Origin of the sequence: Mycolicibacterium fluoranthenivorans (assembly GCF_011758805.1) — a bacterium.
Lineage (GTDB): Bacteria > Actinomycetota > Actinomycetes > Mycobacteriales > Mycobacteriaceae > Mycobacterium > Mycobacterium fluoranthenivorans.
In genome coordinates this window covers 561,392-619,062 of record NZ_JAANOW010000003.1, presented here as the reverse complement: position 1 = coordinate 619,062, position 57,671 = coordinate 561,392, and the positions used below count along the sequence as shown (strand labels likewise).

Here is a 57,671-nt window from a genome sequence, read left to right as displayed (position 1 = left end):
GGGAGGTCGACGGACGCATCCGACTGGACTGGGAGTCGTTGAGCCAGCGCATCCACCCGGCGGCCAGCCGGATCAAGATGCTGGCCGAGCAGACCCCGGCGCATTTCATCGGTTTCGATGCGTTGGCGCTCGGTGACCGCTCGCTGCTCGCCGAGCCGTTTCGGGACCGTCGGGTGGCACTGCTGGCGGCGATCTCGGAGAAGGACGCGGAGAAGAAGTGGTGCCATGTCACCCGCACCACCGCCGATCCCGCCGTCGGCGCCCAGTGGCTGGACACCTTCGAAGGTGCCGGGCTGGACGGTGTGATCGCCAAGCGTCTGGAGGGGCCGTACCTACCGGGCAAGCGCGAGATGGTGAAGATCAAACACCACCGTGATGCCGACTGCGTGGCGCTCGGGTACCGGATCCACAAGAGCGGCGCGGGCGTCGGCTCCATCCTGCTCGGGCTGTATCGCGATGACGGCGAACTGCAGATGGTCGGCGGTGCCGCCTCGTTCACCGCCAAGGACCGGCTGACGCTGCTGGCCGATCTGGAACCGCTGCGTGAGGGCGATGAAGTCCGCGACGGCGACCCCAGCCGCTGGAACTCGGCGGCGGACAAACGCTGGATCCCCGTCCGCCCCGAGCGGGTGTGCGAGGTGGCCTATGACCAGATGGAGGGCAGTGCCTCCCATGGGCAGCGATTCCGGCATGCGGTGAAATTCCTGCGCTGGCGGCCGGACCGCGAACCGTCGAGTTGCACCTTCGCGCAATTGGACACCCCGCTGATCTATGACCTGCACGACGTCCTGGGGGACCAGGATGAGCGAAGCGACAGGAGAATGGGTTGATGGCCACTCCCGCGGAAGAACTCGACGTCGACGGTGTCGCCGTCCGGCTGACCAGCCCCGGCAAGGTGTACTTCCCCGAGCCGGGCTACACCAAGCGCGATGTCGTCAACCACTACCTGGCCGTGGCCGACCGGATGGTCGCGCTGCTGAAGGACCGGCCCACGCATCTGCAGCGTTTCCCCGACGGTATCGAGGGCGAGGAGATATACCAGAAGCGCATCCCGCAGAAACATCCCGACTACCTGCAGACCTGCACGGTGACGTTCCCGTCCGGACGGACCGCGGACGCCTTGAAGGTCACCCACCCGTCCGCGATCATCTGGGCCGCCCAGATGGGCACGGTGACGTTGCATCCGTGGCAGGTCCGCTGCCCGGACACCGAGCATCCCGACGAGCTACGGGTGGATCTCGATCCACAGCCGGGCACCGACTTCGCCGATGCCCGCCGGATCGCCGTCGAGGTGCTCAAACCCGTCCTCGACGAGCTCGGCTACATCGGGTATCCGAAGACCTCGGGTGGACGGGGTGTGCACGTGTTCATCCGGATCAAGCCCGACTGGGATTTCATCGCGGTGCGCCGGGCCGGTATCGCCCTCGCCCGGGAGGTGGAACGCCGCGCACCCGACGCGGTGACCACCTCGTGGTGGAAAGAAGAGCGTGGCAAGCGGCTTTTCATCGATTACAACCAGAACGCCCGGGACCGCACCTTCGCTTCGGCCTATTCGGTACGCAAGACCCCGATCGCCACGGTGTCGATGCCACTCACCTGGGCCGAGCTGGCCGACGCCGACCCCGACGACTACACCATCGCGACGGTCGCGGCCCTGGTAGCCCAGCGCGACGATCCCTGGGCGGATATCGACGACACGCCGCATTCGCTGCAGCCGCTGCTGGAGATGGTACGTACCGACGAGGAACGTGGGTTGGCTGATCTGCCCTACCCGCGCGGGTTCTCTAGGAAGTGGCTATGTGCGGGCGTGTCGGGCGGGATCAACTCGGGATCCGGCCTACGTTGTGGGGGTGCTCACCGCTGCCGCACCAGCAAAGACGTGGACAGTTCTGACAACATCACGGCGGGAGACTTGGCCGACGGGGTACTCCACCGTGCTGGATGCCCACCGTCTGGCAAGTGCTAGCGAATACCCCCTGGGAATCGTCAAGGGGACGCCGATCTTGCTATCCGACAAGGGCGAACTCGACGAATGGCTAGTCCTCTATTTCACTTCGTGCCCGAAGTTCACTTCACTGGACCTGTTGTCTCGCAGGACCTATGCGCTGGAGATTGCGATGTGGTGCGGCTTCCTCGGACGTCAGGCTGATCCCCTGATGTGGCTGGAAGCAACGGAAGACGACTTCATTGACTACAAGATCCGGCGAACCGATCACCATCAGTTCGCTGACACGGTGGCGGGGTCCACATGGAACAAGGCGGTCTTTGCGCTAAGGGACTTGTACGACTGGGCGGTGAGCCGCAAGATTCCTATCGGGCCGAACGGCCCCTCAATCGAGTCGAACCCAGTGCCAGGTGGGCGGGGTGCGACGAGGGTGCCCGGTGGGAGGGCGAACGAGGTACTCGTGCGCCAGGAGCGGGATCGGTGGATCGTCCCGGGGACGTACAGGCTGTGGCGTGACGTCGGGCTGCGCGGTCGCGGGATCGAACGTGTCGGTCCGAATCAGTGGCGCACGGCTGGTGAGGACAAATCATGCCGTGTCCGTAATTCGTTGCGCAACACAGTCTTTACTGACTTCGTCTATTCGACTGGCTTACGCGTGCAGGAAGCGGGTTCGCTCTTGCTGGCAGAACTACCGACGGAAGGCGTAATCGAGGCGAAGTTGCCTGCGGCGATCGCCAAGTACAGCAAGGCGCGGATGTGGTACTCGGCTCCGACCGTAAGTCGGACGCTGAGCACTTATGTGAAAGTTGGCCGGGCCGCTGCCGTTCGGCGGGCGATACGCGAAGGACGCTACGACGCCATTGACGACATCATCTGGGTAACGGAGGTTCGACGCGCTCGAAAGGGCACATTCGAAGTCGTTCAAGATGACGGGGTCGTTATGTCTCTGAACACCATGAAGTCAGCCACCCGGCGGCGCCTGTTCTGGCTGCGCGACGGACGGCCTGAGCCGATGGCATTGTGGCTCAATGAAGGCGGAACGCCGTATCACCATGAGTCGTGGATCGGGGTATTCGATGCGGCCAATGACCGGCTTTGGGCGGCAGTTGAAGCGACTGGCGGCGCGGCAACTGACGAACTGACCGTGACGCCACATTCTCTTCGGTTCAGTTTCGCGCTGGCGCTAACTGTCAGATTGCACCAGCGCCTTGATGCAATGCATGGGTGGAACGAGGACGTCGCATACGGAGACGGTACGAGGTACGACGAGGTATTCCGAACGGTTAAAGACGTGTTGGGGCATAAGTCCGTTGAGACGACGCGGAACACCTATTTGCCTCGCGTGCAGCGACTTCGATTCGATCGCTTGTTTGGTTCCTTAAACGCCGGCACAACGATTCGCGACATGGTGTCGTCCTTCGCGCAGGAACTTTCGGAGATTCGGGATCTGACCGGGGATGGCGCATGACTGCAGGTCAGCGCCGCACTTCGGAGGACGGCATCGTCACTCGTCGCGAGAATCCCGAGGTGATCGTCGCTTCCCTCCATGGATCATATTCGCCTGTGGTGCTTGACTTCTCGAGTTGGTCGTGTGATGCAGTGCTGCGGGTTCAGCTTGCCGATGCAGTTGAAGCTCTCACCGGAGCGAACGGAACTTGGAAGAGCGCATACACGGCGCGGGGCAACTACGTCATCATCAAGGAGTTCGCGCGATGGTGTGGCGACAACGACGTCCGCAGCTTAAGCGAGTTGAGCCCCAATCGATGGAACACCTACCTGCTTCACCTGGGAAAAAGCCCTACCAAGAACAACAGCCGACGCAAGAACCTGGGCACACTGCGGCAGGTGCTTCGGCGTTATCCTCATCGGCTCCACCCGGACTTGCCGAAAAATCTGGAACGGCGGCTACCGAAGAGGGAGAGTGACGAGTCTCAGCCCCTAGAGATCGATGTATTTGAGACAATTCGAGAGGCGGCGGCGGCGGCCGTCAATGCGGAGTTTCGACGCATCCATCCAAACTTGTTGCTATTGAAACAGTCTCATTACCAGAGGCTCTCACCTCAAAATTTGGCTCGGGCAGACGCCCTTGGTGAACTGGCCGCGACGGGCGCACCTCAATCTGATTCTGCGCGCAACGCGTTAGGTATACCAGTACATGACAACAGATCGTCGGGCGTCACCCGTGGGCGACCGATGCTGTTCGTGAGTTACGAAGGCGCGGTGGCTATCGCTGTTCTCATTGCGTGCCTGGAAGGAGCGAATTTCACGCAGATCAACGAGCGGAAGGTCCCGTCTGGCGCTCCGGGGCTCGGCGTCGCGGAGGAGATACTGACCGTAGAAGATGAGAAGAGGCGTCGGCACAGCGACCAGTACGACGCGCACGTGATCCCGAAGAATGCGCGCCGCGCGATGACGAGAATCATCGAGATGACGCAACCGGCCCGTGACTTTTTAGCCGCGCACGATCTTCCGGGCGCTGACCGTCTCATCGTCTACTGGCCGGGAAGGGGCGGCCGAAGAGACTGCCCTCAGATTGGTCTGCGGCACACTGAAATCCATAGGAAGAACAGGCTAAATTGGTGGCCAAACGAGGACGTGCCGATCTCGTTCAATCGCATTCGTAAAACGGTGCGTGTCCTCGTTGACCGGACGCCTCAAGGGCATTCGCGCGCAACGTGGTCCACCCTTTACGTCGCAGCATCAGAAGGCGAACGGGAACGGCTGATGACCGAGGCCGTTGAGACAGGCCTTTGGGCGGTGATCGAGAACGCCGAGGCCCATCTCAAAATGAGATTTGAACGTGCGGACACGTCAGCCGACACCGACACGACTATCGGTGGTTGCGTGGACTTCGAACACCACCCCTTGACTGGCAAGCCCTGCGGCGACGACTTTCTGTTGTGCCTGCAATGCACCCATGCTTTTGCCACGCCTCGCCACCTCCCTCGGCTCATCGAATTGCGCCATCAGCTGGAGGCTATTGCCTCGACCGATGGACCCGATTGGACCGACTTCCGCGCTATGGCCTATGGGTGCCTCATCTCCCTTCTCGACGACCGCACCCTGATTGCCGCCGATGAATACCGAGTTGCTGACGGGGCGATCACAGATGTGGACCGAGCCGAAATTACTCTGCTGCTGAATGGGAAGTACACATGAGCGATCCCATGGCCGACTCGATGGATTTTGCCTTTCTAGGCGACATGGACACAGTCGATTGGGCTGTTGTCGAATCCGGGCCTGTGATCGTGCATCAACTGCGACTCAAGCGTCCCGATCTTCCCATGAATAAGTTCTCTGACGGCGTCTGGTCTCTGCGGCCGATGGGTGCACCTCGCGGGGAACTGCAGACTCTTCGATGGCTACCCGGCGGTGGAGGCGTCGAGCAGCAGTTTTCTTTTCCTGCCCACCTTGTGAATTCCTTCAAACGGATCGTGTGGCTGTCCATCAATAGGCCGACACCGGTCTCGCACCTCGCTGACACTACTGCTCGACAATGGCCAGCGGCGTCGTCGATTGCCCAACGTTTCGGAGCCTTCCGTCACTTCGGCCAATACCTCGGCCAAGAGGGGGTTGCTCGACTCAGCGACGTTACCGGCGACCTGCTCGACTCCTACGCCACAGATCTGCTTGCTGAGGAAGCCAGACTCAGCCGGTCATCAATGGAAAATGACCTGGGCAGAATCGGTGCCATAGCTCATCTAGCGGTCTATCTGCCGCAAGCTGACCGCATGGTCCAGCCAAGATGGTTCGCGAAGGACCTTGGCAGACGTTCCCGCGAACGTGCCGGTGACAACAGTAAAGCCATCATCGCCCCTGATACGTTTGCACCGCTTCTCTGGTGGTCCCGGCAAATTGTCCAATGCGCCCCTGACATTGTTGCTGGTGTCGCATGGGTAGACATCGCAGCGAGCCGCCCTCAGCCCCCTGAAAGCTCATCAGCTGGGCTCGATGCCGTTCAGAAATGGGTGGCATCCCACGACGGGGTGGTGCCCCAAAATGGAGATGGGCGAGTTGCTGCTGAGTACTTGACCGCTCTAGGGACCGGAATAATTCACGGTAAAGACTTTGGGTATTGGCGCCGTCGTCGTGGCGGTAATTACGTTCTTGATCCCACCGTTCCGCAACCGATTCCGGTTCCAGTCTCATGCACAATTGAAGGACGTCCCTGGTTGCCGTTCCTGGACTACAGGGACATACGCTCCGGCAGATTGCCAAGAATACTCCGAGCTGCTGCGGCGGTGCTGATTTGCAGCTGCACGGGAATGCGGGGAGAGGAATGCAGAAAGCTCCCGCGCGGCGTACTCCGGACGGTGAGCCGCCCTGACAGCGCCCACTCTTATCGGATCGACGGGCGAATGTACAAAGCCGTCTGTGATGAGAATGATCAGCAAGACCCCCACGGAAAGCCGTGGGTATGGGCAACTATCAAGCCCGGCGCGGACGCAATCGTGGCGCTCGAAAGCCTTGCCGCAGCTGCGGGGTCGGATCAGCTGATCGAGCACCCCAACACCCCAAACCAGCCTAAACGTCCGATGGAGAGGGACCGCAGCGTGACCAGTGAGTCGATGAGCCGATGGCTCAAAGAGCTCATCGCGTACGCCAACGAGTTGGTGATTACACTCGAACTTCATCCGAGTCACCACATTTCGGTTGATCCAAGCGGGCCGGTCACTCTCGACCGCTTCCGGCGCAGCGTCTGTTGGCACATCGTGAATCAACCAGAAGGGCTCCTCGCAGCAGGCGTCCAGTTCGGCCACATGTTGTCGACGACCACTGACGGCTATGGGTCCACGATGACTTCGGGCATTGCAGCGACCATGGACCAAGAACGTACGTCTGCCTTGTACAACACTCTTCAGGACCACGCGAACGCAGCCAAGACCGGAATGAAGGTATCCGGCCCAGCGGCCAAACGACTCGGAAACGCTCTCAATAGGTTCGCCGTCAACCAGTTTCCCGGCACTTATGCTGAGCTATCGAAGAAGGAAGAGCGGCGACTGCGCAGCGACCCGGACATGGCCGTCCGGGACAACCCTGGTCATGCGTGTCTGTGCCTCGCCGATCCGATGAAGCCAGAAACAATGGCATGCTCACGGGAAAACGACGGTGAGCCCAATCGGAACGACTGCAAGACTTATTGCGGCAGCAGGGTTTACACCGACACCACGGTTGCGGAGGACAAGAAAGAGGCTGCCCAGCTCCGAGATCGACTACACAACGTGAATCCGATCTTGGCGGCGCGGATCGGCAACCGGATTCGGCACCTCGAAGAGCATATCGCCGAACACGAGACCTCGGCATTGCCGTTGCTGACGATCATGTCCGCGGAGGATGCCAAAGCGGCCCGTGCTTCGGAGAAGAACAAGCCGCAGAGCTCAGGGCCGACGGACGCAACGAATGTTCCTGAAGAGGGCGATCTGGCATGACATCCGGTACCGAAACGCCGATAGCGGAGCGCGATTGGCCTCCGACCGACGACGACGTCAATGCGGAACGCAACCCTACGCGGAAGGCCGTCCTGATCGCGATGCGCAGTCTACTCACGGGCGAACCGGCGCCCAAGCCGATCAATCGGGGCAAGCGAAGTGTCGTGGCACTGGCCAATGAGTCAGGAGTTGGGCGCACCCGGCTTGTGCGTGGCGCGCTCAGCGATCTGGCCGACTGGATGGACCGGGCCGTCGCCAAACAGGACGAGGTCGTCACCCCGCAAGAACATCAGTGGAGCAAGAAGCTCAACGCGATGCATGAACGAGTTCTGAATGCGGAACGCAAGTACGAGGAGGCGCGGGACAAGCGCAAGGATCTCGAAGCCGTCGTCCAGGCGCTGGCCGAACAACTTCAAGTCAGCATTCGGGACCGGGCCAGGCTTCAGGGCAAGCTTGATCGAATGGCCAAGAAGGGTGCTGGCTTGCGCTCGCTGAATGAGCCGAGTTCGCCCTGACGATGCGGCCCGTCCGGCTTCATTTGAGGTCAGACCGCCGCGAGAGCACGGTGAGCGAGTCGGAAAATCGGTGTTGATCACCCTGGACGCGATGGCAAGCTGCTTCGAAAACAATCGCGCGTTCTACGCCCACTTCGAGTTTCGAGCTAACACATGCACCTGCTGCTGCTGATCAAAGACGCCCGCGCCCTGCTCGACCCGGAGAGGTGACCGCCGATGCCTGACGAAGCGGATGCACCCCACCCCGGCCGATGGCGTTCAGGAGCCACATTCCGGGTGTTTCTCGACGACATGAACGAGTTCTGGCAGACCTCCGAGGGACGGCGGCTCCAGGGTGCCCAGCAGGCCGACGAGGCCGACCTGCAGGCGTGGCTGGCCGATCAGTCGGGCGTCGTGGTCCACGACCACGGCGGCTACGCACCCGAGCAGTGGAAGGGCGAGGTCGACGGGCACAGCTTTTACTTCCGTGAGCGCGACACCGAGTGGGACATCGAGATCGACCTGCACCCGAGCGGACACTCCATGCGGGTCGTGGACGGCACCCACGACGACGGCACCACCCGCTACCGGCAGCACCAGATCATCGAGGGCGACGTCATCGCCACCGGCACGATCGCGGCCGAAAGCTACGGCACCAACCCGCGGGAGCGCGCGGAGTTCATCGTCACCACCGTCCGGGAACATCTGCGGCGCAAGCGGGTTGCCGAGATCGCTAGAACGGTTGCCGAGCGGTCGGCGGAACTCAATCACCGACTCTCTTGAGGGACTTCAGCATGGACTACGCCTACCGGGTCGAATGGTCGCCCGAGGACAACGAATTCGTCGGACTCGTCGCCGAGTTCCCGTCGCTGTCCTGGCTGGCTCCCACCCGTGCCGAGGCAATGCAGGGCATCGTCAGCGTCGTCGAGCAGGTTGCAGCGGAGATGGCCGATGCCCAGGACGTCGAGCGCGGCGGGGGGATCTGATGGCGGACGGCACCTGGGACCCGGAGCTGGTCGGGTCCTCGGCCTTCCACAAGCTGGAGCATGGGTTCGAGATCAGAGATCGCCTGCGCGACGTGCTCGCCGAGCAACAGGCGGTCGAGCGGCAGTACAGCCGGCGGGACAATCGCACCGATCACGCCTCGCGAAGGACGTGGGCGGAGTGGGCGCTGGAGTCGGATCTCGATTACACCGAGTCGGCGCTGCTCATGGGGGACTTCGTGCACAACCTGCGAGCCGCTCTGGACCACGCCGTGTGGGCGATCACACCGCAACACATCCGACAGGAGAGACCGACCGAGGTGGCGTTTCCGCTGCGCTCGACGGAGAAGAGCTCCACCACGTGGGCGAAGAAGCGCCGAGATTGGTACGGGCCGACGGTGTTTGAGGTGATCAGAAGCAATCAACCGTTCAACGCCGCCGGCACCGGGACGCTGCATCCGCTGCACATCCTGCAGTTCCTGTCCAACACCGACAAGCACCAGCTGCTCAACATCGTGGCCAACAGCCAGGTCGACATGGGCGGTGTCAGCGTCGATCCCGAGCCTCCCGGTGGTGTGGTCTCCTCGGTCAACCAGGGAGTCGTCGCGAAGGGATCGGTGCTGGCCCGGGTGGAATTCTCCAGGCCGGAGAATCCGGGCACTACGACGATCACGCTCATGCCGGTGTTCGCCTTCGAGCAGGTCTTCCGGTACGTCGACCTCGACGCTACGGAGAACTGGTTGGTCGTCGGTGATGCGCTGAACGAAATCGGCCCCGACGTCGTCGAGGCCGTTGGGCACGTTCTGTCCGCGCACGCTCACGACACCATCAGCAGCACCTGAACTAGGGAGGGGCACCGAAGCGGTCTGGCGATGAGGTCTGCATCATCGCCGGCCGCTAACTCTCAATGATGCGGGTTACGTACGGGGTCATCCCGCCGGTGCGCACGGGCGAGACCTTCACCGGCACCCCGGTTTGTTGGGCCTCGAGCATCTGGCCGCCGCCCAGATAGAGGGCTTCGTGCTGGCCTCCCGAGGGACCCCAGAACAAGAGGTCGCCCCGTTTGGCTTGCGATGGGGGAACCTTTCGGCCGGCGTCGTATTGAGCGCCGGAGTAGCGGGGAAGCAGAATGCCGACACCTGCGAAGGCGTAGCGGGTCAGGCCCGAGCAGTCGAATCCGACAGTGCCTGCGCCAGAGTCGATTCCACGGCTCGGCCCGTTGAGGCTACCTCCGCCCCATGAGTAGGGAACACCACGCTGGGATCCGGCTCGGCGGATCACGTATTCGATGGCTTGTGCGCCGTAGACCCGGTTTCCGCTCAGGCCGGAGCTTGGATCGGTCGCTGGACTGGTCAGGCCTAGGCTGCTCAAGAACTTTCGTCCCATGTCCATGGTGGTTTTTGCCGCGTTGGCGCTGGCTTGGAGTGAGGCGTTGGCGATGGCGAGCGGATCACCCGGGGCTCCGGCGCTCAGAACGCTTGGCAGCGACGGATCCCATGGGCTGACGGGTTCGGCGTGGGCGGGCGTGGCGAGGACGATCGCTGACACGGCAGATCCGATGAGGAGTAGACGGGTGAAGCCAGAGCGACGTCGCCTTGCGCTTCCCGCCGTCGGCGACTCGCCGACACGCCGACGAAGGATGCTGGCTCGAGGTTGGGAGGGCATCGAGTTCGGTTCTCCTTCTGAAGGCGGCCGCGGCCCCGTCAGGCGATGACTGCCGCCCGGCGCATGCACCGAGCTGCATGTCTACGGACTATCTCCGTACGTAGCAACAGCCGATATAGCTCGAACGTACATCACATCAGCCCCTCTGTTAACAGCAGTAACAGAAGAACAGTTGTGTAATTCGTTGCGCGCATGGGCCTTTTGGCGCTGCCGGCCGAGTGGTGTTGCTTCCTCATATGACTGTGACGCGGATTGGAAGCTCCCACTCGAAGCCGGGATCAGTGAGTCGTGTTGACCGCCGGGCTGGACGGCGTGGCGGCCGACGCGGAGTCGCACCGGCCGTCAGCGGTGAATGGGTACCTCATCTGCTGCAGGTAGCCGGAAGGGAAGTGCGGCTTGGCGGCGATGCCGAGTTGGGTGGAGTCGAAGCGGCGGGCCGGGTCGTAGGCATGGGTGTGCATCAGGTGGTCCCAGAGCAGGGTGAATAGTCCGAAGTTGACGTCGCCGACGCCGGCCCATTTGAGGTGGTGGAAGCGGTGACCTTCGTTGAGTGCGAGTAGGTGCTTGGCGGGGCCGATGCGGTAGTCGGCGTTGGAGTGCTGCAGGAGCAGTTGGATGGCGACGGCGAGGGCGAGCACCGATGCGACGTCGACGGGAAGTCCGATCAGGATGAGCGGGGCCACTCCCGCAGTCATCTCGACGCTTTGGTGCAGCGGGTGCTTCATGAGGCCGTTGAGGCCGTACATGCGGGTGATGCTGTGGTGCACGGCGTGCAAGCGCCACAGCATCCCGACGTGGTGGCTGGCCCGGTGGACCAGGGTGATGCCGAGGTCTGCGACGAGGATGGCGGCCGATACTTGAGCAATGAATGGCCAACTGCTGGGCCAGATCTCGGGAGCCGGAATGATCCCTGCCAGCAGTGGGATTGCGGTGACGCTGGTCAGGATGAGTGCCTCGTTGACTGCGGCGTGGACGCGGTCGCGGGCACTGTCAGCGCGGTCGTGGTTCCAGCTGCGGTCGTAGGGGATGACCCTTTCGGCCAGGAATGACGTCGCGATGGCAACAGCCAGAACGGCCAGGAGCCAGAACTTGGGGGTGCCGGCAACGGTCAGGGCGATCGCGGTTCCGTTGAGGCCGAGCAGCATGAACGGGACGTAGCCGTAGCGGGTGATCGCGCGGATGGCGGTGCCGGTGAGGTTGTGCATCCCTGAATGGTCGGCGCCACTGGGGTGTTCGGGCTTGAACGTTTCGGCTAGACCCTGGTGTCGATGTCCCAACGTATGTGTCTACTCAGCAGCGAGGGCGGCAATCCGAAGGTGTCGCGACATGTTCGACTGAGATGGGCACTGTCGGCGAAGCCGGCGGCGTGGGCGGCGCCGGTCAGATCATCGCCGGCCTGAACCCGGGTGATGGCGATGTGCAATCGCCGCCACAACACGTAGCGGCGCAACGGGATTCCGACCTCGTCGGTGAAGAGGTGCGTCAACCGGCTGGCCGAGATGCCGACCTGAGCGGCCACCTCGGTGCCGCGCACCGCGCCCGGGCCGGTGGGAGTCGCCAACAGGTCCAGCGCGGCGCTGACGGCGGGGTGCCGTTGCGGGACTGGTCCGGCGGGAACGGGTGTCAGTTGGCTGATCAGGTCGGTCACCACCGCGCCCAGGGGGCGCTCACGGGTGTGGCTCAGGACGGGTCCGCTGGTCCATCCGTGGTGGATGCTGCGGTGGTGGGCCGCGCGGCCGGCGGTCGACTCGGGATCCAGGAACACCAGGGCGCCCTGTGCCGCACCGGTGTCGATTCGATGCGTTGCATCGGCGGGCACGATGACCGTGGTGCCGCGGTGGCGGGCGTCGTTGCCGTCCACGATGGTCATCACCGTGGGTGCGGTCATGATCTGGACGGCGTGATGGGCGTGGGGGTCGGTGACGCCGATGGTCCCGGTGAACGCCAACGCGCCGGGACGCAGGAGGGCCGATCCCTCCCAGGGCTGCTCGGTCATGACAGCGTTGGCAGCGGCCGTCTACCGGGTGGTCGCGGCCGGTGCACGCGTGGGCGTGGTGCCCGTGGCAGGTGCCGGTGTCTGGTTGTTCGCGGTGGTGGCGAAGCGGCGCAATCGCAGACTGTTACTGACCACGAAGATCGAACTGAACGCCATGGCGGCGCCGGCGATCAGTGGGTTGAGCAGTCCCAGCGCTGCCAGCGGTATCGCGGCGACGTTGTAGGCGAATGCCCAAAAGAGATTGCCCTTGATGGTCTTCAACGTGGCGCGGGACAAGCGGATGGCGTCGGCGGCGGCACGCAGATCACCGCGAACCAGCGTCAGGTCCGACGCCTCGACGGCGACGTCGGTGCCGGTGCCCATGGCCAGTCCCAGATCGGCCTGAACGAGTGCGGCCGCGTCGTTGACGCCGTCGCCGACCATCGCCACGATGTGCCCCCGGGCCTGCAGGTCCTTGACGACGTTCACCTTGTCGGCCGGCAGGACCTCGGCGATGACGTCGCTCGCGTCGATGCCGACCTGGGCTGCGACCGCATGGGCGGCGCGTCGGTTGTCACCTGTCAGGAGGACGGGGCGCAGACCGAGCCCTCGTAGCTGACTGATCGCGTCGGCCGAGGTGTCCTTGACTGTGTCCGCGACGACGATCACGGCGCGCACCGCTCCGTCCCAGGCCACCCACACCGGGGTGTGGCCGCGTTCCTCGGCTGCCTCGGCGGCGTCGAGCAGGACTGTGGGGGTGGTGAGCGACCAGTCGTCGGTGAGCCAGCTGCGCCGCCCCACGAGCACGGCGTGCCCGTCGACGACACCGCTGACTCCGTGGCCGTCGTGGGTGGCGAAGCTCTCGACCGGGGGCAGCGTCGTCCCGTCGGTGGGTGCGGCGGCTGCTGCGATCGCGTGGCCGATCGGGTGCTGGGAGGCGTCCTCGAGTGCTCCGGCGAGGGTGAGGGCCTGGGCGGCGGTTTCTCCGTCGCCGGGGTGCACGCCGATTAGGCTCATGCGGCCGGTGGTGACGGTGCCGGTCTTGTCGAGCACGACGGTGTCGACGCGGCGGGTGGACTCCAGGACTTGCGGTCCCTTGATGAGGATGCCGAGTTGGGCGCCGCGGCCGGTGCCGACGAGTAGGGCGGTCGGTGTGGCCAGGCCCAGGGCGCAGGGGCAGGCGATGATCAGGACCGCGACGGCGGCGGTGAATGCAGCAGTGGCTGGGTGACCCGTGGCTAGCCACGCTGCCAGCGTCACCACCGAGAGGGCGATGACGATGGGGACGAAGACGGCTGAGACCCGGTCGGCGAGGCGTTGGACGGAGGCCTTTCCGTTTTGGGCGTCCTCGACGAGGCGCGCCATTTGGGCGAGTTGGGTGTCGGCGCCGATGCGGGTGGCCTCGACGACGAGTCGACCGCCCGCGTTGACGGTGGCTCCGGTGACGTGGTCGCCGGGGCGGACTTCGACGGGCACTGGCTCGCCGGTGAGCATCGAGGCGTCGACCGCCGAGGCGCCCTCGGTGATGACCCCGTCGGTGGCGATCTTCTCCCCGGGTCGCACGATGAACATGTCGCCGACCGCGAGTTGTGCTGTGGGGATGCGGGTTTCGGTGCCGCCGCGCATCACGGCGACGTCCTTGGCGCCCATGTCGAGCAGCGCCCTCAGGGCGGCGCCGGACTGTGACTTGGCGCGGGCTTCGAAGTAGCGGCCGGCCAGGATGAAGACGGTGACGGCGGCGGCGACTTCGAGGTAGATGTGTTCGGCACCCGACGCTGTGTCGGGCAGGAGGGTGAACGTCATGCGCATGCCGGGCATGCCGGCGTGTCCGAGGAACAGCGCCCACAGTGACCATAGGTAGGCGGCGCCGACGCCCAGGGATATCAGGGTGTCCATGGTGGCGGCGCCGTGGCGGGCGTTGGCCCAGGCGGCGCGGTGGAACGGCAGCGCACCCCACACCACGACGGGCGAGGCGAGCGTCAGGGCGAGCCACTGCCAGTTGGTGAACTGCAGGATCGGGATCATCGACAACGTGATGACCGGAACGGTCAGCACCAGTGAGACCAGCAGGCGGGTTCGCAACGCGGCAGTCTCATCGGGTGCAGTCTGCACGGCGTCGGCGTCGGCGTCGGGTTCGTGGGATGTCGTGGTGGGTGCCGTTGCCGTGTAGCCGGTGGCCGCGACGGTGGCGATCAGATCGGCGGGCTCCACGGAGTCCGGGTAGCTGATCTTGGCCTTTTCGGTGGCGTAGTTGACGGTGGCGCTGACGCCGTCGAGTTTGTTGAGTTTCTTTTCGATCCGGGCCGCGCACGACGCGCAGGTCATGCCGCCGATCGACAGCTCGATACTGCGCGGCAGTGCGAGGTCAGCGATGTGATCGGTGGTGCTCATGTCCTGTCCCTTCGTGGGTGCGAACGCGGGTGCGGTCGCTGAACGGGTCAATCAGTGGCGGCGAGGTGGTAGTCGCCGGCCTCGTCGAGAGCGGAGGCGATCTGCTCACCGGTGATGCCGGCGGTGCTGGTGACTCGCACCGTTGACGTGGCTCCCGGTGCGAGGTCGACGGTCACGTCGGTGACGCCGGGCATTGCGGAGATTTCTTCGGTCACGGCGATGACGCAATGGCCGCAGGTCATTCCGGTGACGGCGAACGCGGTGACGGTGCTGTCCCGGGTTCCCGTGGCCGGAGTTGTCGGGACGGACGTGGTGTGGGGCGCGCAGCACCCGCAGCTGCTGTCTTCGGTTTGTAGCAGCGGCAGCGGTTCGCGTAGGTCCAGGTTGGTCATGCGACGTCCTTCTTGTGGTGAAGCGGGTTGTGGGAGAACGGTTTGGTCAGGAGCGGACGAGGCGGGCGATGGCCGCCGACGCCTCGCTGATTTTTTGATCAGCGATGTCGCCGCCTTGTTGGACCGCGGCGCTGACGCAATGGGTGAGGTGCTCGTCGAGGAGCGCGAGCGCCACGGATTCCAGGGCCTTGGTGGCGGCCGAGATCTGGGTGAGGACGTCGATGCAGTAACTGTCGTTCTCCACCATCCGCGCTAACCCGCGAACCTGTCCTTCGATGCGGCTGAGGCGTTTGAGGTGGGCGTCCTTGGACTGGAGGTATCCGGGTGCGGCGTGTTCCATGGGATGATCCGTTCTCGTCGTGTACCCCCAGGGGGTATGACACTGACTATACCCCTAAGGGGTATCAAGTCGTCAAGGGTGACGGGCAGCCGGTGGCGGCGTGCGGCGTTCAGCGACGTGGAATTCCGGGGTTACCTGAAGAGCCGCTGGCTCGATTTGCGGTGCGCGCTCGACTGATACGTCGGAAGCCGTTGAGACGTGCAGGTGCGATCGTGGTTTCTGGCCTGGTCGAGCGATCACCGGCTAGTTGCGCCCCCATGGGTGCCGTCGTCAGGCTCGAAGACACGGGCCGCAGGGTGCTCGGCGGACGGTTGTCCGCCGAGCACCCCTCGTCGGTCGCCGAGGGTTAGCTCCCGAGCATGCCCCGCATTTGGGTGATCTCCGCCTGCTGATTGGCGATGATGGCCTGGGCCAGCTTCTTGGCATCCGGGTTGGTGCCGTCGCGCAGCTCGGTGGCGGACATGTCGATGGCGCCGCTGTGATGGTCGATCATCATCTGCAGCCACACCTGGTCGAACGCCTTGCCCGACAGCCCCGTCAGGTTGGTCATCTGCTCTGCGGACATCATCCCTGGCATGCCTGCCATCCCGGGCATGTCATGACCGGACATCTCCGTCGACGGCGCCGGCTTGCCGAAACTCGTGAGCAGGCCGGTCATCTGCGTCATCTCGGGCCCTTGAGCCTTCTCGATGTTCTGAGCCAGCGTGATGACCTGCTGATTCTGGGATCGGCTCGGCACGAGCTTGGCCATGTCGACGGCCTGCGCGTGATGGGGGTACATCATCTGCAAGAACATCACGTCGGCGTCGTTGAAGTCGGTGCGGGTGGCACTCGGCGCCGCTGACGCCGACGAGCCGCCGTGATCCATTCCGGGCATCGATCCGCTCATCCCGGTGGAACTGGAGACGGTCGGGGATGCCGAGGTGTCGGATGCGGTGTCGGTACAGCCGGCGACGGTCAGGGCTGCCGCGACGGCGGCTGCGAGGACGGTGGACCTGACGGCGATGGTGGAACTGAACATGACTGGTTTCCTTTACGAATTGTCGATGAGGGGTGAATGAGGACAGGTGTCGATGGGTGACCTGCTCGTCGTGAGCGGCCACGCGTGACTACCTGTCAGACCCGCAGAATCGACAGTTGGTGAAGGGTTAGGACGGTCCAGGGGGGTGCACGTTGACGGCGGCGGTTACTGCGCCGAATCTTCGGCGCGATGAGCACTGCGTTGCGGGTTCCGATCCAGCACAGCATCGCCAGACCGGCGATGATCGCGATGGCAGTCATGATGAAGACGCAGCCATGCAGCCCGGTGTGTTGCTGGCCGCAGTCGTCGCCGTCGCAGGGCGAGGACGCCGGGGCGGCGTGCCCACTGGCGGTGTGATGCTGGCTCGTCGCCGCCATCGCGGGCTGCGCGTCGTGGTCGTGGCCGAGTGTGAACGTCACGGCGTGCATGGTGACGATTCCACCCAGCAGGACCACCAGGAGCAGGAGTCGCGCAACGGCGGGCAACGGTGCCACACCACGCGCGTTCATCACGGCTGCCAGCATACGGCACCGGAGCTCATACCCCTAAGGGGTATATTTTCAGCCTTGGGGCTTTCGTCAGTGGTGGCAGAGCGCGCTGGTGAAGACCGGGACCGCGATCGTCAAGCTGATCGCCGCCCACAGCGTGACCCGATCGCGCCACCGCACACCGGCAGGAGCGGGCGCAGCCAGGCGGGCTGCGCGGTCGAGTACGGCGGTGTGGGCTGCGCCGAGGGCTGCCGCTGGAACCGTGGGCCGGCCGACGAGCGCCGCCATGCCGCACAGCAGGGGGTGCCGGCCGTGGCGGCGAGCCGCGCTGTCGTCGGCGTTCATCTCCAGAAGCCGTGACACCGCGTCGGGCCCGGCGGCCAGCAGCGGCAGCGAGGGCAGTCCGGCGGCGGCGGCACGCAACACCATCAACAGCTGGTGGTGGCGACCGGTCAGGTGTGCGTACTCATGGGCCAGCACGGCGGCCAGTTGGTCGTCTTCGAGGCTTGCCAGCGCCGCGCTGGTGACGACGATGGCGCGCGGACGCCCTGATACGCAGTAGGCCGCGGCCTGGTCGGCGTCGACGACGAACACGTCGCGCCATGCGGTGGGCCGACCGACGACGCGGGCTGCCATGGCGTGTTCCTGGCTGGTCGTCCGGAGCGTGCGCAGCGTCGCGACGATGCGCAGACCGAACACGAGCGACAACGCCAGGGACGTGCCGATGAGGACGACGGCGATGGTCGCCGCGACGGGGCGCGCCATGTCGATCTGGCCGAGGTGGCCGAGGAACTCCAGACACATCGTCCTGACGACACTGTTGGAGAGGGCGTCCGCGGCGTCGAGCGCCAACACGATCATCGCTGCCGCCCAGGCACCCAGGACGCCGACGATCGCGGTGAGCCAGGCGGTCACGCCAAGGAGTGGGTTGATTCCGCGAGTGGTGATCTTGGCCAGCACGCGGGGACCCCACCAACTCATCACCGCGGCGTACAGCAGGAGGCCCGCCGCGACACTCATGAGCTGGCCCGACGATTGATGAAGCGGCGAAGGGTGGACTTGACCTGCGCCGATTCGGCGTCGTTCATCTGATCGAGGAAGTGCGACAGCACCAGGTTGGTGTCCCCACCGGATTCAAAGGCGTTGCGCATCAACTTGGCGGAATGCTCTTCCCGGGTCATCGCGGGACGGTAGTGGTAAGCCTTGCCGACCCGTTCGCGTTCCAGCCACCCCTTGCGGTGCAGATTGTCCATCGTCGAGAGCACGGTGGTGTAGGCGATCACCCGGTCTGCGGCGAGTTCGTCGAAGACGTCGCGGACCGTGCAGACCTCGGCGCGATCCCATACTCGGTCCATGACGACGGCCTCGAGTTCTCCGAAACCCCGAACTCGCACGGCACACTCCTGCTGGTCGACGGCGACGTCTCGCACCGGCTGCGAGGTCGGACAGCTGAAGCCAATCTAGGCCCCCAAGGTCGGCGAGCCAATCTGCGGCACGCCAATGTCTCGAAACCGTTACAGCTCTGCACATCACGGATCCAAAGTCCGTGACCAAACGCATCGCCGGGCCGGCGTGATGTACGGTCCAAATACGTACGGCCCTACTACGTACTACCGACATGCGTAGCAGTGCGGGGTTGTGAATGCACGAAGAGATCGCCGGGACGTGGACGCGGTCCGAGTCGTAGGGAGACCACAGACGATGGCAAACAGGTGGAACCCGAGCCGCACCGTGTCGATGGTCGCCGCCGCCGCCATGGTGGCCTTGGTGATTGCCCCCATCCCTGCGCGCGGGGAACCGGGACCAGTCAGCGGGGGTGCCGAAACGGTGTCCGCGTTGATCGTCCGGGTAGCCGAGGCGGATCAACGGCTGCAGCACCTTGGTGCCCAGATTCAGGATCACCAGGAAGGTGTGAACAAGGCGATTGCCGAGGTTCAGACTGCGCGCGACGCGGCCGAGAGGGCACGCCGCGACGTGGAGACCAGCCAGCGCGCAGTGCGCGAGGCCAACACTGCCATCGCCACGGCGCAGCAGCGGTTCGACACCTTCGCTGCCGCGGCCTACGTCAACGGCCCGTCCGATTCCTATCTGACGGCGGCCAGTCCTCAGGACGTCATCGGTGCCGCCGGTACGGGCCAGGCGCTGCAGATCAGCTTCGAGAAGACCAGGGCCGACCTTGCGCGGGCGCGCACCGCGGCGGCCAACGAGGAATCTGAGGCTCGGGCCGCTCGACGACGAGCAGACGAGGCTGCGGCGCAGGCCCGAACCAGCATGGACGCCGCGGTCAGGACGTTGACCGAGACGCAACGCCAGTTCGGTGCCCAGCAGGCCGAGGTGGATCAGGTCGCCGAGCAGCGCCGAACGGCCCGGGCCCGGCTGGACGCGGCTCGCATCCGGCCAACCGCGAGCGGGACTGTGACGTCGAACCGCACCGGGACGGCGATCGGGCCGCCCACCGAGCCCACTGCCGCCGCCGACTGGGACCGGGCGACCCCGCACGCTTCCGCGGCTGCGGCGCCCTCCGGTATCAGCCAGTGGGACACCACGCTGCCCATGGTGCCCAGCGCGATCGTTGCCGGTGATCCCGTCGCCATCATCAACATGGTGCTTCAGATCTCGTCCACGTCAGCGCAACTCACCGCCGACCTGGGCCGCAAGTTCTTGACCACGATCGGAATCCTGCCCCGGGCCAGCGCGGCCGCCGACCCTGGCATCACCAACGGACGCATCCCGCGGGTGTATGGACGCCAAGCGTCCGAATACGTCATCCGTCGCGCGATGTCGCAGCTCGGCGTGCCCTACTCATGGGGCGGCGGGAACGCCAACGGCCCTTCCAGGGGCATCGACCAGGGCGCGGGAACGGTCGGGTTCGACTGCTCGGGGCTCTACCTGTACGCCTTCGCCGGAGTAGGCATCAAGCTCGACCACTACTCGGGTTCGCAATACAACGCCGGCCGCAAGATCCCCTCATCGCAAATGCGGCGCGGCGACCTCATCTTCTACGGGCCCAGCGCCAGCCAGCACGAAGCCATGTACCTGGGCAACGGCCAGATGCTGGAAGCGCCCTACACCGGGTCGACGGTCAAGATCTCCCCCGTGCGGACCAGCGGCATGACCCCCTACGTCACCAGGCTCATCGAATACTGATGGCACACAGAATCCCGCGGCACAATCACGTGACGACCCCCGGCCGAGACGTGGCCGACGTACCCCTGAAACGGCACCTGCCATGACCCGACCCGCGCCGCATCGGCTCCGCCTGAGCCGACGGGAACTCCTGGCCGCCGGAGCCACCATCGCCGGCGGCATTCTGCTCCCCGGCTGCGCTAGGACGCCTGGTCCCTCCGCCACCGGGCAGGCCGACATCGACACCGTCGAGGCCGCGCGGCCACACACCGGACGCACCGTGACGACGACACTCACCGCCGAACCCGCGGTCCTCGACCTGGGCGGCACCCGCGCCAGCACACTGGCCTACGGCACCGACCTTCCCGGCCCACTCATCCGCGCCAACGTTGGTGACGAACTCGCCATCACCCTGGTCAACCAGCTCACCCATCCAACGTCGCTGCACTGTCACGGCGTCGCTCTGCGCAACGACATGGACGGCGCCTCCCCGGCCACCCCCAACGTCGAGCCCGGAGGTAACTTCACCTACCGCTTCTCGGTGCCACATCCGGGAACGTACTGGGCGCACCCGCACACCGGCCTCGATGCCGACCGAGGCTTGTACCTACCGCTCATCGTCGACGACCCCGACGAGCCGGGCGACTACGACGCGGAGTGGATCGTCGTCCTCGACGACTGGACCGACGGGATCGGCAAGACGCCCGAGCAGATCTGGAGCGATCTGTCCGGCAGCGGATCTGGTGCGCACGACGACATGCCGGGCATGGGTGCGATGCCCACGATGGAGGGCGTGGGCACCAGCACGTTGCTCGGCGGGGACGCCGGGGACGTGAACTACCCCTACTCCTTGATCAACGGCCGAATCCCCTCTGCAGCAACGGTGTTCACCGCCAGGCCTGGACAGCGGATCCGGCTCCGGATCATCAATGCCGGGTCGGACACCGCGTTCCGCGTCGCACTGGCCGGCCACTCCATGACGGTCACCCACACCGACGGATATCCGGTCGTCCCGGCCGACGTCGACGCGTTGCTGCTGGGGATGGGTGAGCGCTACGACGCGATCATCACCGCCGGCGACGGTGTCTTTGCGCTCGTGGCCATGCCCGAGGGGAAGAACGGGTTGGCGCGGGCTCTGCTGTCCACCGGCGCGGGCACTGGACCCTACGCCGGATATCAGCCACCCGAGATGACTGGCCGCGTCGGCACGGCGGCGATGTTCGCCGCTACGGAAGCCGCATCGTTTCCCGCCGGTGCGCCCGACACCTCTCTGACCGCGGAACTGACCGGGTCCATGATGACCTACGACTGGTCGATCAACGGGGTCACCTTCCCCGACGCCCCACCCATGACGGTTCAGCAGGGCCAACGAGTCAGCCTGACCTTCCGCAATTCCACGACGATGTGGCATCCGATGCACCTGCACGGACACACGTTTCAGATCGTTCGACCCGACGGCAGTCTGGGTGCCCGCAAGGACACCGCGATCGTGCTGCCGAAGCAAACGGTGAGCACGACGTTCATCGCGGACAACCCTGGCGTGTGGATGATGCACTGCCACAACACCTATCACCAAGAGGCCGGCATGATGACCAGTGTCGACTACACGACCTGACTCCGTCGCCATTAGGTCTCGATTATGACGACGTGAGCAGACCCACCCGGGTGTCAAACCCAATGCCGACACACTTGAATGCACCGCGGCGATCCACGGACAGAAGGGCTTCCGATGACACGGCGTGAGGACGGGCTCTGGTACGCCGGCTCGCATCGAATTCGGTGGCTCCCATTGGCCGCCTTGCTCGCGGTCGTCACCCTGACCGGGGCGCTGATGGTCGTGGCTTTAAAAAGCCAATCCGCCGATCCGGACACGGTCGACTGCACCCGCGCCAAGTGCGTGGCCCTGACCTTCGACGACGGACCCACCCCGTTCACCGACCGGCTCCTTCGAGTCCTGACCGGGGACGACGCGAAGGCCACGTTCTTCCTGGTGGGCAACAAGGTTGCCGCCGACCCGGCGAGCGCGCGACGCATCGCCGATGCGGGGATGGAGATCGGCAACCACACCTGGGAACACGCCAACATGTCCACCGTTCCGGTCGCCGACATTCCCGATCAGCTGTCCAAGGGCACCGCAGCCATTGCCGCCGCCACCGGTCGGGCGCCCGTGCTGTTGCGGACCGCCGGTGGTTTGATCAATGATGCGGTGCTCGCCGAAGCGAAACGGCAAGGCCTGGCTGACATCAACTGGGATGTCATCCCCTTCGACTGGATCAACGACGCCAACACCGGCGCCACCCGGTACATGCTGATGACTCAGATCACCCCCGGGTCGGTGGTGTTGCTGCACGACACCTACTCGAGCACCGTGGACCTCGTCGAGCAGTTCATTCCGGTGCTGAAGGCCAACGGCTATCACCTGGTCACCGTCGGCCATCTGCTCGGCCCCCGCGAGCCTGGGAGCAGCTACGGCAGCCGGGTCAACGGCCCGCCGGCCAATGACCTCACCGACATCCCAACCGAACAGATCCCCGCCCTTCCGCCCACGCCGTCACCCGCACCTGCGCGAAACCTGCCGATCACCGACATCCCGAACCAGAACCCCGGCGGTCCCCAGTGAGCCCAACAGCTGCGCCGTCGACCTCGCCGTGGGCGGCCAAACGCGCTGAACCGGAAACGGATTGGCGGACGGTGTGACTCAGGCGGCGCAGTGTCCCTTGGCGGAACCCATCCCGGGATCGGGTCGCCTTCGGGCGGTGGTCGTCGACGACCGCCGGCCCGTCGTGGGAAGCCTCGCCCACTTCATGCAGCGGGAGCAGTTCGTTGTTCACGTGACCAGCAGCGTCGATGACACGGTCCAGTCGGCGCTTGACCACGACCCCGACGTCGTCGTGGTCGATCTGGCGGTCCCTGGACTCGACGCGTTCGAGGTGTGTCGCCAGTTGCGTTCGGTGACCAACGCCTACCTCGTGGTGCTCTCGGCGCGTCAACGCGTCCTCGATGCCATCGGAGAACCGGTTGCGGCGGACGTATTCATCGCCGACCCGATCAGTCCACGCGAACTCGTCGCACGTCTACGCGCCATGATGCGCCGGCCGCGTTCGATGCCGGACACGGTGCCCGCCGCGTCGGTGAAGGGTTCGTCGCGAGCATCGAGCGGTCTGCGCATCGACGTTCCTCGCCGCCGCGCACATTCCGACGGGATTCCGTTGGCGCTCACTCGGATCGAGTTCGACGTGCTGGCGGCGCTGGCGGCACGGCCCGGTGTCGTTCTGACCCGGCGGCAGCTGGTGGCTGCGGTGTGGGGTGACTCGCGTCCGATCAGTCGGGCGCTCGTCGAGGCACACATCGGTGGGCTGCGCCGCAAGCTCGGTGACGACCCGGCGGCCCCGCGGTATGTGTCCACGGTGCGGGGAAGCGGCTACCGGCTTGCCACGTCATGACCCCCGCGGGCCGGCGACGACAACCTGCACCAGTTCGCGGCGATACTCATCGCGCGGAGTAAACATATCTACTATGTTGCAACGTACTGCTTTAGTGCGTAGGTTCTTGGTCACGGTTCGGCAACGGAGGTCATCACCATGCCGATGCCACCGCCGCCGATGTAGGCAAAGCCATTCGTAGGCAGTGAGTCTGGGTCGACGGGCCTCGGCTCAGATCGACGTTGTCAACTGGAGGTCATGAGGATGCCGCGGTTCATGCGCGCGTTGGTCGCTGCCGCGATAGGAGTAGCCGCGATCTCGATCGGGCCCTTCAACCAGAACGACGGCACCCAGGACTGGCAGATCTGATGCAGGACAATGCACGACGCAGCATGACCTCGTGTGTCCGCGCCGTGGTCCACGGCGTGACTGCGCCATCCCATCGTCTCGTCGCCGCCCTCCTGTCGATACTCATCCTGTCGACCGGTGTCGTCGCTGCCGATGTGCGAGCCGACCCCGCCGCCGACGCGCTGGCCCAACTAAACGAACTGTCGCGGGAGGCCGAACAGACCACCGAAGCCATGCATTCGGCACAACTCAGCCTCGATGCGGCGGGGGCGGCGCAGGACGTCGCCGAGCGAAGGAACGTCGATGACCTCGTCGCCGTGACGGCCGCCCGGGCCGACCTCACCACCTATCAGGGGGCCGTCGACGAGGTTGCCGCGGCCGAGTACATGGGTGGACCCACCGACGGGCTCACGGGCATTCTGACCGCGAATTCGCCGCAACAGCTGATCGACCAACTCGCCGTGAAGAACGCCATGAGCACCGAGATGGCCACGACGATGCGCCGCTTCCGCGAGTCCCGCGCACGGGCCGACACCGCGGAAAGGGCTTCGGCCACATCGGCTTCCGAGGCGCGCACTGCTGCTGAGCAGGCCAGCGCCGTCCGCGCCGAACTGCAGGCCAAGCAGAGTCGACTCCGGTCGCAGATCGTGGCGGTCAAGGCCCGATACGACGCCCTGACCCCCGACCAGCGGGCCGCGCTCGCAGCCCTCCCACCGCCCGTCGACGCACCAGCGCCGGGGCCTGAGGTGCTGGCCGGCGGCGAGATCGTCCCACCCATCGACGGTGCACCGCCGGCCGAGGTCAGCGCCCCCGACGCGGTACCTCCGTTGGGTGGGGGCTCCGGGAACGCGGCGGTCGTCCAAGCGGCCCTGACCCGCATCGGCTCCCCCTACTCGTGGGGTGGGTCTGGGCCGAACGCGTTCGACTGTTCGGGTCTGATCATGTGGGCGTTCCAGCAGACCGGCAAGTCGCTCCCGCATTCGAGTCAGTCGCTCGCCACCGGCGGTCAACCGGTCTCGCGAGACGACCTGCAGCCCGGGGACATCGTGACCTTCTACTCCGACGTGTCGCATGCGGGGATCTACATCGGGGACGGAATGATGGTGCACGCCTCGACCTACGGCACCCCGGTTCGCGTCGCGCCGGTGGATTCGTCGCCGTTCCACAACGCGCGCCGGTACTAGATGCTCGGCGTGCGCAGAGTTTTGAAGGCCGCCGGTCGAGCCGTGCCCGGGCAGGGGATCTCCCGCAGGATCGCCGACGCGCGCACCTACTGGTCCGCAATGTCGGGTGAGGCGTGGGCGTCGGACTCTCACTGGCGCACCGGTCTTGGCGACGAGGCGTGGCTGGAGGTCGGTCGCAACCACCTCGACATCTTTCACCGGTTCGCCAAGGGACTCGACCTGCCGTCCGGTCCCGGTCGGGTGATCGAGTGGGGCTGCGGCGGCGGTGCGAACGCCGTCGCGTTCGCGCCGATCGCCTCGACGTTCCTGGCCGCAGACATCGCACCCGAGAGTGTCACGGAGTGCGTGCGACAGGTCCGGGCGGTCTGCCAGACCTCCGTCGAACCGGTGCACGTCGACATCGCGAACCCCGAGCGGGCCGTGGACGGCCGCGAAGGATCGTGCGACACGTTTCTGTGCCTCTACGTTATCGAACTCACCGCAGGCCCGGAGGAGGCGCTTCGCATCGTTCGGATCGCCGAGCGGTTGTTGGTCAGCGGTGGACTGGCCTTGATCCAGGTGAAGTACCGGACCGCGGATCGCCGTACCCGCGGTCATCGCCGCGACTACCGTCGCAACCTGGCCAACATGACGACCTTCGGTATCGACGAGTTCTGGCTGCGGGCGATCGACTGTGGGCTGACACCAAAGCTGATCACCCTGGTCCCGCGGAACCGCTTGGACGCCCGATACGCCTATTACGCGCTGATCAAACCCTGAACCTCACCCCTACTGGGTTGGGCTGACCGCGTTCCCGGCCTGCCATTGCTCCCAGGGAATGTTCCAATCGCCCAGGCCGTCGGTGCCCGGCAACGTCGGGCCGACGGTGTTGAGGACCTGGACGACGTCGCCGCGCTTGGTGTTGTCGTAGAACCACTGAGCATTGCTGGTGCTCACGTTGAGGCAGCCGTGGCTGACGTTGCTTCGGCCCTGGCTGTTCACCGACCAGGGTGCGGCGTGAACGTAGATGCCGCTGTAGGACATCTGGGTGGCGTACTCCACCTCGAGGCGGTAGCCCTCCGCCGAATTCACCGGGACACCGTAGGTGGAGGAATCCATGACCAGCTCGCGATAGCGGTCACCGATCACGTAGGTGCCGTTGTCGGTCGGAGCACTGTTCTTGCCCATCGAGATCGGCATCGTCTTGACCACCGCACCGTTGACCCGGACGGTCAACGTCTTGGTGGTGTCATCGGCAGTCGCGATGACCTCGTCGCCCACGGTGAAGCGCGAGGTGACGTCGTCCTGCCCGAACAGGCCGTCACCGAGATCCACCCCGTAGGTGTTCACTGCGACGACGACGGTGGTACCTGGCTTCCAGTAATCCTTGGGCCGCCAACGGACTTCGCGATCACTGAGCCAGTAGAACGCGCCCTCGACGGCAGGTTGGCTCGTAATGGTGATGGCCTTCTCCGCTGCCGACCGATCGAGAATGTTCTCGTCGAACCGGATCGCCACGGGCTGACCAACTCCCACCACCTCGCCGTCGTTGGGTAGCACGTAGGGCATCGTCAAGTCTTCAGGCGAGCTGGTCCGAAACGTCATCGTGTCGTGTGTGGCGCCGGCCAATCCCAATGCTTCGGCCCGCAACGTGTAGCGCTTGTTGTAGCCCAGCGGCTCCGCCGTCGCCCATGTCAGCCCGTCGTCGCTGAGGTGGCCGGCGATCGCCTTGCCGTTGTCGTTGGTCAGGCTGACCGCGCCCAACACCCCCGCGCTGGCTCGGACGGTGATCGGAGAGTCCACCTCGACGCCGACTGCTCCGTCGGCCGTCGATGTTTCGAGCCTGGGCTCCAGCAGGTTCGAGTACGGGTCGCCCTTCTCGGAGATGACCTGCGCAGCCGGCGGCATCGGCGGCGGGGCATCGACGGTGCATGCGGTGAGCGCCAGGGCCGCCAATATGAAAATGGCAATTGTCCTTGACCAGAAGCGAAATCGTTCGCGGGTCAGAATGAAACCGACCTGCCGAGAATCGCGACATTCTGTGTTCCCCGCGTGGCGGGGCGTCGATGAAGCCCGAAACATAGGGAGCGTCTCGACGGCCGAGGCGCTGACCTTGCTGTCGATTGCTTGCATTCTTGGAACCTCCGCGCGCTGCCTTGTCTATGTGGTGTTCGGGCTAGCGGACATTGCTAGCCGCTGCCCGCCTTCATCCTACGGCCTTGATACGTAGATGGTGTTTCGACGATTTTCGGCGTCAGCGCTGACGCGCGACATCTCAAGGGGATACCTCTCAGCGATGTTCCGTGCTTTGTGGAGGTTGGCACGTCGTCACGAAGAGTGGGACCTCGCTTTCCGGTCCCGACACGCTCAGTTGACTCCAGCTGAACGGGGGTGCTCGCTGCGTCGCTTGTGGAAGGGCCGCGAAGTCGCGCTTCCCGTAGATCCTGGACAACGAGCTCCATGGTCATCCGTTTGTCCTACACGGCGTGGAAACGACGGTCTCGATGGATCTCGACACGCACGACGGGCCTTCGCGCCGTGCTGTCGGCGCCTGTCGTACACAATGAACGCACACCCACACCGGCACCGTTGTCACGACGTGGATGCGCAATTCGGAACTCCTTCCGCAGGGTCCGTGTCCTGCGCACAGCGGCGGCCTTCTGCTCACAGCTATTCGCGTCGTCGGCTTGCCGGGAACTGTGCTTTCAGGTGCTCAATCGTTTCCAAGGTCGGACGAGCACCGGCACTTCCGGGGCTTCAAGGTCCTTTGGACTCTGCGACGGGGACCATTGGCACTACACCGAATCGGCGTGCCGTGGGCAACCTGGTAGATGGTTCGGGTTCGACTGTTCCGGAGAAGGGCGAAAGACGATGATGTGGTTCGGCAGTGGCGGATGGGGTTGGGGCGGCTGGCTCCTAATGAGCTTGGCGATGGTCTTGTTCTGGGCGGCGTTGATCACCGTCATAGTCGTCAGTGTCCGGTATCTGACGGGTCCACGAAGTACTGACTCGCACGCGCACGGTTCCGGTCCGTCGCGCGCGGAGGATCTGCTCACCGAACGGTTTGCTCGCGGCGAGATAGACGCCGACGAGTTTCGGCAGCGCCACGCCATACTTCGTGGGCGGTGAGGACGACGTTGCGGCTCAACGACTTTGAATGGTTCATCCTCTCCGGGCCTTCTGGCGGTGGGAAATGATGACACGCGTTGTTGACAAGGCCGCATACCGCGTTCGAAGCATCCTGGGAGAAGGCTCGAAAAATGTTGGTCCATGAAGGTTTTGGCGCATTGCTAAGATCAACATGAGGACCACGTTGAGCATCTAACTCGGCGAGAAATTGAAGACTTCCCGGCTGTGGGCGGCGTAATCGCCGGCTTTAGTCAGAGTTTCCCGCAGCTGGCCCGTGACCGGCACCCTTCGCAGTAATCCATTGTCAGAAAGCGCACCCGATGCTCAACTCACAGAGAAATGGTGAAGCATGACCGAAACACCTGAAACACCTTCGACGCGAATCGAACCGGCCGCCGTGGCACCGGATCGGCGGATTACCGAAGAGACGCCACGGCGTAACCGGCCAAACAAGGTCAACCGGGTCGCGGCAGTGGTGGGCATCGTCGCTGGTGTCGTTTTCATCGTCGCCGTGATTTTCTTCTCGGGGTTCGTCCTCGGAGTGCACGCTGGCAGCGGCTTCGGCCGCGATCAGCATCGCGGCGGGTACGGCATGATGGACCGGGACGGCGGCCAACCGATGGGGCCTGGTCAGATGGGGCCCGGTGGGATGGGGCCCGGCGGAATGATGGGGCCCGGTGGGATGGGGCCCGGCGGAATGATGGGGCCCGGTGGGACGGGGCCCGGCGGAATGATGGGGCCCGGTGGGATGGGGCCCGGCGGAATGATGGAGCCTGGTCGGCAGCAGCCCCCGACGGCAACGCCAGCCGTTCCCAGTTCTCCGCGCCCATAACGGAAATCGGCCAACGAGCCTCTGTCCTGAACTGAGATGGCAGTATCGACGACACGCGATCTTGATGCCCTCCGCGGTCGCCCTCTCGTGGTGAGGGGTGGTCTGAGCCGCCGCCACCCGGCCACACGCCGGCGGCCGAGGGCGTCCCGCGGAAGTGATTTCTACCGAAGATCCGCAGGAACGCCGCTATCGGGTCCACGACGAGACTTCGGCGGTGTTCGGCCCGCCACTCGATCTACGACGCAACGTCAGTAAACAGCTAACCCTTCTAGCCGCTGTCTACTAGGTTGATACGTAGGACGACCGCAGAATTCACAACGCGGATCATGACCTTCCTTGAGGGCCCGAACGTAGCCCCGCCTGTCCGGGTGAGTTCTAGCTTGCAACGAGGTTGGTGGAAGCCGGTCGGTTCGGGGAGATGGTGGATGGGGGGCGGCGCTGGTGAAGGAGTTGGACACGGGCATCGAAGGTGCTGGTACACGCACAGTGGTGCTGGAACTCGACGGCGTGCAGTGGGCGACTCAGAAGAACGTGGTGGAGACAGTCCTTGGCCGGCGACCGGGAGTTGTTGGCGCCGAGGCTAATCCGGTCGCTCAGACCGTGACTGTGCGCTACGACCCGGCTCGCACCACGGTGGAGGACCTTGCTGGCTGGGTTCGAGAGTGCCGATACCACTGCCGGGGTGAATCGGTCCCGGATCACCTGTGTGCCATGCCGGTATCGGCCAGCGACGTGAAGCGGGCCCCCGGCACCGCCGATGAAGCTGCCGACCACGCAAGCCATCCAGCCCACGACGCGAGCGCCGTGGCGGGTGCGGGTCGGACGGGGACGCCGGCCGAGGTGATGGGGCATGGCGGGCACGGTGAGATGTCGATGGCCGCGATGATCCGCGACATGCGGGACCGTTTCCTGGTCGCGGTGGTGTTCGGTGTGGTGATCACGTTGTGGTCCCGGATCGGGCGCGACGTGTTCGGGTTCACCGTGGCCGCGCCGTTCGGGCTGCGCGACGACGTGTTCCAGCTGATTCTGAGCGTTCCGGTGATCTTCTACTCGGCGCAAGTGTTCTTCGCCGGCGCGTACCGGGCGCTACGTGCCCGCACGTTGGACATGATGGTGCTCGTCGCGGTCGCCGTCGGTGCCGGCTGGGTGTACTCCGTCGGGGTCACCCTGACTGGGGGCGGCGACGTCTTCTACGAAGCGGCGACCATCCTGACCGCGTTCGTGCTGCTCGGTCACTACTTCGAGATGCGGGCACGGGGTGGCGCCAACGACGCCGTCCGTGCACTGCTCAAGCTGGCCCCGCCCATGGCGACCGTGCTCCGCGACGGTGAGTCGGTGGAGATCCCCACCGATCAGGTCGTGGTGGGCGATTTGTTGTTGGTTCGACCCGGTTCCAAGATCGCCGTCGACGGGGTGGTGGAGGACGGCGACAGCGACGTCGACGAGTCCACGGTGACCGGAGAAAGCCTGCCGGTTCACAAGGGTCCTGGCGATGAGGTGGTGGGGGCCACCATCAACACCATTGGGACACTGCGGGTCCGAGCCACCAAGGTCGGCGCGGACACCGCCCTGGCCCAAATCGTGAAGCTGGTGCAGGAGGCGCAGAACTCCAAGGCACCCGGTCAGCGCCTGGCGGACCGGGCCGCATTCTGGCTGGTTCTGGTGGCGCTGCTCGGCGGGGTCGGCACCTTCGTGGTGTGGCTGCTGGTGGGCCGCTCGGTCAGCGAAGCCTTGTTGTTCGCGATCACGGTGGTGGTGGTGACCTGCCCCGACGCGCTGGGGCTGGCCACACCGACCGCGATCATGGTCGGGACCGGCTTGGGCGCTGCCCGTGGAGTGTTGTTCAAGAACGCGACCGCAATCGAGACGTCGAAGAAGATCGACGTCGTGGTCATGGACAAGACCGGCACCCTGACCCTGGGCGCCCCGGAGGTGACCGACCTGATCGTGGACGGGCTACCCGAGACGGAGGCGCTGGCGCTGATCGCCGCGGTCGAACGCAACTCGGAACATCCGCTGGCGGCCGCGGTGGTGCAGCACGCCGACGCCGCCGGAGCACGCCGCCTCGATGTGCACGACTTCGCCAACGTGGCGGGGCAGGGCGCGATCGCGGTCGTGGATGGTCACCGGGTCGTGGTCGGCAACACCCGACTAATGACTGCGGAGAGCATCGACCTGGGCGTCCTGGGTCCCCGGCAGCAGGAACTTGCCGCTGGGGGTCGAACGGCGGTGCTTGCTGCGGTCGACGGGCGGGCGGTGGCGGTGATCGGTATCGCCGACGCGGTGCGACCCACCTCTGCGGCCGCCGTCGCAGAGTTGCGCTCCATGGGAGTCGAGGTGGTCATGCTCACCGGAGACAACGCGGCCACCGCGCAGCGGATCGCCGCGCAGATCGGGGTCACCGAGGTGATCGCCGACGTGTTGCCCGGCGACAAGGCCGCGAAGGTCACCGCACTCATGAACGCCGGGCATCGGGTGGCGATGGTCGGTGACGGTGTCAACGATGCGCCGGCGTTGGCTCAAGCCGACCTCGGAATTGCGATCGGCGCGGGTACCGATGTCGCGGTGGAAACCGCCGATGTGGTCCTGATGCGTTCGGACCCGCTCGACGTGGCGGTCGCGCTGCGGATCGGGAGGGGCACGGTCCGCAAGATGAAGCAGAACCTCGTCTGGGCGATCGGCTACAACTCCGTGGCGCTACCCATTGCCGCGGGCGTCTTCGAGCCGGCGTTCGGCCTGGTGTTGCGCCCGGAGATCGCCGCGATCACGATGGCAGGTTCCAGCATCCTCGTTGCCGTCAATGCGTTGACCCTCAAGCGACTTCGACTGCCGGCACCGAGCGCGGCCGACGCGCCGTGAGCGATCGGTCGCCCTCCAGGGCCGCGCAGACACGCCACCATTGCGACGGTGAACAGGTGACGGAGGTATCTCGGTCAAGTTGAGATACGGTGTCGCACAGTTGATGTTCGAGCAAAGGCTGCCATCATCGGACGTGTGGCGCCCAGAGTAGCGACGAGGACGGACAGCAGGCTGGCTGTGAAGCTTGCCGCACTAGCTTCGTTCGGCGCGGCGATCGTCCACTTCGCGGTGGTGCCAACGCATTGGCAAGAGTGGGTGCCGGCAGGCCTGTTCTTTCTCTCGATCGCCTTGTGCCAACTGATCTGGGCGCGACTAGTCCTTGCTCGGATGACGACGTCTGTGCTTGCCGCGGGGATCATGCTCAATGTCGGGGCCATCGCACTGTGGGCTCTTTCGCGGACGGCGGGCGCGCCGTTCGGCCCTCACGCTGGAGAACCCGAGCTCGTCAAGGGCGCCGACCTTTGTGCTCTGCTGCTTCAAATCTATGTCGTGATGGCAGCCGGCTGGGTGGTGTACCGAGGCCACCACAGCGAACCGATACCAGCGTTCGGGAACGCGATCGTGCTCCTCGGCGCAACTGCCGTCGTCGCTCTGGCGTCGACGGTCGGTGTGGCCTCTGGTCTACAGCACGGCCATCCCGATCAGGCCGGCGCCGCAACTGACCACCACGGTCCTAATGTTGGACCTGCAGAGGCACATCACGAACACCCAGAGCCGGCCATGTCCCCACCGAGCGTCGAGTCGATCGGCACTCCCGCGGCACCGGCACCCGTCGGATCTCCTCTCCCACAGGCGGAGTCGCCGCATGCCACTGATGTTGGCGATCACCACGATGAGTGATCTGTGCCGACTGCGATGCCCGTCTAGCGGCTCTGGACACTGAGGCGACTCAGGCTGCCGTGGACGGGGCACTGGGTGCGGCACGGGACGTTCACGCCAAGTCTCTGGAACTGTGGCGAGATCTAAACCCGAGCTAAACCAGCTTCAGGCGATGGATCAACGACTTGAAGGCCGGTTCGGTTGCGCCACAGGCGCGTTGTCGGCAATATCCTCTGCCTGAGGCGGTGACGTGGTGCCTGTGCATTCGTAAACCGCCCGGGAACGCGAGGACGACCCCACCGCGAAACTGGCGCCCACGTGCAGATGCGAATGCTCGATAGCCAGTAAACCCAGTATTAGTCCGACGGCGACGGCGCCGACGAGGATCGGTCCCTCTGGTGCAGGGTCGGGTGAACCCGGCCACGAACCGCCGGCTCTCGGGTGTGCCGTCCAGGATTGGTCATGTCGGTTCCGAGTGTGGGCATTCCGAGGGATTGGATGCGGACGCCGTGCTGGTGGGACCAGAACCTTGGGATCGAGGTGAACGGCCGTCCGGCCTGGGACCAGGCGAGGAGCGGTGAGGCGGCGGCTTGACCCATTTCGATGGCGTTGATCCAGTGTTCGACCCGCCGCGGTGTGGTGTGGTGTGGAACCGCACGTTGGGCCACCGTGTGACATCATCTCTGCCACAACGGATTCCACTGCCTTGCCGTCGACTGTCTGGGCGTGGCAGGTGGGAGTGCACAGCACGCCGTCGGTGAGGTCTAGTCCGCTGCCGCGCCGCAGGTCGGTGCGGGGGTAGGTGCCGACGACGGCGGCGTCGGCAGTGAGGGTTTCGCCGTCGTCGAGTGTGAGCTCTACCCCTGAGGGTGTTTCGGTCCAGCCGTGCACGCCCACGCCCAGGTGTAGCGGGAGGCCGGCGTCGCGGTGGATGTCGCCGACGATCGCACCCAACGCCGGGCCGAGGGAACGGGCGAGCAGCGTCGGAGTGAGGTCGACGTCGGCGTCGGCGCCGGCCGGGGTGTGCAGCATCCCCGCCGCCCCCGTCCGAAGTTACGCCGCCAGACCCCAACGCGCCGCCAGCACCCGCCGCGGCGGGACAGCGGCCAGACTTCGGCGTCCCGGGCCGGTGCAGAATGCGCCACCGGAGATGATGCCAGGAGGCTGAGCGTCCCTTGAAAGTCGAGGTGATGTGACTGGTGGCACCTACATTCCCAGCGGGAGGGGAATGGAGCGAGGAGATGTGGTAGGGCCACAGGCATGCTGAAGGTCACCGGGAGAGTCTGCAGGGGTGAGATCCATCGATGGATCTCGTCGCCGCCGCGCGGCGCATCGGCGGTCGACCCCGATGATTTGGCCAACGACGTCGTGTCAAGCGTCCTGCCGCCACAGCCCGCACCTGTCATTGCTCAGTCCCCGACGTCTGTCGATTCCGCGGAACGATGCCGCGCACCCAGCGAATATCGTCCGGCGGCAGCGAATTTCGCGAACTCACACATCATTGGTCGGTGGTGGGCCGGGTGGCGTCGCGCCGCGCGGAGCTCGCCCGGCGCGACACCGGCCCGATGGCATACCTCTACCTAGGCTGGCCGGCCCCGCCAACGCGAACGGCGGGCACGACAGCCTGCGTTCGATCTGTCGGGGCCGCACATGGCGGTGGGCCATCGACGGAATCAGATCGTCGCCGTGCCATGACTCGGTATTCCGCAGGCCCGATTCAGCTCCGAACGGGCCCAGGCCACGCTCACGGCCACGGCGTCGCCGAAGGTGTGGTCGGTCAACGTACTCAGCTCGGTTCGTGTGGCCGAAATATAGGATCGGGCTGCCCCCGCAATGAGGGCGGGATCAGTGGTCGCGATCTGCGAATGAAAGTGATCGAGATCGAGGTTCACCGCGGCGGCCATGTCGGCGACGTCTAATCGCGCGACGGACGGGTTCCAGTACCAGCCTGCGGGCAGCACGGACACCGCATCGATGCTGTGCTTGGCCGGAGGCCAGGCCGCGCAGGTGGCGCTGGCAACACCCGAGGTGGGCAGCGACGACGTGAGCGGCGCGAGCGGCAGCGAGGTGGCCCGGTTTTGGCGCTGCCCACACATGATGTCGCGGGCGCCCACGATGGTGAACGCGACCACCGCGCCAGCGGTGACCAGGACTGCACCTCCGAGGGCGACGGGACGCCACCGAGGTCGGCTTCCCCGGCGCGAGGGGACACGTTCGGTCCGCGGCGGCGTGCTGAGGGCCTGTGGAGGCTGCGCCGATCCCATGCGGTCCATGATTGGGTCAGCCGCCGTGAGGCATCAGACACCGGGGTGTGAAACCGCTGGGAATGCCGTCGGTTTGATGGGGCACGCTATGTGGGCGGTGGTGTGATTGATACGCGCTGCCACCCCTTCCCCGACCGGTCGGGGAAGCCGACGACGAGAGGCACCGATGTTTCTGGCATCGCTACCCAGCCCCAGCCAAGGCGTGTGGCATCTGGGCCCGATTCCGATCCGGGCGTATGCGCTGTGCATCATCGCCGGGATCGTCGTCGCGATCTGGCTGACCCAACGGCGTTGGAAGGCCCGCGGCGGTGATCCCGACGACGTGATGGACATCGCGATGTGGGCGGTCCCGTTCGGCATCGTGGGCGGCCGGCTCTATCACGTGATCACCGATCCCGAGCTGTACTTCCTGCCAGGGAGGGATCCGATCAAGGCGTTCTACATCTGGGACGGCGGCCTGGGGATTTGGGGGGCCGTCGCGCTCGGCGCGGTCGGCGCCTGGATCGGGTGCCGCCGGAAAGGCATCAACCTGCTGGACTTCGGTGACGCGCTGGCTCCGGGACTGGTGCTGGCCCAAGCGATCGGGCGGTGGGGCAATTATTTCAACCAGGAACTCTACGGTCGGCCCACCACGCTGCCGTGGGCGTTGCAGATCGACCCTGCGCACCGGCCGCTCGACACCCCCACGATCGGCTTGTATCACCCCACGTTTCTCTACGAATCGCTGTGGAACGTCGCCGTCGCGGTGCTGCTGCTGTGGGTCGACCGACGCTTCACGGTGTCCCGCGGCAAACTGTTCGCCCTCTACGTCGCCGCCTACACCCTGGGGCGCGGTGCGATCGAGGCGCTGCGGGTCGATCACGCCAATCACTTCCTGGGCCTGCGCCTCAACGACTGGACATCCCTGATCGTGTTCCTCGCCGCGATGACCGTGTTGTGCTGGCCGCGGCGCTCGCCAGCGGACGCGTCCGACGCGTGCACAGTGGAAACACCCTCCGACGACACACCGGTGGCGTGATCACCTCGCCGCCGACGCGAATGGACACAGCCGATACTCGCGGTGCGCTGCGCCTGCCCGGACTCCAGTCGTGGCCGCGCGAGCGCTTTGGAAGTGGCAGGTGGCGGTCTCTGTCCTGTCTCCCGTGATCTCGGCCCGGATGGTCGCCACATAAAGGGAACGACGGTGACCGCGCGGGCGTGGGAGCGAACTTGCCAGCGAATTCTCAGCCGATGTCAGTCATAGTGGGGCCGTCGCTGAGGCGGCGTGCACTCGGGGAGACCTGTGCGGTACCTGGCTCTCTCACCCCTGACCGGAGGATTGTGATGTCGGCGTTGACGTATGCCCAGGCCGCGGTGATTGGTGCGTTGCAGGGCGTGACGGAGTTGTTCCCGATTTCGAGCCTGGGCCATTCGGTGCTGGTGCCAGCCTGGATCGGCGGGACCTGGAGTGAATTGGTCACCCAAGGCAACTCCGACGGTGGCACCCCGTATTTGGCGTTTGTCGTCGCGTTGCACGTCGCGACGGCCCTGGCACTGCTGGTGTTCTACTGGAGCGACTGGGTCAGGATCGTCGCGGCCCTGATCACCTCACTGCGGACACGCCAGATCGCGACGTCCTCGCAGCGCCTGGCGTGGCTGCTGATCGCGGCCACCATTCCGGTCGGGTTGATCGGCCTGGCCTTCGAACACCCCTTGCGCACGTTGTTCGCCACGCCGTTGGCCGCCGCAGTGTTCTTAGCGCTCAACGGCGTCATCCTCGCCGGCGGTGAACTGCTGCGCCGACGCCAAGACGCGGCGGCAACGGATACAGGTGCTACGCGGAGCATCGACGAGCTCAGCTACCTGGAGGCGGGAGGGATCGGGCTGGTGCAGAGTCTGGCGTTGCTAGCCGGGATCAGCCGCTCCGGCGTGACGATGGTGGGCGGTTTGCTTCGAGGGCTCGACCACGAGGACGCGGCGAAGTTCGCTTTTCTGCTCGCCACGCCGATCATCTTGGCGGCAGGCGTGCTCAAGCTGCCGACCCTGGCCGGGCCGGCGGCCCAGGGAATACTGGGTCAGGTTCTCCTGGGAGCGATCGTCGCGGGGGTGGCGGCCTACGTCTCGGTGCGCTTTCTGACCCGGTACTTCCACAGCCGGACGCTGCTGCCGTTCGCCGTGTATTGCCTTGTCGCCGGACTGATTTCGATCGTTCGCTTTGCGTGAACTGGCCATGTCCAACACGGCATACCCGGCACCCGCAACGTGGGCGTGTCAGCCACGTGGTGGCCGCGAGCACCCGCATCGCACGCGTTGCCTGGCGTGCGGATCCCCGTCGGCGCTACCGGCATGTCCACAGCAACCGACGACAGACCGTGTGGGAATTTGCACACCGACGATGAGGAGTCGCCGCCACCGTGTGGAGCACTGATGCCGCACCGCTGCGACACCAGCTCGGGAGCCTGTCGTTGATGCACGGCTGGGTGCCAGTGATGGTCCAAATGGTCTGTGTAGTGGTGCTGATCGGAGCGACCGGATGGCGGTCGACGCGGTGGCGCGCGCGGTGGTTGCCGCTCGCGGTGGCGTGCGGGGCGGCGCTGGCGGTGTGGGCGTACTACTACATCGCGTCGGTGGGTGTCGCCGGTGATCCGGCGCCCTGGACCCTGTGGGCGTGGATCGGGATGGTCGGGTTCGCCGTCGGGGTAATGGTGTTCGGCTGGCGTGGTGCACGGTGGTGGCGCCGCGCCATGTCGGTGCTGTCGGTGCCACTGTGCGTGGTGTGCTCGGTGTTCGCGCTCAACCTGTGGGTCGGCTATTTCCCGACCGTGCATACCGCATGGAACCAGCTGACCGCGGGCCCCCTGCCCGATGAGACCGATCGCCTCACCGTGACCGCGATGCAGCTGAAAGGAGCCCGGCCCACCACGGGGGTGGTGGTGCCGGTGAGCATCAGCGCCCGGGCATCGACGTTCGCGCACCGCCGCGAATTGGTCTACCTGCCGCCCGCCTGGTTCGCCAGCAACCCGCCGCCGCGGTTGCCGACGGTGATGATGATCGGCGCCGAATTGAACACCCCCGCGGACTGGCTTCGGGCCGGCGCCGCGGTGAGCACGGCCGACGAATTCGCTGCCGTTCACGGCGGTTACGCGCCGGTGCTGGTGTTCGTCGATCCCACCGGCGCGTTCCGCAACGACACCGAGTGCGTCAACGGCCGCCGCGGCAATGCCGCCGATCACCTGACCAAAGACGTCGTGCCCTTCATGACGTCGAATTTCGGTGTCAGCCGCGACCCGGCGAACTGGGGCATCGTGGGATGGTCGATGGGCGGCACCTGTGCCGTCGTGCTGACGGTGAAGCACCCGGACATGTTCACCGCGTTCGTCGACGTCTCCGGGGACCTTGGCCCCAATTCGGGCACCAAGGATCAGACCATCGATGGGCTCTTCGGCGGTGACGCCGACGCGTGGGCGGCGTTCGATCCGACGACGATCATCACCCGTCACGGCCCCTACGCCGGGGTGTCGGGGTGGTTCGACGTCGCGGGTACCGCGACCAATGTCGGCATGGGTGAGCCGAACGCGGCCGGCAACCCCGAAGGCCAGGACGTCGCCGCCAACTCGTTGTGCGCCCTGGGCCGCGCGCATGGCATCAGGTGCGTGGTCGTGGCGCAAACGGGAAAACACGATTGGCCCTTCGCGGCCACCGCCTTCGCCTCAGCCCTGCCGTGGCTGGCCGGCCGCCTGGGCACCCCCGAGGTGCCCCGGGTGCCCTTACCGGGACTGACGCCATCGTTGCACGCTGGCGTGCCCAGCGGGCAGGCCGAAGCAGCCGGGCACTGACCGATCGACGACCAACCACCGACGTCGTCGCCACAGCACCCGGTCCGTCAAGCCGGATCTGGGTTGACAGGCGGCCCGTGGCGCCCGGATCGGCTAGTCCCAGGAATCCATTGGACGACAGCCGAAGCGGGGCTGGGCTGGGGATCGGCGGTGCTTAACACTGTGGCGTCCTGATGACGTCACGAGCAGGCGAGTGCTGTGCTACTTGAGGGCGGCCAGAAGGTCGTTGATGGTCTGGGTCTGCGTGCTGCGGTCGGGATTGGCGTCTCTGATCGCGGTGAGCACGGCGTCTATCCGTCCGTCGATGGCGGTCCAGGTTTTTCCGTCGATTGCCTTGAGCTTGGGTTGGCCGTCGTCCCAAGCGGTTTCGAGATTCTTGGCATCAGCCGTGGCACCCGCCTGGTCACCAACGTTCACCTTGGCCAGCATGTCCTGGGTGATGGTTCTGAAGTTGGCGACGTCGGCCGCCGGGAACGTCGCGACCGCCTGGCCCGGAGCGATCGCGGTGATCACGGCAGGACCTTCGGCTCCCGGCGGCGCGGCATGCGGTTGAGCATTGGCCCAGGTGAGCAATCCGGCTGTGGCCACCGCAATCGCCCCGAAGTAGCCGAGCATGATCTTTTCGCGGCCGGGGTTGGCGCGCGGCGCATCCGCCTTGTCGATGACGTCGGCCTTGGTCACGGTGAGGTAGACGACCGTGGCGAGGATCGCGGCCATGAAGATGACGCTGGTGATGGCCACACCAAGGCCGAGGCCCTGCTGATCCTTGGGGAACCCGAGCCAGTCGCCCATGTTGGCCCCCAGCGGACGCGTCAGGATGTAGGCGAGCCAGAACGACAGCACCGCGTTGGCCCCGAGCTTCCAGCCCGCCACGATCGCGACGATGAGTCCGGCGGGCAGCAGCACCGCAATGCCGGGCCCCCAGCCGGTGATGTCCAGGGTCCAGTCGCCGACCGCGGTACCGAGCGCGAAGGTGACGAGAATGGCCAGCCAGTAGAACAACTCGCGCGGCAGCGTGGTGATGCTGTGAATCGACAGCGTCCGCTCCTTGGCGAACCACACGCCGAACACCACGGCGAGAACGGCCGCGAAGACACCCGAGCTCAACGCCAATGGCACGCCGAACTGATCGGTGAGGATGTCGGTGTACAAGGTGCCGGTCACGCTCAGCACCACGACGGTGAGCCAGTAGACGAACGGCGTGTAACGGTCCAACATCAGCTGCCACGCCAGCACCGCGGCCAACACCACCGTGAAGATCACCGCGGTCAACACCAGGCCAACGCCCAATGTCATGTTGATCCAATCGGCGAAGCTCTCGCCCACGGTCGTGCACAGGATCTTGATGATCCAGAACCACACCGTGATCTCGGGAACCTTGCTCAGCATCGTTCGCGGGGATCTCACGGCCGCCGATCTCATCGTGTCGCTCATGTGGCAGAAAGTATCGGCGGATGGCTGAGGGCACGCTGAGAAGCGAATGTGCCGCTGCGGGAGGGCCTGCCGCAGCAGTCGCTTGATTCCGCCGCCCTTCCTGACCGCCTCGCGAAGGACGACGACGTCACACGGTGCGCGTCACGTGTGGCTGAGTGCGACTCGTCCGTACTCATCCGGTCGTTTCTCCATCCCCGACGGCACGCGTCACAGAGGCGCTGCGAGAGCACGTACTGGCGCGCTCGCCCAAGGCGCCCGTGGCGGTGACGGAGATGGCTGTGATTGCGGGCATTTGGAATGTCGATCACGACCTGTGCCCGCGCGACGATGACCCCGCGCTCCGCGTGAGGGCTTGGCGTAGCGGCGTGGTAGAAGGCTACATCGGGTGGACCTTCACTGGAGGCTACGCCGAGGGCGCACACCGGCTGGGTGCGTCGACCGGTGGGCGGACCGACCGGACCGCATGCCGCCAGGAGTGCAGCCGCCACCGCCCACGCGATAGCTATGCAGCCGTGAAGGATTCAGTCTGCGAGGGACGAAACTCCATGAGTGTCACGTTCTGTCAGCTCCGCTCGGCGGTGTCGACGCACCACGACGACCACCGCGATGACGATCGCGATGACGGCGATCCCGGCTATGGCGTAGCTCGGGCCCCGCATCGCCTGCTCGGCGGTATCCCAGTTGGCGCCGATCGCGTAGCCGAGGAGCGTCAGCGCAGCCGTCCACGGCAGGCAACCTGCCAAGGTGTAAAGCCCGAACCGGGCCGGTGGCATCCCCGCGATGCCGGCGGGCAGCGAGATGACGGTCCGAATCCCCGGCAGCAGTCGCGCCCAGAACACCGATGGCGCCCCGCGGCGGACGAACCAGTCCTGAGCGCGGTCGATCTCCGACGGCCGAAGGAAGATGTATCGACCCCAGCGGTGGAGTGCTGGCCGTCCGCCGAAGCGGCCGACCAGCCACGCCAGGTAGCTACCGACGACGTTGCCCACGGTTCCCGCCACGACGACCGTGATCAGATTGGGATGAGGGCCAGGTACGGCACCCGCCGCGAGGGCCCCTCCGAGCAGCATCGTCACTTCCGACGGCACCGGAATGCACGCAGATTCAGCGACCATGAGAACGAAGATCGCGAGGAGTCCGTAGGTGACGATCAGGTGTTGCATTAGCTGCGGGCCCCTCTACCGTCGGTCCCCCGGGTGGACAAGTCCCATGGTGGCCGAGGGCGGCTGAGACCGCGCTGAGAATGGCCTGGCGCCTCGGCCCTTCTCAGCACGACCACAGCGGGCCGGTTGCATCGTGTATCCATGCCCGAGAGCCCTCGCCGTGATGCCAGCACCGACCGTCACGGTCGCAGCTTCTGGGAGTGGTGGACGACGAGGGTAGCGGTCATCGGCGTGCTCATCACCGTGGTGGGCGGTGGCGTGTACGCAAGCGTCGACTCCGTGCCGGGGTACGCCCCATGGCAGGACAAGGCGTCGACGTTGATGCGGCAGGTCGGATTGGGCACCGCGTTGGATGTCTACGAAAACTGGCTCTATGGCAGGCATCTGCCGTCGGACACCCCGCCGGACGTGCGCGGTCTCATGGCGGCGATGGGCGGCTCCACCGGGCCGATTCGCGCCTATTCGTTCCTGCCGGCGCTGCCGGTGACCGCCGACGGTGCGGGGTGGCATCCAGTGATCCGCACCCCCGGTGCTCAACCCCTGGTCTACACGGCGCTGCTGCAACCGGATCGCTTCCACCGCAGCGTGGTCGTCGCCGCCGCGTTGCTCCGGTCAGCGACCGTGCGGGCCCATCTGGTGGCTGGCACGGCTGAGCCCCCGGGGACCGGCTCTGCGGGTCGAATTCCGCCCGCGCAGTTGCCCGATGTCGTGGCCGCATTCAACTCCGGGTTCAAGATGAGTGCCGACCCGGGAGGGTTCTTTCTGAACGGCAACAGCATTCGTGATCTCGTCGACGGGAAGGCCTCGGCGGTCGTCGACGATCAGGGCCGACTCGTCGTCGGCCAGTGGGGACGAGACGTGCAGATGGGCCCACACATCCGCGCGGTCCGGCAGAACCTCGCTCTCATCGTCGAACAGGGTCGCCCCGTGGCGGGTCTGGACCGCAACACCGACCTGCGCTGGGGCAGTGCGAAGAATCAGCTGCAGTACACGTGGCGTTCGGGCCTGGGAATCACCGCACATGGCGATCCGGTGTACCTGGCGGGCGACAAACTCAACCTCGTCACTCTCGGCGCCGCGATGACTCAGGCAGGCGTGGTCACCGGGATGGAACTCGACATCCACTCCGGACTGCAGTTCTTCAGCATGTGGCACGACGGTGGGACGCGCGGGTTACAACCCCTGCGACTGCTACCGACGATGGTCGGGCCGGCGCAACGCTATGTTCAGCCCGACCGCCGCGACTTCTTCTACTTCACCACCTCCGGCGCGGCCAGCTAGAACCTGCGCGAACGCTCTCAGCAGGGTCACAGGGTCGTTGTCACAAGCTGGCTGGTGTGATGAAGCTACCGATGAAACCCCCCCAGGCCGGCGGCCGGTACCGAAGCACCTCGGTGGCGTGCGGCATTGCGCTGTCCTTGATTGCCTTCGTCGGACTCGGCGTGGTTGCCCACCGTGCCAATGCCGGGACCGCGGTGGATCACTCGGTCCTGCACTGGATGGTCGAGCACCGTCGCGGGTGGCTGACATCCGTCGCGATCGTGATCACCAACGCGGGTAGTCCGGTGGCCATGGCGCTTCTGGCGGCTCTCGCGGCTGCGCTGCTGTGGCGGCGGCACTCGCCGCTATCGGCCGTCTTCGTCGTGACGACTCTTGCCTCGGCCACGGGGTTAAGCACTATCACCAAGGCCGTCGTCAGTGCCCAACGACCGCCGCAGTCCATGCAACTGGTGCTCGAGGTCGACCCGTCGTTTCCGTCAGGACATGTCACCGGTGTGTTGACGTTCGCCGGCATCCTCGCCGTCGTCGTCGGGAGAAGGTGTAGTAAGGCGGCCCGAGTGGCGCTGATGAGTGGTGTCGTCGCGGTGACGGTGGCGGTCGCCCTCACTCGCCTGTATCTGGGTGTGCACTGGCTCACCGACATCGGCGGCGCGATCATGTTGGCCACTGCGGTGATTCTCACCGCTGTAACGATTCTCGGGTTGGCCACGCGGCGGAGTCGGGAAAGTGGACGGCAGGACGTCGAGTCGGCAGCAAGGAACGTGGAACCGGTGGCATGATGCGCTCAGTCGCTACGCGACCGATGTCCACCGACGAGGCGGGCACGGGCCTCGTTTCCCTCGCCACCCGAGCGACTGGAGAGCCTTTGCCGAAACTGAGACGGCCGCGGACCTGGTGGCGGCCCCGCTACTGGGGAATCTCGGCGCGGTCGGCGTTCGTATCGGCCACGGTGGTCCTGGTGGCTTTCGTCATCGCTGGAACCGGCCTGGCGGCGATCCTCTACAGCTCGCTGCTTGCGGGCATCGACGATGCGGCAGCAGGTCGAGTCCGCGACGTGGTGGCGGCGCTGCAGTTCGACCCGGTCACCGAACTCGATCCCTCGCTCCTCGCGACTGATCAACGCATCGTCGCCGTGCAAGTGATCGACCCATTCGGAACCGTGATCCAGCATTCGCAGTCGGCACCGGACACGCCGCTGATCGGGGCGGGCACCATCGGCGCGACGTTGCAGATCGGACTGCCCGATCACGCGTCGGCCACCGGGGACATGCGCATCAGCGGCCAGATCGTGGACAGCGGCACGTCAAGCGGCTACACGATCCTCGTCGGCGCCGGCAGCGAAGCCGTCGAATCGACGGTCAAGACGGTGCTTCTCCTGCTTGCCGGGGCCGCACCCCTCGTCACCGCTGTTGCGGCTGCGGTCAGCTTCCTGTTGGTGCGGCGTTCGCTTCGATCCGTCGATGAGATTCGAGCGAGGGTCGCCGAGATCAGTGCATCCGACCTGGCCGAGCGCGTTCCCGTCTCGAACAACGTCGACGAGATCTCGGCGCTGGCGATCACGATGAACGAGATGCTGGCCCGTATCGAGTCTGGCCACGAGGCCCAGCGCCGGTTCGTCGGCGACGCGTCGCACGAGCTGCGCAGCCCCGTAGCGGCGATGATCTCCGCCCTCGACGTCGCCGCAATCCACCCCGAGTTGCTCAACGAGGAGCTTGCGGCCTCCACTCTGAGGCCAGAGGCACACCGGATGAAAGCCCTCGTCGAGGACCTGCTGCTGCTCGCCCGCGCCGACGAACGCGGACTCACGTTGCGCCGCAAGGACGTCGACCTCGATGACATCGCTTCCGATGAGATGGGACGTTCACTGCGGGAGTCGGGCATCATGATCGACGCCGAACTGGTGCCCACGCGTCTGGTCGGCGATCCTGGTGGTCTCTCGCGGGTGCTGCGCAACCTGCTCGAGAACGCCGAACGGCATGCTACGTCACTCATCGAGCTTCGGGTCCGACCCGACGGGCCCAACGCGGTCGTCACGGTCGGTGATGACGGGCCAGGCATTCCGCAAGCCGACCGGACCCGTGTCTTCGACAGGTTCGTGCGCCTCGACCCCGACCGCGCCCGCACCGGCGGTGGTACGGGCCTCGGGTTGGCGATCGTGTCCGAAATCGTTGCCGCACATGGAGGTATCGTCACGGTCGGGGACCGGCCCGGCGGCGGAGCATTGGTGACGGTTCAGTTGCCGCTCAAGGACGCTTCGGAATCCAACCGGTAGCCTGCGCCACGGATCGTCTGAATGCTGGTGGTACCAAACGGTGTGTCGATCTTGCGGCGTACGTAACCGATGTACACCTCGACGACGTTGTCAGCCCCGGCGTAGTGGGCGTCCCACACGTGCTGCAGCATCTCGTTCTTGGTGACCACCGTGTCCTTGTGTCGCATCAGGTACTCCAGAACGCCGTACTCGCGCGGCGTCAACTCGATGGGCGTGCTACCGCGCTGCACGAGGCGACGCGCCGGATCGAGCGACAGCGTCCCGGCTGTCAGCACGACGGGACGCGCGGGGGCACCGCGACGCACCAGTGCCCGCAGCCGCGCCAACAGCACGATGAACGCGGCAGGCTTGCTCAAATAGTCATCGGCGCCCAGGTCGAAGGCGTCGGTCTGGTCGTAGTCACCATCCTTCGCCGTCAACATCAAGACCGGTGTCCACACCTCCCGAGCTCGCAGCTTTCGCAGTACCTCGTAACCATTCAAGCCGGGGAGCATGATGTCGAGCACGATCACGTCGAAGGTGTTCTCGGTCGCCTCCCACAGGCCATCGAGGCCATTGTCGGCGTGCACGACGACGAAGCCCTCGGCGCGCAGCCCCATACTCAGGGTCGCCGCGAACCGGGGTTCGTCCTCGACGATGAGAACCTTCACCTCTACCAGTCTCCGTTCCTCGAGCGGTCTCCGCCGTCAGCCGGTCGGAAGCGGTCGGCGCGCCTTGGGGGGAGGGCGCACCGACCGCAGTCTCCGGTCCAGCTCACACCCACCACGCCGGTGGCGTCGCGACGGCAAAGGCGGGTGTCTCGGCGGGCGGCGCATCCTGCTGGTCGTCTCCCTACCCGACGTCGCAAGGGGTGCGGTGTCTGCTGGACCCTATTTTGGCATCGGTGAGCTGTGGGGACGCTGAGCTCGATGGCGTCAGTGGAGCGACTTCGGCGAGGACGCGGGTGGCGAACCGACGAAACTGAAGGGGTAGTGCTGACCCCGCAGGACTTCGTGGGGTCCCCTCACCCTGCGTTCCCGTTCAGCACGCCCTGGCGATGGAATCGTTGACGGCGCCACGGCGGCACGGCGCGGAATTCCTGGCCAGACAGTAGGTCCGCTCGGGCAGACCCCTTGCGGTGCTTGCGGATCGGGAGCGCACAATCTCGCCGCTGCCCTCCTGGCAGATGACGATCAGCAGCGAACGTCGACGTACATCGTCGAGTGAACCGACTGGGGCAGGTATTTGCCGTGGATTTTCGAGCTCTTCGCTGACGTCTCTTGGCCGTCCCGCACCGACACCACCGAGCACTTCCCTGTCAGTGCGCCGCCGCTGAGTTTGGTCATGATGACCTCGTTACCGTGGGATTCGAGGTTCTTGATGGTATCGGTGACCGATGAGGGGCCCGTGGGCCCTGCTGCCGCTGCCGCCGGGCCGGCGAGTCCCAGCGTTGCGGCCCCGAGCGTTGCTGCGGTGATGGCGGTTATGACGAAACCCTTCATGACTGCTCCTAATCGCGTGATGAGCGCGCACCGTGACCTATCGTTCACGGCATGCGCCGAAATATCTGCAGCACAACTGGTTTGGCTGCTAATAACCACTGTGCGCCTCCGGCGCTGAAGTTTCGCTGAGCGCGGCTGAAGGTGAAATCAGAGCTTGTCCTCAACTGAGATCGCGCATTGAATCGCCGGGGCCGCAACTGAAATGGGCCTTGTCCGCATGGTGCGGTATCCGCGACGCGAACGGCAGCTTGCGGTACGTCGTTGATGAGAAGTTCCGTCGCACAACGATCTTCGAGTGCATTCACTACGGCTGCCGTCGTGGATCTAGCGCTCGTCGGCCTGTCGATGTCTTCTGCTCTTCGAATCTGCCGATCGAGGCGCCGCGTCGCGGGCCAGCCGTCGCTGCTGAGAGCTGGCACGGCGATGCCACTGCCGGGGACGGCGAGGGATCACCGGTGGGCGAGGCCGCGGCAAAGAAGTCTGGGAGCTACTCACGCGCTGCGGCGGTCGCTGGGTGTCGTCAGTCATGCCACCGATTGACTTTCGCGACGGACCCGACTTACCGCAGGAAGTCTCAATTTAGGAGGCACACCCGCAGACCGAGTTGGCCAACAAGCAAGTGTTCACCACCAACGCCAAATCCGCTGAAGCACTTGCTCCCTGGCTCGAGCACCACAACACTCAACGGCGTCAACACTCAACGACGTCGCAGTCCGCTCGGTGGCCTCCCACCGATCAGCCGACTGACCAACCTCCCTGGACATCGCACCTAGACGGCGTCAGGCGGGCAGCCGCCGGTTGAGCAGCAGGGCAGCTAGTGCCGCTACTGTCAGCATGACCGCGCCGAGGCGTAGCCAGCCCGCGCTGGCGTCGCCCTTGATGGTCTCGTAGCCGACCTGCTCCTGGAGGGTGGTGAAGACTGCTTTGAGCTCCGCCAGGCTGGATGCGGTGTAGGACTGGCCGCCGGACAGTTCGGCGATCTTCTTGAGCATCTCATCGTCGACCGGCACGGGCAGGCGCTGGCCGTTGAGATCGACGTGGCCGTGCTTGGTGCCGAACGACACGGTCGCGATGGGGACGCCTTGGTCGTTGGCGGTGCGGGCGGCGGTGTAGGCGCCCTTCGGGTTGTCCGGCGTCGACGGGACTGTTTCCTTGCCGTCGGACATCAGTACGATCCGCGCTGGCGGCGGCGTGTCGCCGCCTCCGATCACCGCGCTGACGGTGGAGATCGCCTGTAACGCCGTGAAGATGGCCTCGCCGGTCGCGGTGCGGTCGGCCAGTTGCAGCTTGTCGATCGCGGCCTTGGTCGCGTCGCGGTTGGTCGTGGGTGACACCAGCACCGTCGCGGTGCCTGCGAAGGCGATGAGTCCGAGGTTGATTCCGGGGGTCAGTTGGTCGGCGAACTGTGTGGCGGCCTCCTGCGCGGCGGCCAGCCTGCTGGGCGCGACGTCGGTGGCCCGCATCGACTGCGATACGTCGATCACGAGCATTACGACGGCGCGGTTGCGTGGTGTCCGGACGTCGTTGGTCGGGCCGGCCATCGCGACGGTGAAGAGCACCAGCGAGGACACCAGCAGGATCGCTGGCAGGTGGCGCCAGCGCGTCGGGCGCGTGGGTGCCACGCTGTCCAACAGCTCCATGTTGGCGAATCGCAGCATCCGCTTCTGACGGGCGACCTGCAGGCTGACATAGAGCGCGACCAGTCCGATCACGACGAGGACGAACAGGAAGAACCACGGGTTCTGGAAACCCGTCAGGCTCAGCGGACCCAGCAGCGGCAAGGTCATGTGTGACAGGTCGGGCCGCCGGACCTGCTGCCCATCAGAGGTCGCGAATGACGGGGATGGCGGGCCGGTGGGCCGCGACGACGGCGACGGTGCTGACGACGGCCAGCGCACCGACCGTGAGGGCGGTGACCGACCCCAAGTAGAGCCAGGGGACGGCGATCGTGTCCGGCGGTGGGTCGAACACACCGGTGAGTACCTTCACCAGCATCACCGACAGCACCGATCCGGTCACGGCGCCGGCGGAGATCCCGACGACGGTGATCACGCCGGTTTCGCTGAAGATCATGGCGCGCAGGTGTGTCGACTTCGCGCCGAGTGCGGTGGCGATGGCGTAGGTCCGGCGTCGTTCGGACAGTCCGAGAGCCAGCACCAGCCCGCCCGCGCCGACGGCGAGCACCAAGGCGAAGGACAGTTCGATGCGGGTGAGTCCGGCGAGGTCCACTGAGGTCAGGCTCGATCCGACCGTGTTTCGGACGGTGGCGATGTCGGTGACGGTCGCGGAGGTGCCGACCATGCTCTGGATGCGAGCAGCGATGGCGGCGCTGTCGGTGCCTCCGGTGTCGACCAGGAAGGCGCCGGGTGCACCCGATCCGGTTTGGGCGGCAACGTAGCTGGCGTTGGCGACGAAGAAGCTGTCCTTGGGGGCGGTGGGGAACTCGTTGACCACCCCGACGTAGTGGAAGGTGACAGGACGGGGTTGGTGGGTGGCCGTGTCGGTGATCCGCAATGTCACCGGATCGCCGAGCTGCAGCTGGAAGTCCTTGACGGTCTCGGCCGAGACGAGGATGGAATCGGGTTTGGCCCCCAGGGTGCCCATCAGGGCGGCGGCGGTGGCGCCAGGAAAGTAGCTGTCCTGCAGCGCGGTAGCCCGGGTTATGGTGGCCGGGCGCACGCCGTAGAGGTCTTGCAGGTCGGCGCCGATGTAGGCGAAGCGGTGCTGAATGGGTTCGACGGCCTTCACGCCGGGCACCTTCGCGAGCGTGGCGGCGGTGTCGGGTGCCACCGCGACGCCGGGAGCGGGGGTGACGGTGACGTCGGCACCATTGGTCAGTTGCGCGTCGGCTTCGGCCTGCTGACGGTAGGTGGCGTTGAACGTCGCGGTGGAGGCAGCGAAGGCGACGGCCAGGGCGAGCAGCACGATGGCACGCACCAGTGGGCGGCGTTGGCGGGACAGGCCATTGGCGATGATGCCCGACAGCCGCCCGGTGACGGGCCGCACGACGCGGGCGATCACACCACGGCCCGGTCCCAGTAGCAGGTCGGCGACCCGCCAGGTAGCCAGGGCGGCGCCGATCCACAGCAGCGCCGGGCCGGCGAAGGCCCAGTAGGACACCGAGATACTCGGTACGCCTTCGGGAGCCAGGACCAGCTGGTATCCGGTGCCGGTGGTGGCGATGAACACCAGTCCCGCGCAGATCAGGATGAGGGCATCCAGACCCAACCGCGCCCAGACCGGGTAGCGGGGGTGCTCGATCTGGGTGCGCCCGGCGGCGATGGTGTGGTCGCGCAGATCGCGGCGGGCCGGCAGCAGCACCGTCACCGCCGCGACGACGATACCGGCGACCGCGGCGCCGAGGTACCACACCAATGCGGTGGCGCCCGGACCCGTGGACCCGGTGGCGACGTAGTCCACCAGGGTGGCGGCGAGCAGTCCGAGCGCCGAACCGGTGACACCGATGACGGCGGCTTCGACGCCGGCTAGCCCCAGCAGTTGACCCGCCGAAGCGCCGCGGGCCCGCAGGAGTGCCTGTTCGGCGCGGCGGCGGCTCGCGCCGGCGGAGGTGATCGTCGCGGTCAGCAGGGCTGCCAGAACCGCGCCGGGAACTCCGAGGAATAGGAACAGGACCTGGGCGTACGCGGCGTCGCCGCGGGCAGCGTCCAGCGCGGCACCGAGGTTGTCCCCGACCACGGCGGTCCCGGCGCTGCGCGCCTCGAGGTTGCGCGCAGCGGCGCTCACCGCGGCGTAGGCCGCGCCGGGGCTGGGCGCCAAGGCATGGCTACGCTGGGCGTGGATCTGGGTGGACGACAGGTCGGGCCGCCCGGCCGACATCGGGTCGAACAGCTGATGCCATCGCGTGTCGGGCAGCAACACCACGTTGTCCGGCGGTGCGGTGGGTTGCGCGCCCGTGGGGGCGCCGACGGTCTGAAACAGCGAGTTCGCTTGGGGCAGATCGACGATGCCGGCGACCACGACCTGAGCCGGTGGCAGGCCGGCGCGGCCGATGGAGATGGTGTCGCCGGGGGCGGCGTGCAGGTTGGCGGCGGTCTGCTGGGCCAGTAGCACCCCGGAGTCGGCGCCGACGAGCGTGCGGATCTCGGCGGGGAACACCGATCGGTAGCCAGAGGGCAGTCCGAGCACGACCCCGGGGCCGGTGTTCTGGGTGCTGGAACCGGTGCGCAACGACAGGCCGCTGGTGTCGGCGAACCCGACAGTGGCGCTCGCCCGTACGCCGGGGCTGGCGGCGATCAGCCGAGCCACCTCGGCGGTGTTGGCGCCCGGTGTGACTTGGACCTGCCAGTCCACGGCCACGGTGCGCACCGCCCGGTCGGTCATGGTGGCCTGCGAGCGGGTCAGGAACGATCCCAGACACGCCAGCAGCGCCACTGCGATCCCGACGCCCAGGACGGCGGCCAGTAAGCGTGCAGGGTTGCGGCGTAGAAGGCCGGCCAGCCAGATCCGGGTCATCGATGCTCCTCGTGGTCGGCTCCGCGGGTGCTGCGCAGCCCGCCGTCGCGCATGGCCCACTCGGTGGGCAGCCGCCCGGCGACCGCCGGGTCATGGGTGGAGACGATCAGGGCGGCCCCGAGGTCGTCGGCGGCCTGCAGCAGCACGTCGATGACCAGGGCAGCGGCGCGATGGTCGAGCTGACCGGTGGGTTCATCAGCCAAAATCAGCCGCGGCGCCGCGGCGAGCACGCGGGCGACCGCGACCCGTTGCGCCTGCCCGCCGGACAGTTCGTCCGGCAGCGCACGCGCGAGGTCGCCGATGCCCAGTCGGGCCAACGCATCCGCAGCGCGCACCGCGGCGTCAGATTCGGTGCAATCCGCGAACAGCAAAGGGAGGCATACGTTTTCGGTGACGTCCAGGGCGGGTAGCAGACTGGGCCCTTGGAACACCATGCCGATGCGGGCGGGTTCGAGGCCGTAACCGACGTCGAGGCCTGGCCAGGTCACGCTTCCCGAGGTGGGGCTGTCCAACCCGGCCATCAGGTGCAGCAGCGTTGATTTCCCCGAACCCGACGGACCGGTCAACGCGATCCGGGCGCGCGGCGCCACCACGAACGTGACGTCGCGTACCGCAACGGTCGTCGCGGTACCCGCGCCGTAGGTCCTGTTGACTCGGTCAGCTCGGATCAAGGCCGGATCGGCGCGCCCGCCGAGCACCGGTGCGTGCGATGGGCGGGAGGCGTTCATGGGACGACCCGTCCGTCGGCGAGGGTGACGATCCGGTCGGCGATCGCCATGACGGCGGGGCTGTGGCTCGCGATCAGGATTGCGGTACCGGCGTCGGCGCGGCCGCGGAGCACGGCCAGCACGTCGGATTCGGTGTCACCGTCGAGTTCACCGGTCGGTTCGTCGGCCAGGATCACGACGGGGTCATTGGCCAAGGCGACTGCAAGGCCCGCCCGGGCCGATTCCCCGCCGGAGAGCTGACTCGGATACGCCGCGCCGCGCTCGGCGATCCCGAGTGAGGCCAACAACACGCGAGGATGCGACTGTGGCACCGCCCCGGCGATCTGCTGGGCGAGGGCAATGTTCTGGGTCACGGTCAAGTGGCGCAGCAGGTTTCGATCCTGATAGAGCACGCCAATCCGTTGGGCGCGCAGGCGCGCGCGCAGCCGTTCGGGTTGATGACTGATCCGCGCACCGTCCACGCGCACCGCACCCCCGTCGGGCTCGTCCAGCCCGGCCAGGCACGCGAGCAGGGTCGACTTCCCCGAACCCGACGGCCCGACGATCGCGACCAACTCCCCCGGGTACAACGTCACGGACACGCCGCGCAGCGCCAGAATCTCCTCATCACCGGCCCGGAAGAACCGGTACAGCGAGGCGGCCTCCAACACCGGAGGTTGGTCCTGGCGTTCGGTCGCTGCTCTCGAGGGGTGGGTAGTCGGTGTGCGCATTACTTCAGCCAGGTGAACGAGTCGCTGACGATGCGCCACGGGTCGACGTTGTCGGCGCCGACCGGCCCGGACAACGTGACAACGACCCCTCGACCGGACTTGGAGAACTCGTAGCGCTCCACCGCCTGGGTGACCGATTTCCCGGTCACCGGGCTCGAGGGTGAGTCGGCCTGGTAGGTGATCAGCACCACCGGGCCCGAGGGCCGTTGCACGGTGCTGACCTTTCCGGGCACGAAGCCCGTTGTCGCCGAGCCGAGTTGGGGAAGTTCAACCGATCGGGCGTACGCCTCGGTGGGCTGATAGAAGCCGTCGTGGGGTGTCAGGGAAATGCTGTTGAACTTGTCGCTGAACGTCACCGTCGGCCCGGACGTCGTCTGCGCCCAGCCTTCGGGGTACTTCACCGCGAACGACCCATCCGGCGCGGTGTAGACCACGAATGCCTGGTTGTCGGGAATGTCGCCCTGCGGGTTGACCTCCGGGGTCTGAGTGGCGGCGACCCCCGACTGGGCCGCCGAGGGGCTGGCGGCCGGAGGCGCCGCGCTACTGCAGCCACTCAGCGTGCCGACGACGGCGGCAGCGCCCGCGAGTACGGCAATGACGGTTCGTGTGCTGCTCATGTGATTCCTTCGTTTCGCTCGGCATTTTGGGGTCGCGACGCGGTACGGGCCGAAGAGCCATCTGGCCACTTGCGTGGCCCGTACCGCGACGTTCCCGCAACGACGCTGTGAAAATGCTGAATCAGCGCGGTGGCGGGGTTCGGCGGCTGGTTAGCCGCAGGGCGCGTCGGGTGTTTCCGGACCGCCTTGGTCACCCTTCTGGACGTTGTCGCTGTCCGGGCCGCCGGGCTGATCGGGGGTGTCGCCCGCTTCGGGCGCATCGCAGGCTTGCGAGGTCGGCGGTGGCGGCGGCGGTGCAGGAGCGGGGGTGGCATTGGCCAACGCCATGCCCGCCCCGCCGATCGTGCCGGCGGCAAGCAGCGCGCCCACGGCGGCGATCAGTTTCTGTTTCTGGTTCATGCTGGTCGGTCCCTTCGTGATGGTCAGCCTCGCTGGCTGACAACCACACCCTGCCGACCCCTCGCTGAACATTCGCTGAGTCGCTCCGAGGGGCAGGTTGGAGCGTCTCGACGTCTCACCGTCGGCAGGGCTGTGGCGTTGGGGCTCGCTGGTCATCGCAACCCCGCCGGTGAGACTCGTGGCCTCCGCATGAATGGCGCGTCGCCGGTAGCAAGGTCTTAGTCTGATCGACGATTCAGCGGACACTCAGGACCGTCGGAGCAGGATCATTGGGCTTCAGCAACCGTCCCGACCGATGGAGACACAGTGAACCCGAGCACGTGGTCGCACGCCCGCACGCACCGATGCGTGATCGGATGAGGTTCGCGGCGTTGTGTCACCCGAGCCAATGGCAGGTTCGCACCCGGTCGACCGTCGCCGCGGCACTGGTGGTGACCGTCGGGATGAGCTTGGCCTGCGGTGCGACGCTGCTGGTGCTGTTCCACACTTTGCGCGGGTCGACGCAGGCCGCGGCCGCGGTGCGGGCCAATCAACTCGCCGAGCAGTTGCGCAACGACTCCCCGGCCGACCTCGACCCCGGTTTACTGGCCACCGACGGCCAGGTCGGCGTGATCCAAATAGTTGATCGCCGAGGTGCGGTGATGGCGGCCTCGGCCGGCGCACCGGCGACACCGCTGGTGTCGAGGTCGGTGACCCCGCCTGAGTCGGTCTCCCTCGGCCGGGTGCAGCTCCCCGGCAGCGCTGGCGACAACTGGGTGACTGCGCGGGGCGCCGACAGCCCGTCGGGCCCGGTGACCGTATTGGTGGGCGGGGCTCGGGAACCCGTCGAGACGATCGTCGGCACCGTGGCCTTGTTGCTGGGGGTCGGCGGCCCGCCGGTCGTGATCCTGGTCGCCTGGGCTACCTACCTACTTGTCGGCGGGGCGCTGAAGCCCGTGGAGCGGATCCGTTCGCGTGTGGCATCGATTTCCACGAAGCAGCTCGATGAGCGTGTCCCCGTACCTCCGACCGGTGACGAGATCGCGCGCCTCGCAGAGACGATGAACGAGATGTTGGCCCGGCTGGAATCCGGGCACCTCGCGCAACGGAGGTTCGTCAGCGACGCCTCCCACGAGCTGCGCAGTCCGTTGGCAGCGATCAGCACGGCCCTGGAACTCGCCCACGCGCGACCCGAGATGTTGGACCTCGCACTGCTCGACGACTCGTTGATACCAGAGGCGACCCGCATGCGAGAACTCATCGAGGACCTGCTGTTGCTCGCGCGGGCCGACGAACAACAGCTCGGCGGCCGCGCGGACGACGTCGACCTCGACGACGTACTCGGGGCCGAGAAGTCACGGCTGCAGGGACACCCCGGGTTGACCGTGCAGGCGTCGATATCGCCAGTACGGGTGACGGGCGACAAGCGGCAGCTCGTCCGGATGGTGCGAAATTTGGCGGACAACGCCGCGCGGCATGCACACGGCGTCGTCGAGCTGCAGTGCCGTCGAGAGGGGGACAACGCCGTCATCACGATTGCCGATGATGGGCTCGGCATCGCGCCGGATCAGCGGGAGCGTGTGTTCGATCGATTCGTCCGCCTCGATGCCTCCCGTGCCCGCGACGCCGGTGGCAGTGGGCTGGGACTGGCGATCGTCACCGAAATCGTTGCCGCGCACCGCGGTACGGTGACGATCAGCGACCGGATCGGCGGCGGCGCGTGCTTCACCGTCACGCTACCTGCTGACGTCGACAGCTATGTATCCGCGGACCCCAGCCGGTAGCCGACACCGCGCACCGTGTGAATCGTGTGAGTACCGAAGGGTGCGTCGACCTTTCGGCGGAGGTAGCCGACGTAGACCTCGACGATGTTGTCATCGCCGTCGTAGTTGAGGTCCCACACCGACTGCAGGATTTGGTGCTTGGTCATCACAGCTCCGGCATGGCGCATCAAGAATTCCAGCACGCCGTATTCGCGGGGCGTCAAGTCCAACTCGACGGCACCGCGGCTGACCCGATGGCGCGCCGGGTCTAGTGCCAAGTCATCGACTGTGAGCAGGGTCGGCCTCTCGGGTGCGCCGCGGCGGAGCAGCGCCCGCAGTCGTGCGACCAGCACGACGAACGAAAATGGCTTGATCAGGTAGTCATCAGCGCCCAGATCGAACGCGTCGGCGAGGTCGTACTCACCGTCCTTGGCCGAGAGCATCAGCACCGGCGTCCACACTTGGTTCTTCCGCAGATCGCGGACAATGTCGTAGCCGCTCTTGCCAGGCAACATGATGTCGAGGACGAGGACGTCGAAGCCGCCCGCCGTGGCCGCCTCTAATCCCGACAGCCCGTCGTGTTGCACGTCAACGACGAAACCCTCGGCGACCAAGCCGCGGCGAACGGTTTCGGCCAGGCGCACCTCATCCTCGACGAGCAGAATGCGCACGTGTCCCTCCATCTGGCCGCAGCCTCTCCATCGTCAGTACAGCAGAGTCCGAAACTAGCGATGCGGGAATGACCCGTCGCCCGTTTCGGCGGCAGCACCAATTCGGCAGGGCCTCGCATCGCAGTCGCGAGCCACCGTGGGTCGAAATCCCGACCTCGTGGTTCGCGCTCGCCGCATTCGTGGCCACGATGATCGGCGAACCCCGCACACGGGGCGACATCACGAGATTCGGACGCGGGAACGGGCCCGGAGCGTCGGATCGCTGGACCTTGTCTCAGCTCGATGACTGGTCCCCGCGCCTGCATGGCACGCCATGGTCATTTCCCGGTCTTGGCTGTGGCCTTCGTGCCTCGTGTCGATGGCCAGGCGGCGTCTCGGAGTAGTCGTAGGCCGTTGAGCCCGACGACGATGGTGGAGCCTTCGTGGCCGGCCACTCCAAGTGGGAGTGGGAGGTGACCGATGAGGTCCCAGGCGACCAGCACGGCGATGAAGGTGGCCGCGATGGTGAGGTTGGCGATTACGAGGCGGCGAGCCCGGCGCGCTAGAGCAAGGACGGCGGGGATGGTGGACAGGTCGTCGCGGGTGATGACGGCATCGGCGGTGTCGAGGGCGAGGTCTGACCCGGTGCGTCCCATGGCGACCCCGACGGTGGCGAGGGCCATGGCGGGTGCGTCGTTGACACCGTCACCGACCAGCATCGCCTTGGCGCCACCAGCTTCCAGTTCGCGTACGGCCTCGACTTTGTCCTGAGGTAGCAGCCCTGCACGGACATCGGTGATGCCGACCTGAGCGGCGAGCGCTGCAGCGGCGCGCGGGTTGTCACCGGTCAACAGGATCGGCTGGGCCCCAGTGAGTTCGGTCAGCGCGGCCACCATGTCAGCCGCAGCGTCGCGGACCCGGTCGGTCAAGCCCAGCACCCCGACCACGGTGCCGTTGAGTCGAACGATGACCGCGGTGTGGCCGGTCTGTTCGAGGTCGTCCACCATCTCGTGGGCGATCTCGCGGACCGCGGGCAACAGGGTGGGATTGCCGACATCGACGAGGTCCTCGCCGATGCGGGCACGCACCCCGTGGCCGGGGGTGGAGCCGAAGTCCTCGACGGGCTGCAGGGTCAGACCCGCGTCGCGTGCTGCGGCGACGATGGCACGGGCCAACGGGTGCTCCGACGAGTTCTCGGCGGCGGCGGCCAACGCGAGCAGTTCGGCGTCGTCGACCGCGGCATCGGGCACTGGGCGGATGTGTACCAACTGGGGGGAGCCTTCGGTGAGGGTGCCGGTCTTGTCGAACGCGACATGGGTGACGGTGCTGAGCTTTTCGAGTACGACGGCGGATTTGACCAGGACGCCGTGGCGGCCGGCGTTGGCGATCGCCGACAGCAGCGGCGGCATGGTGGACAACACCAGCGCGCACGGTGAGGCGACGATCATGAATGTCATCGCCCGTAGCAGAGTGGGTTGTAGATCAGCGCCGAGCAGCAGCGGAATGGTGAACAGTGCGATCGTGGCAAGGACCATGCCGATCGAGTAGCGCTGTTCGATCTTTTCGATGAACAGCTGCATCTTGGCCTTGCTGGCGCTGGCTTCGGACACCATCGCGACGATCCGCGCGATCACCGTGTCCGCTGCCGGGCGTGTCACCCGCACCCTCAGGGTGCCAGTGCCGTTGACCGTGCCGGCGAACACCTCGTCACCGGTTGCCTTGTCCACCGGTAGGGGTTCGCCGGTGATGGTGGCCTGGTCGACCTCGCTGGCGCCGTCGACGACTGTGCCGTCACCGCCGATGCGTTCACCGGGGCGGATC

Annotated in this window: 50 protein-coding genes (2 of these 50 running past the window's edge); 25 read left to right on the top strand and 25 right to left on the bottom strand. The window is 66.1% G+C overall.

Features of this window, described 5'->3' with window-relative positions; all coding sequences use genetic code 11:
- From FHU31_RS26385 to FHU31_RS26345, 9 genes are all read left to right on the top strand, one after another.
- Positions 1-830, top strand: partial view of an ATP-dependent DNA ligase gene (locus FHU31_RS26385; RefSeq protein WP_167163589.1) — the 3' portion only. 265 nt of this gene lie to the left of the window's left edge; only the last 830 of its 1,095 coding nucleotides appear in the window; its start codon lies beyond the left edge, outside the window; its stop codon occupies positions 828-830.
- Entirely contained in the window at positions 830-1,966 is a 1,137-nt protein-coding gene (gene ligD, locus FHU31_RS26380; RefSeq protein ID WP_167163588.1) for a non-homologous end-joining DNA ligase, read from the top strand. Before FHU31_RS26385 ends, ligD begins: the two co-directional genes overlap by 1 nt.
- A complete protein-coding gene (locus FHU31_RS26375) occupies positions 1,935-3,413 on the top strand; it encodes a site-specific integrase (protein WP_167163587.1) in 1,479 nt (492 codons plus the stop codon). Before ligD ends, FHU31_RS26375 begins: the two co-directional genes overlap by 32 nt.
- Complete coding sequence (locus tag FHU31_RS26370) at positions 3,410-5,104, top strand: site-specific integrase (protein ID WP_167163586.1); 1,695 nt, start codon at positions 3,410-3,412, stop codon at positions 5,102-5,104. The genes FHU31_RS26375 and FHU31_RS26370 overlap by 4 nt, the downstream gene beginning before the upstream one ends.
- Positions 5,101-7,374: a hypothetical protein gene (locus FHU31_RS26365; RefSeq protein WP_167163585.1), complete on the top strand. Its 2,274-nt coding sequence runs from the start codon at positions 5,101-5,103 to the stop codon at positions 7,372-7,374. The genes FHU31_RS26370 and FHU31_RS26365 overlap by 4 nt, the downstream gene beginning before the upstream one ends.
- Positions 7,371-7,889: a hypothetical protein gene (locus tag FHU31_RS26360; protein ID WP_167163584.1), complete on the top strand. Its 519-nt coding sequence runs from the start codon at positions 7,371-7,373 to the stop codon at positions 7,887-7,889. The genes FHU31_RS26365 and FHU31_RS26360 overlap by 4 nt, the downstream gene beginning before the upstream one ends.
- A gap of 216 nt (positions 7,890-8,105) precedes the next feature.
- Positions 8,106-8,651 carry a hypothetical protein gene (locus tag FHU31_RS26355; RefSeq protein ID WP_167163583.1) on the top strand — a complete coding sequence of 182 codons (546 nt, stop codon included), beginning with the start codon at positions 8,106-8,108 and terminating at the stop codon, positions 8,649-8,651.
- Positions 8,652-8,662: 11 nt separating this feature from the next.
- Positions 8,663-8,854 (top strand): hypothetical protein, encoded by a 192-nt coding sequence (locus FHU31_RS26350; protein ID WP_167163582.1) that lies wholly within the window; start codon positions 8,663-8,665, stop codon positions 8,852-8,854.
- On the top strand, positions 8,854-9,693 hold the full coding sequence (locus FHU31_RS26345) for a hypothetical protein (protein ID WP_167163581.1): 840 nt from the start codon (positions 8,854-8,856) through the stop codon (positions 9,691-9,693). The genes FHU31_RS26350 and FHU31_RS26345 overlap by 1 nt, the downstream gene beginning before the upstream one ends.
- Before the next feature lie 55 nt (positions 9,694-9,748).
- Here FHU31_RS26345 and ripB read toward each other — a convergent pair whose 3' ends face one another.
- From ripB to FHU31_RS26295, 10 genes are all read right to left on the bottom strand, one after another.
- Positions 9,749-10,516 (bottom strand): NlpC/P60 family peptidoglycan endopeptidase RipB, encoded by a 768-nt coding sequence (gene ripB / locus FHU31_RS26340; protein ID WP_167163580.1) that lies wholly within the window; start codon positions 10,514-10,516, stop codon positions 9,749-9,751.
- Positions 10,517-10,794: 278 nt separating this feature from the next.
- A complete protein-coding gene (locus FHU31_RS26335) occupies positions 10,795-11,721 on the bottom strand; it encodes a sterol desaturase family protein (RefSeq protein WP_167163579.1) in 927 nt (308 codons plus the stop codon).
- A 47-nt stretch (positions 11,722-11,768) separates the two neighbouring features.
- Positions 11,769-12,512, bottom strand: coding sequence for a helix-turn-helix transcriptional regulator (locus FHU31_RS26330; RefSeq protein ID WP_167163578.1), 744 nt, complete (start codon positions 12,510-12,512; stop codon positions 11,769-11,771).
- A 21-nt stretch (positions 12,513-12,533) separates the two neighbouring features.
- Positions 12,534-14,882 (bottom strand): heavy metal translocating P-type ATPase, encoded by a 2,349-nt coding sequence (locus FHU31_RS26325; protein WP_167163577.1) that lies wholly within the window; start codon positions 14,880-14,882, stop codon positions 12,534-12,536.
- Positions 14,883-14,929: 47 nt separating this feature from the next.
- Positions 14,930-15,274 (bottom strand): heavy-metal-associated domain-containing protein, encoded by a 345-nt coding sequence (locus FHU31_RS26320; RefSeq protein WP_167163576.1) that lies wholly within the window; start codon positions 15,272-15,274, stop codon positions 14,930-14,932.
- A 46-nt stretch (positions 15,275-15,320) separates the two neighbouring features.
- Positions 15,321-15,614 (bottom strand): metal-sensitive transcriptional regulator, encoded by a 294-nt coding sequence (locus FHU31_RS26315; protein ID WP_056547365.1) that lies wholly within the window; start codon positions 15,612-15,614, stop codon positions 15,321-15,323.
- Between the two features lie 346 nt (positions 15,615-15,960).
- Positions 15,961-16,635 (bottom strand): DUF305 domain-containing protein, encoded by a 675-nt coding sequence (locus FHU31_RS26310; protein ID WP_167163575.1) that lies wholly within the window; start codon positions 16,633-16,635, stop codon positions 15,961-15,963.
- 95 nt (positions 16,636-16,730) lie between these two features.
- The gene (locus FHU31_RS26305) at positions 16,731-17,144 is read right to left on the bottom strand and encodes a DUF6153 family protein (RefSeq protein ID WP_234901688.1); all 414 of its coding nucleotides are present in this window, start codon (positions 17,142-17,144) and stop codon (positions 16,731-16,733) included.
- Between the two features lie 69 nt (positions 17,145-17,213).
- Positions 17,214-18,143 (bottom strand): M56 family metallopeptidase, encoded by a 930-nt coding sequence (locus FHU31_RS26300; RefSeq protein ID WP_167163573.1) that lies wholly within the window; start codon positions 18,141-18,143, stop codon positions 17,214-17,216.
- Positions 18,140-18,517: a BlaI/MecI/CopY family transcriptional regulator gene (locus FHU31_RS26295; protein ID WP_167163572.1), complete on the bottom strand. Its 378-nt coding sequence runs from the start codon at positions 18,515-18,517 to the stop codon at positions 18,140-18,142. The genes FHU31_RS26300 and FHU31_RS26295 overlap by 4 nt, the downstream gene beginning before the upstream one ends.
- A gap of 307 nt (positions 18,518-18,824) precedes the next feature.
- On the opposite strand from FHU31_RS26295, the gene ripA reads away from it, so the two are divergent.
- The 6 genes from ripA to FHU31_RS26265 all read left to right on the top strand — a co-directional run bounded on the left by ripA (position 18,825) and on the right by FHU31_RS26265 (position 25,962).
- Positions 18,825-20,270 (top strand): NlpC/P60 family peptidoglycan endopeptidase RipA, encoded by a 1,446-nt coding sequence (ripA, locus tag FHU31_RS26290; RefSeq protein ID WP_167163571.1) that lies wholly within the window; start codon positions 18,825-18,827, stop codon positions 20,268-20,270.
- An 82-nt stretch (positions 20,271-20,352) separates the two neighbouring features.
- On the top strand, positions 20,353-21,864 hold the full coding sequence (locus tag FHU31_RS26285; protein ID WP_167163570.1) for a multicopper oxidase family protein: 1,512 nt from the start codon (positions 20,353-20,355) through the stop codon (positions 21,862-21,864).
- Positions 21,865-21,978: 114 nt separating this feature from the next.
- Positions 21,979-22,869 carry a polysaccharide deacetylase family protein gene (locus FHU31_RS26280; RefSeq protein ID WP_234901652.1) on the top strand — a complete coding sequence of 297 codons (891 nt, stop codon included), beginning with the start codon at positions 21,979-21,981 and terminating at the stop codon, positions 22,867-22,869.
- 97 nt (positions 22,870-22,966) lie between these two features.
- Positions 22,967-23,692 (top strand): winged helix-turn-helix domain-containing protein, encoded by a 726-nt coding sequence (locus FHU31_RS26275; RefSeq protein WP_234901651.1) that lies wholly within the window; start codon positions 22,967-22,969, stop codon positions 23,690-23,692.
- Between the two features lie 371 nt (positions 23,693-24,063).
- Entirely contained in the window at positions 24,064-25,203 is a 1,140-nt protein-coding gene (gene ripC, locus FHU31_RS26270) for a peptidoglycan hydrolase RipC (protein WP_167163569.1), read from the top strand.
- Complete coding sequence (locus FHU31_RS26265; protein WP_167163568.1) at positions 25,204-25,962, top strand: class I SAM-dependent methyltransferase; 759 nt, start codon at positions 25,204-25,206, stop codon at positions 25,960-25,962.
- Between the two features lie 9 nt (positions 25,963-25,971).
- Here FHU31_RS26265 and FHU31_RS26260 read toward each other — a convergent pair whose 3' ends face one another.
- Both FHU31_RS26260 and FHU31_RS31290 read right to left on the bottom strand, forming a co-directional pair.
- Entirely contained in the window at positions 25,972-27,090 is a 1,119-nt protein-coding gene (locus FHU31_RS26260) for a L,D-transpeptidase (protein WP_272953490.1), read from the bottom strand.
- An 887-nt stretch (positions 27,091-27,977) separates the two neighbouring features.
- Positions 27,978-28,148 carry a hypothetical protein gene (locus FHU31_RS31290; RefSeq protein ID WP_208411377.1) on the bottom strand — a complete coding sequence of 57 codons (171 nt, stop codon included), beginning with the start codon at positions 28,146-28,148 and terminating at the stop codon, positions 27,978-27,980.
- 512 nt (positions 28,149-28,660) lie between these two features.
- Here FHU31_RS31290 and FHU31_RS26250 point away from each other — a divergent pair.
- The 3 genes from FHU31_RS26250 to FHU31_RS26240 all read left to right on the top strand — a co-directional run bounded on the left by FHU31_RS26250 (position 28,661) and on the right by FHU31_RS26240 (position 32,842).
- Positions 28,661-29,143, top strand: coding sequence for a hypothetical protein (locus tag FHU31_RS26250; RefSeq protein ID WP_167163567.1), 483 nt, complete (start codon positions 28,661-28,663; stop codon positions 29,141-29,143).
- Between the two features lie 441 nt (positions 29,144-29,584).
- The gene (locus FHU31_RS26245) at positions 29,585-32,002 is read left to right on the top strand and encodes a heavy metal translocating P-type ATPase (RefSeq protein WP_409371188.1); all 2,418 of its coding nucleotides are present in this window, start codon (positions 29,585-29,587) and stop codon (positions 32,000-32,002) included.
- A gap of 135 nt (positions 32,003-32,137) precedes the next feature.
- Positions 32,138-32,842, top strand: coding sequence for a hypothetical protein (locus FHU31_RS26240; RefSeq protein ID WP_263987878.1), 705 nt, complete (start codon positions 32,138-32,140; stop codon positions 32,840-32,842).
- Between the two features lie 1,652 nt (positions 32,843-34,494).
- Here FHU31_RS26240 and FHU31_RS26235 read toward each other — a convergent pair.
- Positions 34,495-34,953, bottom strand: a complete 459-nt coding sequence (locus tag FHU31_RS26235) for a hypothetical protein (protein WP_167163566.1) — start codon at positions 34,951-34,953, stop codon at positions 34,495-34,497.
- 298 nt (positions 34,954-35,251) lie between these two features.
- Between FHU31_RS26235 and lgt the strand changes: the two genes are divergently transcribed.
- The 3 genes from lgt to FHU31_RS26220 all read left to right on the top strand — a co-directional run bounded on the left by lgt (position 35,252) and on the right by FHU31_RS26220 (position 38,900).
- Positions 35,252-36,103, top strand: coding sequence for a prolipoprotein diacylglyceryl transferase (gene lgt, locus FHU31_RS26230; protein WP_167163565.1), 852 nt, complete (start codon positions 35,252-35,254; stop codon positions 36,101-36,103).
- A gap of 305 nt (positions 36,104-36,408) precedes the next feature.
- The gene (locus tag FHU31_RS26225) at positions 36,409-37,287 is read left to right on the top strand and encodes an undecaprenyl-diphosphate phosphatase (RefSeq protein WP_167163564.1); all 879 of its coding nucleotides are present in this window, start codon (positions 36,409-36,411) and stop codon (positions 37,285-37,287) included.
- A gap of 215 nt (positions 37,288-37,502) precedes the next feature.
- Positions 37,503-38,900 (top strand): alpha/beta hydrolase, encoded by a 1,398-nt coding sequence (locus FHU31_RS26220; protein WP_409371197.1) that lies wholly within the window; start codon positions 37,503-37,505, stop codon positions 38,898-38,900.
- 201 nt (positions 38,901-39,101) lie between these two features.
- Here the strand turns inward: FHU31_RS26220 and FHU31_RS26215 are convergent, their stop codons facing one another.
- Both FHU31_RS26215 and FHU31_RS26210 read right to left on the bottom strand, forming a co-directional pair.
- Complete coding sequence (locus tag FHU31_RS26215) at positions 39,102-40,334, bottom strand: COG4705 family protein (protein WP_167163563.1); 1,233 nt, start codon at positions 40,332-40,334, stop codon at positions 39,102-39,104.
- A 521-nt stretch (positions 40,335-40,855) separates the two neighbouring features.
- Entirely contained in the window at positions 40,856-41,497 is a 642-nt protein-coding gene (locus FHU31_RS26210; RefSeq protein WP_167163562.1) for a DedA family protein, read from the bottom strand.
- 141 nt (positions 41,498-41,638) lie between these two features.
- Here FHU31_RS26210 and FHU31_RS26205 point away from each other — a divergent pair, with 141 nt between their 5' ends.
- From FHU31_RS26205 to FHU31_RS26195, 3 genes are all read left to right on the top strand, one after another.
- Positions 41,639-42,778, top strand: a complete 1,140-nt coding sequence (locus FHU31_RS26205) for a hypothetical protein (protein ID WP_167163561.1) — start codon at positions 41,639-41,641, stop codon at positions 42,776-42,778.
- A gap of 71 nt (positions 42,779-42,849) precedes the next feature.
- Entirely contained in the window at positions 42,850-43,557 is a 708-nt protein-coding gene (locus tag FHU31_RS26200) for a phosphatase PAP2 family protein (RefSeq protein ID WP_167163560.1), read from the top strand.
- 86 nt (positions 43,558-43,643) lie between these two features.
- Complete coding sequence (locus FHU31_RS26195) at positions 43,644-45,050, top strand: HAMP domain-containing sensor histidine kinase (protein ID WP_234901649.1); 1,407 nt, start codon at positions 43,644-43,646, stop codon at positions 45,048-45,050.
- Here FHU31_RS26195 and FHU31_RS26190 read toward each other — a convergent pair.
- From FHU31_RS26190 to FHU31_RS26155, 8 genes are all read right to left on the bottom strand, one after another.
- Entirely contained in the window at positions 45,011-45,700 is a 690-nt protein-coding gene (locus tag FHU31_RS26190; protein WP_167163559.1) for a response regulator transcription factor, read from the bottom strand. The two genes, FHU31_RS26195 and FHU31_RS26190, sit on opposite strands and share 40 nt — an antisense overlap.
- 522 nt (positions 45,701-46,222) lie before the next feature.
- On the bottom strand, positions 46,223-46,531 hold the full coding sequence (locus FHU31_RS26185; protein WP_167163558.1) for a hypothetical protein: 309 nt from the start codon (positions 46,529-46,531) through the stop codon (positions 46,223-46,225).
- 779 nt (positions 46,532-47,310) lie between these two features.
- A complete protein-coding gene (locus tag FHU31_RS26180) occupies positions 47,311-48,318 on the bottom strand; it encodes a VWA domain-containing protein (RefSeq protein WP_167163557.1) in 1,008 nt (335 codons plus the stop codon).
- 34 nt (positions 48,319-48,352) lie between these two features.
- The gene (locus tag FHU31_RS26175) at positions 48,353-51,004 is read right to left on the bottom strand and encodes an ABC transporter permease (protein WP_167163556.1); all 2,652 of its coding nucleotides are present in this window, start codon (positions 51,002-51,004) and stop codon (positions 48,353-48,355) included.
- Positions 51,001-51,732, bottom strand: coding sequence for an ABC transporter ATP-binding protein (locus tag FHU31_RS26170; RefSeq protein ID WP_167163555.1), 732 nt, complete (start codon positions 51,730-51,732; stop codon positions 51,001-51,003). The genes FHU31_RS26175 and FHU31_RS26170 overlap by 4 nt, the downstream gene beginning before the upstream one ends.
- Entirely contained in the window at positions 51,729-52,442 is a 714-nt protein-coding gene (locus FHU31_RS26165) for an ABC transporter ATP-binding protein (RefSeq protein WP_167163554.1), read from the bottom strand. Before FHU31_RS26165 ends, FHU31_RS26170 begins: the two co-directional genes overlap by 4 nt.
- Entirely contained in the window at positions 52,442-53,059 is a 618-nt protein-coding gene (locus FHU31_RS26160) for a hypothetical protein (RefSeq protein WP_167163553.1), read from the bottom strand. The genes FHU31_RS26165 and FHU31_RS26160 overlap by 1 nt, the downstream gene beginning before the upstream one ends.
- Positions 53,060-53,209: 150 nt before the next feature.
- The gene (locus FHU31_RS26155; RefSeq protein WP_167163552.1) at positions 53,210-53,458 is read right to left on the bottom strand and encodes a hypothetical protein; all 249 of its coding nucleotides are present in this window, start codon (positions 53,456-53,458) and stop codon (positions 53,210-53,212) included.
- Positions 53,459-53,814: 356 nt separating this feature from the next.
- Here FHU31_RS26155 and FHU31_RS26150 point away from each other — a divergent pair, with 356 nt between their 5' ends.
- Positions 53,815-55,221 (top strand): sensor histidine kinase, encoded by a 1,407-nt coding sequence (locus FHU31_RS26150; protein ID WP_167163551.1) that lies wholly within the window; start codon positions 53,815-53,817, stop codon positions 55,219-55,221.
- On the opposite strand, the gene FHU31_RS26145 is transcribed toward FHU31_RS26150, so the two are convergent.
- Both FHU31_RS26145 and FHU31_RS26140 read right to left on the bottom strand, forming a co-directional pair.
- Positions 55,194-55,871 carry a winged helix-turn-helix domain-containing protein gene (locus tag FHU31_RS26145; protein WP_167163550.1) on the bottom strand — a complete coding sequence of 226 codons (678 nt, stop codon included), beginning with the start codon at positions 55,869-55,871 and terminating at the stop codon, positions 55,194-55,196. The genes FHU31_RS26150 and FHU31_RS26145 overlap by 28 nt on opposite strands.
- A gap of 317 nt (positions 55,872-56,188) precedes the next feature.
- Positions 56,189-57,671, bottom strand: partial view of a heavy metal translocating P-type ATPase gene (locus FHU31_RS26140; protein WP_208411469.1) — the 3' portion only. 488 nt of this gene lie beyond the right edge of the window; the window shows 1,483 of its 1,971 coding nt (coding positions 489-1,971); its start codon lies off the right edge, out of view; it ends in the stop codon at positions 56,189-56,191.

Excerpts from the sequence above, each read along its gene's own strand:
- ligD (WP_167163588.1), top strand. The coding sequence starts at position 830 with ATGGCCACTCCCGCGGAAGAACTCGACGTCGACGGTGTCGCCGTCCGG.
- FHU31_RS26370 (WP_167163586.1), top strand. The coding sequence starts at position 3,410 with ATGACTGCAGGTCAGCGCCGCACTTCGGAGGACGGCATCGTCACTCGT.
- FHU31_RS26365 (WP_167163585.1), top strand. The coding sequence starts at position 5,101 with ATGAGCGATCCCATGGCCGACTCGATGGATTTTGCCTTTCTAGGCGAC.
- FHU31_RS26360 (WP_167163584.1), top strand. The coding sequence starts at position 7,371 with ATGACATCCGGTACCGAAACGCCGATAGCGGAGCGCGATTGGCCTCCG.
- FHU31_RS26355 (WP_167163583.1), top strand. The coding sequence starts at position 8,106 with ATGCCTGACGAAGCGGATGCACCCCACCCCGGCCGATGGCGTTCAGGA.
- FHU31_RS26350 (WP_167163582.1), top strand. The coding sequence starts at position 8,663 with ATGGACTACGCCTACCGGGTCGAATGGTCGCCCGAGGACAACGAATTC.
- FHU31_RS26345 (WP_167163581.1), top strand. The coding sequence starts at position 8,854 with ATGGCGGACGGCACCTGGGACCCGGAGCTGGTCGGGTCCTCGGCCTTC.
- ripB (WP_167163580.1), bottom strand. The coding sequence starts at position 10,516 with ATGCCCTCCCAACCTCGAGCCAGCATCCTTCGTCGGCGTGTCGGCGAG.
- FHU31_RS26335 (WP_167163579.1), bottom strand. The coding sequence starts at position 11,721 with ATGCACAACCTCACCGGCACCGCCATCCGCGCGATCACCCGCTACGGC.
- FHU31_RS26330 (WP_167163578.1), bottom strand. The coding sequence starts at position 12,512 with ATGACCGAGCAGCCCTGGGAGGGATCGGCCCTCCTGCGTCCCGGCGCG.
- FHU31_RS26325 (WP_167163577.1), bottom strand. The coding sequence starts at position 14,882 with ATGAGCACCACCGATCACATCGCTGACCTCGCACTGCCGCGCAGTATC.
- FHU31_RS26320 (WP_167163576.1), bottom strand. The coding sequence starts at position 15,274 with ATGACCAACCTGGACCTACGCGAACCGCTGCCGCTGCTACAAACCGAA.
- FHU31_RS26315 (WP_056547365.1), bottom strand. The coding sequence starts at position 15,614 with ATGGAACACGCCGCACCCGGATACCTCCAGTCCAAGGACGCCCACCTC.
- FHU31_RS26310 (WP_167163575.1), bottom strand. The coding sequence starts at position 16,635 with ATGTTCAGTTCCACCATCGCCGTCAGGTCCACCGTCCTCGCAGCCGCC.
- FHU31_RS26305 (WP_234901688.1), bottom strand. The coding sequence starts at position 17,144 with ATGAACGCGCGTGGTGTGGCACCGTTGCCCGCCGTTGCGCGACTCCTG.
- FHU31_RS26300 (WP_167163573.1), bottom strand. The coding sequence starts at position 18,143 with ATGAGTGTCGCGGCGGGCCTCCTGCTGTACGCCGCGGTGATGAGTTGG.
- ripA (WP_167163571.1), top strand. The coding sequence starts at position 18,825 with ATGGCAAACAGGTGGAACCCGAGCCGCACCGTGTCGATGGTCGCCGCC.
- FHU31_RS26285 (WP_167163570.1), top strand. The coding sequence starts at position 20,353 with ATGACCCGACCCGCGCCGCATCGGCTCCGCCTGAGCCGACGGGAACTC.
- FHU31_RS26280 (WP_234901652.1), top strand. The coding sequence starts at position 21,979 with ATGACACGGCGTGAGGACGGGCTCTGGTACGCCGGCTCGCATCGAATT.
- ripC (WP_167163569.1), top strand. The coding sequence starts at position 24,064 with ATGACCTCGTGTGTCCGCGCCGTGGTCCACGGCGTGACTGCGCCATCC.
- FHU31_RS26265 (WP_167163568.1), top strand. The coding sequence starts at position 25,204 with ATGCTCGGCGTGCGCAGAGTTTTGAAGGCCGCCGGTCGAGCCGTGCCC.
- FHU31_RS26260 (WP_272953490.1), bottom strand. The coding sequence starts at position 27,090 with ATGCCGCCGGCTGCGCAGGTCATCTCCGAGAAGGGCGACCCGTACTCG.
- FHU31_RS31290 (WP_208411377.1), bottom strand. The coding sequence starts at position 28,148 with ATGACGGTGATCAACGCCGCCCAGAACAAGACCATCGCCAAGCTCATT.
- FHU31_RS26250 (WP_167163567.1), top strand. The coding sequence starts at position 28,661 with ATGACCGAAACACCTGAAACACCTTCGACGCGAATCGAACCGGCCGCC.
- lgt (WP_167163565.1), top strand. The coding sequence starts at position 35,252 with ATGTTTCTGGCATCGCTACCCAGCCCCAGCCAAGGCGTGTGGCATCTG.
- FHU31_RS26225 (WP_167163564.1), top strand. The coding sequence starts at position 36,409 with ATGTCGGCGTTGACGTATGCCCAGGCCGCGGTGATTGGTGCGTTGCAG.
- FHU31_RS26215 (WP_167163563.1), bottom strand. The coding sequence starts at position 40,334 with ATGAGCGACACGATGAGATCGGCGGCCGTGAGATCCCCGCGAACGATG.
- FHU31_RS26210 (WP_167163562.1), bottom strand. The coding sequence starts at position 41,497 with ATGCAACACCTGATCGTCACCTACGGACTCCTCGCGATCTTCGTTCTC.
- FHU31_RS26205 (WP_167163561.1), top strand. The coding sequence starts at position 41,639 with ATGCCCGAGAGCCCTCGCCGTGATGCCAGCACCGACCGTCACGGTCGC.
- FHU31_RS26200 (WP_167163560.1), top strand. The coding sequence starts at position 42,850 with ATGAAACCCCCCCAGGCCGGCGGCCGGTACCGAAGCACCTCGGTGGCG.
- FHU31_RS26185 (WP_167163558.1), bottom strand. The coding sequence starts at position 46,531 with ATGAAGGGTTTCGTCATAACCGCCATCACCGCAGCAACGCTCGGGGCC.
- FHU31_RS26180 (WP_167163557.1), bottom strand. The coding sequence starts at position 48,318 with ATGACCTTGCCGCTGCTGGGTCCGCTGAGCCTGACGGGTTTCCAGAAC.
- FHU31_RS26175 (WP_167163556.1), bottom strand. The coding sequence starts at position 51,004 with ATGACCCGGATCTGGCTGGCCGGCCTTCTACGCCGCAACCCTGCACGC.
- FHU31_RS26170 (WP_167163555.1), bottom strand. The coding sequence starts at position 51,732 with ATGAACGCCTCCCGCCCATCGCACGCACCGGTGCTCGGCGGGCGCGCC.
- FHU31_RS26165 (WP_167163554.1), bottom strand. The coding sequence starts at position 52,442 with ATGCGCACACCGACTACCCACCCCTCGAGAGCAGCGACCGAACGCCAG.
- FHU31_RS26160 (WP_167163553.1), bottom strand. The coding sequence starts at position 53,059 with ATGAGCAGCACACGAACCGTCATTGCCGTACTCGCGGGCGCTGCCGCC.
- FHU31_RS26155 (WP_167163552.1), bottom strand. The coding sequence starts at position 53,458 with ATGAACCAGAAACAGAAACTGATCGCCGCCGTGGGCGCGCTGCTTGCC.
- FHU31_RS26150 (WP_167163551.1), top strand. The coding sequence starts at position 53,815 with ATGAGGTTCGCGGCGTTGTGTCACCCGAGCCAATGGCAGGTTCGCACC.